Below are 45,264 nucleotides of genomic sequence, written 5' to 3' on the forward strand. Positions count from 1 at the left end.
TGGACCGGCGCCGAGCCGCACCTGGCGCAGTGGGCGGCGAAGCACATCCTCACCCCGGCCGAAGCGGTGACGGCGGTGGTCGAAGCCCTCGGCCTGCTGCTGACCCTGCCGGTGACGGCGGCGCAGCCCCGGCCGGCCGCGCCGCACGGCGTCGACGACAAGAAGCTGAGCCGGGTCCGGGCGCTGCTGGCGAAGGCCGAGTCGACCTCGTTCCCGGAGGAGGCCGAAGCCCTGTCGGCGAAGGCACAGGAGCTCATGACCCGGCACGCCCTGGACCGCGTGCTGCTGGAGGCCGCACCCGCGCTGCCGTCGTCCCGCCGCATCTGGCTCGACACGCCGTACACCGACGCGAAGTCGCTGCTGGTGCACGTGGTGGCGAAGGCGAACCGCTGCCGCGCGGTGTACGACCCGCGCTGGGAGTTCGTGACCGTGGTCGGCGACGAGGAGGACCTGGACGCGGTCGCGCTGCTGACGACGTCCCTGCTCGTCCAGGCGACGCGGGCGATGATCGCGGATCCGGCCGGGCGGTCCCGGCCGTTCCGCAAGTCGTTCCTGGTCTCGTACGCGACCCGGATCGGCGAGCGCCTCGAGCAGGCCGCCGCGGCGACGCTGACGGAGCTGCCCGGCGCGGACCGGCTGCTGCCGGTGCTCGCCTCGCACGAACTGAGGGTGAACACGGCGTTCGCCACGTTGTTCCCCGAGGTGGTGGGCAAGTCGGTGACCGTGCGCAGCGCCGAGGGCTGGCACGCCGGCCGCTCGGCCGCCGACCGCGCCCGGTTCGGCGAGTGAACTACAGGAAGATCTTGACCAGCTGGTCCCGGCCGTCCTGGTCGCGCACCAGGACCTGCTTGCCCGCCTTCAGTTCGGCGTCGATGAACTCGTAGACCAGCAGGGCCCGGTTGACGAGGTCGACCTTCTTCAGGCCGGTGCGCTCCTGCAGCTTCGCCAGCGCGTCGACCGCCTCGGCGATCAACGCCACGTTGACCCGGCCCACCGGATTGTCTTCAGCCACGACGCCATGATGGCAGAAAACCCACCGAAAGCCCACTTGTTTTGCAGCAAATCGGTGTTGCGTCCTCCCGATCCGGCGCTCTACAGTCGAAGGTGCCTGCCACGAACCCGTCTTCATGCGAACGGGTCGGGAAGCCGGACCACGCTTCTTCGCGGCGGGGAACCGGACGGCGGATCGCCAGGGGGGAGAGCGGCGGATCGCCGGCCGGCAACCGGCCGCGGCGCGAGCCGCGGCCACGACAAGTGGTCCCCGGCCGGCGTGCCACCGCGGACGTCCGGCCGGACCCGGAAAGGAACGGGCACGAGCATGGGTGCCGGAATCGAGCGTGCGGACCCGTCCGCACCTCACGAAGGAGAGCCGGAGCGGGACGACGTCCCGACCCGGTTCGCGCACGTCCGGATCGAGACGTCGGAGGTGAAGGCCGAGATGGCGGTGCCGTCGAGCCAGACCCGCCGGCTGCTCACCACGGTCCTCGACGTGCTGGTGGTGCTCGGCGCGGTCCTCGGGCCGATGCTGACGTCGAAGGCGGCCTCGGCCGCGCTTCCGACGTGGGCGACCGCCGGGACGATCGCCGGTCAGCTCGCCTTGCTGACCGTCGTTGCCGTGCTCGCGCACCGGCCGGAACACCCCGGCCGGTTGCCGTCGTGACAACGGCCGTGAGCAGTGGTTGAGTGGGCGCTTCGCCTTCGGGCGCCGGCTCTGCCACTGCTCACGCGAGCCGCAGGGCGTACTTCTCCAGCTCCGGGCGCCCGAACGGCAGCTCGTCCTCGTCCAGCGCCCCGCAGTCCAAGCCCCGCAGCAGGTACACCGCCAACGCCTGCGCGGTCGCCGGCTCGTCCAGGACGCCTCCCGCCTTCTTCTCCGCGTACGCGCGCAACCGCTCCACCGCCGCACCGAACCCCGAGCGGTAGAACGTGTACGTCGCCGCGAAGCGGGTCGGAAGCTGGTGGGGGTGCAGGTCCCAGCCCTGGTAGAAGCCGCGCTCCAGCGATCTGCGGACCAGCCTCAGGTGCTCGGCCCACGCCGCCGGCAACCCGTCGCCGATCGGGAGGCGGTTGGTCGAGCCGTCCGAGAGGCGGACGCCGGTGCCGGCCGCCGCCACCTGCATCAGCCCCTTCGCCAGGTCCGCCGCCGGGTGCTCCATGCTCTGGTACGCCGCCGCGATGCCCAGGCCCGCGCTGTAGTCGTAGGTCCCGTAGTGCAGTCCGGTGCACCGGCCCGAAGCGGCCTGCACGATCCGCGCCACCGCCAGCGTCCCGTCGGTGTCTACAATGGACTGCGCTGTCTCGATCTGGACCTCGAAGCGCAGTGTTCCCGCGGCGAGGTCATACGCGGATTCCAGCCGCGCCAGCACGTCCGCGGCCACCGAGACCTGCTCGACCGCCGTCACCTTCGGCAGCGTGACGACGAACCCGGGCGGCAGTGGCCCGTTGTCCAGCAACGCACCCAGGAACAGGTCCAGGGTGCGGATGCCCCGCCGGCGCGTCGCCGCTTCGAAGCTCTTGAAGCGGATGCCGCAGAACGGCGTCCCCCCGGTCGTCGCCAGGGTCTGGCCGGCCGCCACGGCCGCCGCGTCCTCGACGTCTTCGGGCACGCGGCCGTAGCCGTCCTCGAAGTCGATCCGCAGGTCCTCGATCGGCTCGGTGAGCAGCTTCGCGCGCACGCGCTCGTACCCGCCGTCGTCCAGGCCGAGCAGGTCGCCGTGCTCGACGAAGACCCGCATCGCCTGCTTGCCCCAGCCGGCGACCAGGCGCGTCTTGTACTGCGACGCCGGGACGTACACCGTGTGCACCGGCTGCCGTCCCGGCCGCTCCCCCGGGTACGACGCCGCGACGCGCGCGTCGGCCGCAGCCAGGCGCGCGTCGGCGGCGTCGTAGACGTCCTCGGGCAGCCGCACCTACTTGATCCGCTCGTAGGCGGGCAGGGTCAGGAAGTCCGGGAACTCGTCGGCCAGCGCGACCTGCTCGAACAGCTCCACGGCCGGCTCCAGCTGCTCCGGCTTGAGCTCGCCCGCCAGCTCGCCGCGGACGTCCGCCAGCACACCGCGGACCAGCTCGGACGTCACGACGTCACCGGAGTCCAAGGTGGTCCCGTTCTTGACCCACTGCCAGATCTGCGAGCGCGAGATCTCGGCGGTGGCCGCGTCCTCCATCAGGTTGTGGATGGCCGCCGCGCCGTTGCCGCCCAGCCAGGACGCGATGTAGCGGACACCGACGTCGACCGCGGCGCGCAGGCCGGCCGCCGTCGCGCCACCCGGCGTCGAAGCGACGTCGAGCAGCTGGTCGGCGGCGGCAGAGAGATCCCAGTCCTCGTCGCGCCTGCGCCCGAGCTGGTTCGGCTGCTCGCCGAGCACCTGGTCGAACTCCTCCTTGCAGAGCTCGACCATGCCCGGGTGGGCGACCCAGGAGCCGTCGAAACCGTCGCCGGCCTCGCGCGACTTGTCCGCGTGGACCTTCTCGAAGGCCCCCTTGTTGACCTCGGGGTCCTTGCTCGGGATGAACGCGGCCATGCCGCCGATCGCGAACGCGCCGCGCTTGTGGCAGGTGCGCACGAGCAGCTCGGTGTAGGCGCGCATGAAGGGCGCGGTCATGGTGACCGAGTTGCGGTCCGGCAGCACGAACTTCTCGCCCGCGTCGCGGAAGTACTTGATCACGCTGAACAGGTAGTCCCAGCGGCCGGCGTTGAGGCCCGAGGCGTGCTCGCGCAGCTCGTAGAGGATCTCCTCCATCTCGAACGCGGCCGGGATGGTCTCGATCAGCACGGTGGCGCGGACGGTGCCGTGCTCGATGCCGAGGGTCTTCTCGGCGTGGGTGAAGACGTCGTTCCAGAGCCGCGCTTCGAGGTGGCTCTCCATCTTCGGCAGGTAGTAGTACGGGCCCTTGCCGCGCTTCAGCAGCTCGGCCGCGTTGTGGAAGAAGTGCAGGCCGAAGTCGACGAGCGCGCCGACACCCTCGCGGCCGCCGAAGGTCAGGTGGCTCTCGGGCAGGTGCCAGCCGCGCGGGCGGACCACGATCGTGGCGTGCTCGACGTCGTCCTTCAGCGCGTAGCTCTTGCCGCCGCTCTCCAGGGTGATCGTCTCGCGGACGGCGTCGTACAGGTTGACCTGGCCGGAGACCACGTTGTGCCAGTGCGGGGTGTTGGCGTCCTCGAGGTCGGCGAGCCACACCTTCGCGCCGGAGTTGAGCGCGTTGATGGTCATCTTGCGGTCGGTCGGCCCGGTGATCTCGACCCGGCGGTCCTGCAGTGCGGCGGGCGCGCCGGCGACCTGCCAGTCGCCTTCGCGGATCTCCTTGGTCTCGGGCAGGAAGTCGAGCCGGCCGGTGGTCCGGGCCTCCTCGCGGCGCTTGCTGCGCGCCTGGAGCAGCTCGTCGCGGCGGCCGGCGAAGGCGTCGTGCAGGCCGGCGAGGAAGGCGAGCGCCTCCGGCGTGAGGATCTCGTCGCCGCGCTCGACCGGGTCGCCCAGCACCTGGACTTCAGAAGACATGGGGAAACACCTCGAGGGTTCGGATCTTTGGATAACGGCCCTACGGTTTTCTACCAGCCGGACTATAGTTTCTGCATAGCGGAAGCTCAACGCCGACGTAAGGAGGGCCACCGTGCCGGCGGAGAAGAACGGTCGCGACGGCGGCGTCCAGTCCCTGCAGCGCGCCTTCGAGCTGCTGGAACACCTCGCGGACACCGGCGGCGAAGCCAGCCTGTCGGAGCTGGCGACGCTGTCCGGGCTGCCGATGCCGACCATCCACCGGCTGATCCGCACCCTGGTCGACCTGGGGTACGTCCGCCAGAACACGAATCGCCGCTACGCACTGGGCGCGCGCCTGATCCGGCTGGGCGAGAACGCGAGCATGCAGTTCGGCGCGTGGGCCCGGCCGCTGCTGGCGGAGCTGGTGGAGGAGGTCGGCGAGACGGCGAACCTGGCGGTCCTGGAGCGCGACGAGGTCGTGTACGTGGCCCAGGTGCCTTCGAAGCACTCGATGCGCATGTTCACCGAGGTCGGACGCCGGTTGCTGCCGCACGGGACCGGGGTGGGCAAGGCGATGCTGGCCCACCTGCCCTTTGACGAGGTCCGGTCGCTGCTCGACCGGACGGGGATGCCCGCGTACACGGAGCACACGTTCACGGACCCGGACGCGCTGGCGGCCGAGCTGTCGCGGATCGCTTCCCAGGGCTACGCGCTGGACGAGGCGGAGCAGGAGCTGGGGGTCCGGTGCGTGGCGGTGGCGGTCCCGGGCGCGCCGGTGCCGGCGGCGGTGTCGGTGTCGGGGCCGTCCGGCCGGCTGACCGCCGAGGCGGTGGCGCACATCGCCCCGGCGGTGCAGCGGGTGGCGGACGCCCTGGGGGCGAGCCTGTCCCGGGCGGTCACGGTCTGACCCGTTCAGCTCAGCTCCCCGGCCAGCAGGTCCATCAGCACCCCGTCGTGCCAGGTGCCGTCCGGGGCGCGTTCGTAGTCGCGCAGCACGCCGACCGGGCGGAAGCCCACCTTCGTGTACACCCGGATCGCCGTCTCGTTGGACGCCGCCGGGTCGATCGTCAGGCGGTGGTGGCCCTGGGCGAACAGGTGCGTGGCCAGCGCCCGGATCGCGTCCGTGCCGAGGCCGCGGCCGTGGAAGGCCGGGTGCACCGAGATGTCGATGCCCGCGTGGCGGTACTGCGGGTCCAGCTCCTCGCAGCTCTGGATCAGGCCGACGACCTCGCCGCCGAATTCGATCATGTAGACGGTGTAGCCTTCTTCGACCTCGTACAGGCCTTCGGTTTCGCGATCCGGGTCGCCCCACCAGCGGGCGACCTCCGGGGTGGCCAGGATTTCGCGCACGCGGGCGCGGTCCGCTGCGCCGATCGGGCGCAGCCGCACCCGGTCGCCGTGGATGGCGGTCATGATTGTCCTCTCTCGTAGCGAACGACGGCTTCGGAGCGTCTGTCACGAGGAGGGGCACGCGGGCGTCAACCGGGCATGCCCGGATTCTGCGCTCGTACCGCCGCCGCCGTCATCCGAATATCGCCGGAGGACCGCATGGACCCGCACACCGGCGCCCTGGCCTGGCTCGCCCAGGGCGCCGCTTCGAACCTGCTGAACCGGCTCGTCGACCGGGCGCTCGACGGCTCCACCGCACCACCCGCGTGGCCGCGCCCGGGACCGGCGCCGTCGGGGACGGCCGAGATCAGCGTCCGGCACCACCTCGCCGCGAAAGGGCGGACGCCGGTGATCATCACCCTGCAGGAGGACGGCAGCCGCACCGGCACGGCGTTCCCGGTGGTCCTGGGCCACACGGCCCGCATCGCCCTCCCGGGCGGCCACTACTTCGGCGCGGCGATGGTCCTCGACCCGGCCCGCCGCACGCTGCAGGGCATCGGCTGGTCCCGGCTGACGGTCGCGGCCCGCCGGACGTCGCCGTGCCTGATCCCGGTCAACCGCCCGTCCGCGCCGGTGATGCTGCAGCTGGGCCTGCGGAAGGCGGACGGGACGCCGCTGTTCCGGATTTAGGTATCACCCGGCGGCGCGGAAGCGTCTGTCAGGGGAGCACGCGCCTGCGGAGGGAACCGAAGTGGCCGAACCGTTCACCATGTCGCTCATCTGGCTGGGGCAGGCGGCCGGCGCCGCCATCGTCGGACGGCTCGCCGAGCGCGGGGTCGACCGGCTGCTCGACGGGCCGCGGCAGGTCGTCCGGCCGCCGGCGGCCGAGCCGCGGCGGCATCGGCTCGGGGACGTGACCAGCGACCTCGACATCACCGTGCGGCACCTGGCCGCCGGGCGGCGGGCCGTGCTGCTGGCGTTCCAGACCGCGCCGCGCGACGGCGAGCGGACCGCGGGCGTGACCGTGCCGATGGTGCTCGGCGAGACCGCGCACCTGACCCTGCCCCGCGACGACTACCTGATCAGCGCCCTCGTCCTCGACCCGCCCGCGGAGCTCGGTGGCAAGCCGGTGCTGCACGGCGTCGGCTGGGTGCGCCACTGGGTCGCGAGCACCGGGACCGACCGGCTGACCATCGCGAGCCAGGCCCCGACGCAGCAGCTGCTCGAAAAGCTGGGGCTGCGCTCGGCGGACGGGACCAGCCCGTTCGAGATCGCGCCGCCGGGGGCCGCGACACCGCCGAACGCCGCTTCGCGCCCGCTCACGAGGGTCAGTCCCGACTCGGTGCCGGCCAGGGCGCTCGCCGCGCAGAACGCCGCGAAGGCGATCCAGCCCCTCCGGCCGGCTCAGTCGTCCGGGCGCCTGCAGTGCCGGGCGGCGACCAGCCGGTTCGGCGCGCGTTGCATCCACTTGCCGTTCGACATCGGCAACAACACCGGGCTGTGCATGATGCACAACAACGCCCGCGTCCGCGGCGAAACCGTGTACGACTGGAGCACCCGGCGGCCGGTCATCTAGCCCAGGAGTGCGTCCACGAAGGCACCCGGCTCGAACGGCGCCAGGTCGTCCGGGCCTTCGCCCAGCCCGACCAGCTTCACCGGGACGCCCAGCTCCTTCTGGACCTGGAACACGATCCCGCCCTTGGCCGTCCCGTCCAGCTTCGTCAGCACGATCCCCGTCACGTCGATGACCTCGGCGAACACCCGGGCCTGCATGAGGCCGTTCTGGCCCGTCGTCGCGTCCAGGACCAGCAGGACCTCGTCGACCTTCGCCTGCTTCTCGACGACGCGCTTGACCTTGCCCAGCTCGTCCATCAGGCCCGTCTTCGTGTGGAGCCGGCCCGCCGTGTCGACCAGGACCGCGTCCACGCCCGTGTCCACGCCGCGCTTGACGGCGTCGAACGCCACCGCGGCCGGGTCCGCGCCCTCCTTGCCGCGGACGACCTCGGCGCCCACGCGCTCGGCCCACGTCTGCAGCTGGTCGGCCGCCGCCGCGCGGAACGTGTCCGCCGCGCCCAGCAGGACCGTGCCGCCCTGGGCCACCAGGACGCGGGCGAGCTTGCCCGTGGTCGTCGTCTTGCCCGTGCCGTTGACCCCCGCCACCAGCACCACCGCGGGCTGCTTGCGGCCGTCGACGGTGTGCGGCAGCGCCCGGACCGCGCGGTGGCCGTCGGTCGACAGCTGCGCCGTCAGCACCTCGTGCAGCACCTCGCGCGCCTCCGCGGACGAGCGCACCGCGCGCCGGGACAGCTCGTCGCGCAGCCGCTCGACGATCTGGGTCGTGGTGGCCGCGCCCAGGTCGGCCATCAGCAGCGTGTCCTCGACGTCCTGCCAGGAGTCCTCGTCGAGGTCGCCGGCGCCGAGCAGGCCGAGCAGGCTCGTCCCGAGCACCGACCGCGACTTCGACAGCCGGCCGCGCAGCCGCTCCATGCGGCCGGTCGCGGGCTCGATCTCCTCGGCGGCCGGGGCGGTCCCGGCCGGTTCGACGACCTCGGCGTCCGGCAGCTTGACGTCGCGGACCGTGCGCTGCGCCGAGTCACGCGGGACGGCCGCGTCGTCGCCGACCGCGGGCTGGCCGTCGACCTCGGGCCGGTCCTCGACCGGGTGCTCGAGGGCGGGTTCTTCCGGCGGGGCCGCCGTGCCGCCCGGCGCGAGCGCGATGCCCCCGATGGCCGCGTACGAGCCGCCCTTCGGTTTCTCCTCGATCTCGCGCTGGGCGTCCAGGCTGATCCGCCGCCTGCGTGCGATCAGCAGGCCGGTCACCAGCAGGGCGACCAGTACGACGACGGCGACGACTACGAACAGGAACCAGGTGCTCGACACGGGCCCATCCTTTCATCCGCGTCCCCGCCCGCCGGACACCCCGTCCACACAGGCAATTCGCAACAACCTGGGTCCCGATTGGGCCAAGACTTCACCACGTGGGTTGCGTCACAGGCAACGCTCCACTAAACCCCTCCGGATGGGGATGCGTGCGAGCCACGGCTATCGGGTGATCGGCCTGATATCGGGCACGTCGATCGACGGGATCGACGTGGCCGCCGCCGACCTGCACGCCGAGGACGGCACGGTCGTCCTGACCCCGCTCGGCGAGCTCGACGTCCCTTACCCGGAACCCCTGCGCGAAGCCCTGCTCGCCGCGCTGCCGCCGAACCCCTGCACGGCCGGGGAGCTGACGCGGCTGGACACCGGCGTCGGGCAGGCGTTCGCCGACGCGGCCCGGCGCGGCGCCGCGGAACTCGCCGGCGGCCGCGCGGACCTGGTCGCGTCGCTGGGCCAGACCGTCTTCCACTGGGTCGAGGAAGGCCACGTCCGCGGCACCCTCCAGCTCGGCCAGCCCGCCTGGATCGCCGAACGCACCGGGCTGCCGGTCTGCGCCGACCTGCGGGCCCGCGACGTGGCCGCCGGCGGTCACGGCGCACCCCTCGCGAGCACACTCGACCAGCTGTGGCTGCGCGGCCTCGCCGAGGACGCCGGCCACCCGGTCGCCGCGCTCAACCTCGGCGGCATCGCCAACATCACCGTCGTCACCGCGGGCGCGCCGGCGATCGCCTACGACACCGGGCCGGCCAACGCCCTGCTCGACCTCGCGGCCCACCGGGTCACCGGGCGGCACCGCGACGTCGACGGCCGGCTCGCGCTCGGCGGGTCGGTGCGCCGGGACCTGCTCGCCCGGCTGCTCGCCGACCCGTACTTCGCCGCCGCGCCGCCGAAGTCCACCGGCAAGGAGCACTTCAACGCGCCCTACCTCGACGCCGCCCTCCGCGATCTGCCGCCGCTCGAACCCGGCGACCTGCTCGCGACGCTGACCGAGCTGACCGCCGTCACCGTGGCCGACGAGTGCCGCCGCCACGGCGTCACCACCGTCATCGCCTCCGGCGGCGGGGTCGCGAACCCCGCGCTGATGGCGGCGCTGGCCCGCACCCTGCCCGCGGCCGTGCTCAAGACCAGCGACGACCTCGGGCTGCCCGGCGGCGGCAAGGAGGCGTACCTCACTGCGCTGCTGGGCTGGCTGACCTGGTGCGGCGTGCCCGGTACGGTGCCGTCGGCGACCGGCGCGCGCGGGCCGCGCGTGCTCGGCGCGCTGGTCCCGGGCGCCGGGCCCCTGATCCTTCCCGCCCCGCTGGGGGGCACCGTGACGCGGTTGCGCGTCGCGGAGAAGACCGGATGACGGTAGGAGAGATCCATGCGCGGTGTCGACCTCGCGATCATCGTTGTCTACCTGGCGGCGATGCCGCTGATAGGCGTGCTCGTCGGCCGTAAGCAACGGTCGGCGGCCGACTACTTCGTCGGGGAGCGCAGCCTGCCGTGGGGCGCGGTGATGCTGTCCGTGGTGGCCACGGAAACCTCGACGCTCACCGTGATCAGCACGCCCGGGCTGGTCTTCGGCAACGCGTTCCTGTTCCTGCAGCTGGCCTTCGGCTACATCATCGGCCGGACCATCGCCGCGTTCGTGCTGCTGCCGCGGTACTTCCGCGGCAACCTCGTCAGCGCGTACGCGTTCCTGGGGAAGCGGTTCGGCTCCGGGCTGCAGGGCACCGCGTCGGTGACGTTCGTGATCACGCGGCTGCTCGCCGAGGGCGTGCGGCTGTTCGCCGGCGCCATCCCGATCAAGGTGATCCTCGGGCACTACAACATCCACCTGGACTACTGGGTGATCGTCGTCATCCTGACCGCGCTGACCCTGATCTACGCCTACATCGGCGGGATCAAGGCGGTCGTCTGGGTCGACGTCATCCAGCTGTCGCTCTACCTCGGCGGCGCGGCGGTCGCGGCGATCGTGCTGCTGAACAAGCTGCCGGGCGACTGGATGAGCCAGGCGTCCGACGACGGCAAGTTCATGCTCGTCGACTTCACGAAGAACCTGCTGACCAGCCCGTACGCCTTCGTGACGGCGGTGCTCGGCGGCGCGGCGCTGTCGATGGCTTCGCACGGGGCCGACCAGCTGATCGCGCAGCGGCTGATGGCCACGCGCAGCCTGCGTGACGGCCAGAAGGCCCTGATCGGCAGCGGCGTCATCGTCACCGTGCAGTTCGCGCTGTTCCTGCTGGTCGGGGCGATGCTGTGGGTGTTCGACGGCCGCAAGTCGGTCGCGCAGCTCGGGCTGCAGAGCCCGGACGACGTGTTCTCGCGGTTCATCATCGACGACCTGCCGGCCGGCGTCTCCGGCCTGCTCATCGCGGGCGTGCTGGCGTCGACCATGGGTGCGCTGGCCTCGGCGCTCAACGCGCTTTCGACGTCCACCGTGGCCGACCTCTACCAGCGGTTCACCAAGCGCTCGCCGGAGGACTCGAAGCTGCTGAAGCACGGCCGCATGTGGACGCTGATCTGGGCCGTGGTGTTCGCCGTGTTCGCGTCGCTGTTCTCGACCACGAAGAACTCGGTCATCGAACTCGGCCTGGCGATCACCGGCTACACCTACGGCGCCCTGCTCGGCTCGTTCCTGCTCGGCCTGCTGATCAAGAAGGCGCGGCAGGTGGACGCGATCATCGCGTTCGTGGCCACCGTCGTGGTGATGGCGTTCGTCATCCTCGGGGTCAAGTTCAGCGCGAAGACCGGCGGCCTGATCGGCATCGACTTCAGCAAGGCGGCCGGGGACAAGGTGGCGCTCGCCTACCCGTGGTACACGCTGCTGGGGGTGGTGATCACGCTGGTCGTGGGCGGGTTGCTGGCCCTGCGGCACCGGACGCCCGACCCCAAGGCGGCCGAGGCCGAAGCGGTGTCGGAGGAGATCGCCGCCTGATTCTTCTGAACCGCTTCCGGCGGGCGCCCGTGTCGTCTTGCGGGAGCCCGCCGAAAAGCGGCGGGAGGATTTCGAAGGTGGAGCTCATGAAGCGGATGACGGTGGCGCTCGCGATCGGCGCCCTGCTGGTCGGTGGCGCGGCGACGGCCTCGGCCACCCCGGCGGGGGCGAAGGTGCCGGACGCGGTCAAGGTGCCGGCCGGCAACGTCGCGCTGGCGAGCTATCCGGCCGAAGGCGTGCAGATCTACGGGTGCACGAACGGCGCGTGGGCGCTGGTCCAGCCGGCGGCGGTGCTCTCGCGGCACGGGCAGCCGGTGGCCCTGCACAGCAAGGGTCCGGTCTGGACGTCCATTGTGGACGGCAGCACGGTCGGCGCGGCGGCGGTCGCGAATTCCCCGCGCGACGGCGCGATCCCGCAGCTGCTGCTCAAGGCGAACCCGAACACCGGCAACGGCATCTTCGGCAAGGTGACGTACATCCAGCGGCTCAACACCCGCGGCGGCGTGGCCCCGGCCGGAACCTGCACGGACGGCGCGCAGACCGCGGTGCGCTACTCGGCGGACTACGCCTTCTGGGTCGCCGGATAAGCGGATGTGGTGCCCCTCCCGGCCCCGTAACCTGGGCATCGGGAGGGGATGCACCATGGGGTTCTTCATCGGTCTCGGCGTGGTGCTGGCGGTCGCGCTCGTCATCGCGCTGGTCGTGGACCGGTCCGACCGCAAGCGCGGGGTCAAGCACGGGATACTCCGGCCGCGCGGGCGCCGGCCGCAGCTGGGCGACGCCGGCAGCGTCGGCAACGACCTGCGGCACTACGAACCGCGCGTGCGCGGCGAAGACCGCCGCGTGCCGCGCGAAGACGAGATGTGACGCGCCTCAGCCGACCGCGACCGGTTCGTCGTCGGCCGTGCGCAGGCGCTGCGAGATCACCTTCGTGATGCCGTCGCCCTGCATGCTTACGCCGTAGAGCGCGTCGGCGATCTCCATGGTCGGCTTCTGGTGGGTGATGATGATCAGCTGCGACGAGTCGCGCAGCTGCTCCAGGAGCCCGATCAGGCGGCGCATGTTCGTGTCGTCGAGCGCCGCCTCGACCTCGTCCATCACGTAGAAGGGTGAGGGCCGGGCGCGGAAGATCGCGACCAGCATGCCCACCGCGACCAGCGACTTCTCGCCACCCGAGAGCAGCGAAAGCCGCTTGACCTTCTTGCCCGGCGGGCGCGCCTCGACGTCGACGCCGGTGGCCAGCAGGTCGTCCGGCTCGGTGAGGACCATCCGGCCCTCGCCGCCCGGGAAGAGCACGCCGAACACCGTCTCGAACTCGCGGGCCACGTCCGCGTACGCGCCGGCGAAGACCTCGAGGATCTTCTCGTCGACCTGCTTGATGACCGCTTCGAGGTCCTTGCGGGTGTCCTTGAGGTCTTCCAGCTGGGTGGAGAGGAACTTGTACCGCTCCTCCAGCGCCGCGAACTCCTCCAGCGCCAGGGGGTTCACCTTGCCCAGCAACGACAGGTCCTTCTCGGCGCGCTTGGCCCGGCGGGCCTGGGTGTCGCGGTCGTAGGGCATCGGCGGCGGCGGGGTGACGTCCTCGCCGCGGTCCTTGGCCGCTTCGTACTCGGCCATCTCGCCCGCGCTCGGCGGGACCGGGACGTCCGGGCCGTACTCCTGCACCAGATCCGTGAGGCCGATGCCGAAGTCTTCGGCGATCTTGGCTTCCAGGGTCTCCAGCCGCAGCCGCTGCTCGGCGCGCAGCACCTCGTCGCGGTGCACGGCGTCGGTCAGCTTCTCCAGCTCGCCGGTCAGCTCGCGGACCTTCGCGCGGACGCTCGTCAGGGCCTGCTCGCGGCTCTGGCGGCGGGCCTGGACCTGGTCGCGTTCGACGGCGGCGCGCTGCACGGAGTGCTCGATGCGTTCCAGGGCGAGCTCGCCCGCGTTGACGACGGCGTTGGCGATCCCGGCGCCGCGCTTGCGGGCCGCGGCGGCGCGCTCGGCGCGTTCGCGGGCCTGCTGCTCGGCGTGCGCGGCGCGGCGGAGCCCTTCGGCCTTGCCCGCGATGCTGCGGGCCCGCTCCTCGGAGGTGCGCTGCGCGAGCCGCGCTTCCATCTCTTCCTGCCGGACGACGGCCAGTTCCTCGACGGCGGCATCGCGCTCGGCGGTGTCCGGGTCGTCCTCGACGGGCTGCTCGGCGACGGCGGCGAGCCGCTCTTCCAGCTCGGCGAGCTGGGCCAGCGCCTGGACGCGGCTCTGCTCGACCTTCGCGCGCTGCCCGGAGAACCGCTCCACCTCGGCCTGGGCCTGGCGGGCCGCCTGCTCCATCCGGTTGAGCCGCTCCGACGACCTGGCCTTGCGGACCTTGGCCTCGCCCAGGGCGTCCTTGGCCCGGGAAACTTCTTCGCGGCGCGCCTGCTGCTCGGCGCGGGCGCCTTCCAGCTCGGCCGCGTACCGCTCCAGCGAGCGTTCGGCCAGGCGGAGGCGTTCCCCCGCCTCGTCGACGGCGGCCTGGACCTCGATCACGCTCTCGCGCTTGCCGGAGCCACCGATGGCCCAGCGTGCCCCGAAGACGTCGCCCTCGGCGGTGACCGCGCGGACCTCCGGGTGCACCGCGACCAGCTGCCGCGCCGCGTCGAGGTCGCGGACCAGGGCCAGCTTGTCGAGGGCCTGCTCGACCGCGGGCCGCAGCTGCGCCGGCGCCTGGACGACCTCACGGGCCCAGCGGGCCCCTTCCGGCAGCGACGGCCACGAATACGTGTCCACAGTGGACTCCGGACCGCCGAGCAGGATGCCCGCGCGACCGGAGTCGGTGTCCTTCAGGTACTTCAGGGCACGGAGGGCGTCTTCGCCGCCCGCGACGGCGATGGCGTCGGCCACCGGGCCGAGGGCCGCGGCCAGCGCGACTTCGTGCCCCGGCTCGACGGTGAGCAGCGCGGCGACCGAGCCGAGCAGGCCCGGCAGCTCGTGGGACGCACCGAGCAGCGCGCCCGCGCCGTCCTTGCGCTTGAGTCCCATGGACAGCGCCTCGACGCGCGCCTTCTCCGACGCGATCTCGCGTTCGGCGGCGCGTTCGGCCTTGACCAGCTCTTCGACGCGGGCCTTGGCCGCGTTGTTGGCCTCGACCGCGCGGTCGTGGCGGTCCATCAGGCCGGCGTCGTCGGATTCCTCCGCGCCGCCCTCGGCCTTGGCCATCTCGAGCTCTTCGACGGCGATCTCGGCGCGCTCGGCGGCTTCCTCGAGGGAGACGCTGAGCCGGTCGATCTCGTCGGAGGTGGCGCCGTTCTTGCTGCGCAGCGCCTCGACCTGGCCGGTCAGCTTGGCCATGCCCTCGCGGCGGTCGGCGATGGCGCGGACGGCGGCCCAGTGCGCGCGCTCGGCCGCCTGGACGCGCTGTTCGAGGTCCTCGCGCCGCAGGATGGTCTGGGCGAGCAGCTCCCGGGCCTCCATGACGGCCTCGTTGAGCTCTTCTTCCTGCTCGGCGACGCGCTCGGCCTCTTCGAGGAGTTCTTCGGGGTCGCGGCCGCCGGTCGACGTCGAGACGTCGGCGGAGAGGTGCCGCTGGCGTTCGACGGCGAGGCGGACGGTGCCGCGCAGCCGCTCGGCCAGGGCCGACAGCTTGTACCAGGTCTCCTGCGCGGTCTGCAGCAGCGGCGCGTCCTCGGCGAGGGAGGCTTCCAGCTCGGCTTCCTCGGCCGAAACGAGCTCGAGGTGCTGCTCGACCTCGGCGCGGCGCCGGCGGGCCGTCTTCTCGTCGGCTTCGTCGCGGGCGATCGTGTCGCGCTGGGTGACCAGGTCGTCGGCGAGCAGGCGCAGGCGGGAGTCGCGCAGCTCGGACTGGACCGACTGGGCCTTGCGGGCGATCTCGGCCTGCTTGCCCAGGGGCTTGAGCTGGCGGCGCAGCTCGGTGGTGAGGTCGCCGAGGCGGTCGAGGTTGCCCTGCATGTTGGCCAGCTTGCGCAGGGTTTGTTCCTTGCGCTTGCGGTGCTTGAGGACGCCGGCGGCCTCTTCGATGAAGGCGCGGCGCTCCTCGGGCTTGGACTCGAGGATGGCCGACAGCTGGCCCTGCCCGACGATGACGTGCATCTCGCGGCCGATACCGGAGTCGGACAGCAGTTCCTGGACGTCCATCAGGCGGCAGCGGTCGCCGTTGATCTCGTACTCGCTCGCGCCGTCGCGGAACATCCGGCGGGTGATCGAGACCTCGGAGTACTCGATGGGCAGCGCGCCGTCGGCGTTGTCGATGGTGAGGGTGACCTCGGCGCGGCCGAGCGGGGCGCGCCCCGCGGTGCCGGCGAAGATGACGTCCTCCATCTTGCCGCCGCGCAGGTCCTTGGCGCCCTGGGTGCCCATCACCCAGCGCAGCGCGTCCAGCACGTTCGACTTGCCGGAGCCGTTCGGCCCGACCACGCAGGTGATGCCGGGTTCGAAGCGCAGCGTGGTGGCCGAGGCGAAGGATTTGAAGCCCTTGAGCGTCAGGCTTTTCAGGTGCACTGGGTGCTGACCCCTCTGGCTGCCGGTACTGGCGTTTCAATCGTGCCAGGCTACCTGGGGGTCTCCGGGGACTGCCGGACGCGCCCCCTCCTCGGCGCGCCTAGCACACCCGGCGACGACCCGGCAACACCACAAGCCACACCGGCCCCGGACGGACCAAGGCGTTCCCTACCGCTCGACGAACCCCGAGAGTCCCCCTTTCGGGGCTGACCAGCGCTCGGCGACGTGCTCCACACTTCCGGGTGATTCTCCCGACCGCAGCGCGGACAACAGCCGCTGACAGTGGTCGCGGCTACCCTCCGCTATGACCTCGACACGGCCGTCGGCGAGGTTGCTCGCGCTCCCGACCAAGCCGAGCTCCAGCGCACGACTGCGCGTCCACCAGCGGAAACCGACACCCTGCACCCGGCCCCGGACCCACGCCGTCAGCCGGGTGCAGGTTTCTTCCTCACTCACCCGATTCCTCCCATCTGGGTCCACTGACCGCGCACAGTAACGGATCAAGGCCACTACCTGGGGGAATACCCGCGCGCCGGTGATAACCTCGCCGCCGAGGTCGCTCCCCGCCGTGGCTTTGCCCCGATCCACGACCTCGCCCGCGCCTCCCCGAATTCCCCTAGGAGCCCCGTATGCCCCGCCCCGCCGGGTCGGATTCGAGCTCTCGGATCACCAGGATCGACACCGCGCCGCCCAAGAGCAGCAAACCGAACCGCACCGGGTACGTCGTGCTCGGGGTGGCCGGGCTGGTCGTCGCGACCGCGTTCGCCGCGGTGGCCGAGCTCGCCGGCCCCGCACCGGCGACCACCGCGGGCGGCACGGGCGGCCCCGGCGGCCAGGGCACGGTCCCGGCCGGGGTGCAGACCCTGCCGGCGAGCCCGTCGTCGACCGACCCCTCGACCTCCAGCGGGGCGCCGACCACGTCGAGCCCCACGTCGTCGAGCGCGCCGACGACGGTGGTGTCGGTGAGCCCGGACGGCAAGACGACCACCACGGTCGTCACCCAGCCCGCCCCGCCCCCGCCGCGCAGCGACACGGGCGGCAACCCGCCCCCGCCGGTGCACACGTCGGTCTCTCCCCCGCCGAAGACGACGACCACACCGCCCCCGGTGACGACGCCGACCACCCCGACCACGCCGCCGTCGACCACCCCGACGGAGCCGAGCGGCGGCGGTTCGAGCTCGGCCGGCGCGCCGTCGTCGAGCACGACCGGGACCAGCACCACGGCGTGAGCAGGACAGCTTCCGAAGGCCACCGCTGCGGCGGTGGCCTTCGGTGCGTTCAGGCCAGGACGGCCGCGACCATCGCGTCGCGCAGGAACCGCCCGTAGCGCTCCGGGGGCCAGCCGCGCTCCAGGCAGAGCAGCTCGCACTGCTCCGGGCCGTGGCAGGTCCACCGGATGTCGCGGACGTCGTCGGCGGTCAGGCCGGGTTTGACCTGGCCGGTGGCCACGAGGTCGGCCGGGAAGTACGTCATGGCCATCAGCGATTCCCGCCGCAGCTGCGCCCACACCTCGGCGGCCGCGGGGCCGGCGGCCGCCGCGTCGCGGGCCGGCAGCTGCACCGGGGCCACCGCCGGCATGACCGCCGCGAAGTGGCCGAGGTACATCGTGATCTTGCGGGCGGCGTCCGGCTCGGCCTGGATTCGCGGCGATGAAGTCGCGGCCGGCGATGGGGACGTCCTCGTCGTCGCCGGCGACCGTCACGTCGAAGACGGCCTTGAGCAGCGTCGCCTTGTTCGCGAACGCCTTGTGGGCGGTCTGCACCGAGACACCCGCCGCCTTCGCCACCTCGGGCATCGCGGCGCCCGCGTACCCCTTCTCCCGGAACAGCGCCGAAGCCGACGCCAGGATCCGACGCCGTCACCGCCGCGCGGGACCTCGCGCCGGAGCTGAACGCGCGGGCCACCGAAGCCGAGCAGCTCCAGACCCTGCCCCGCGACCTGGTCGAGCGGGCGCGCGCGGCCGGGCTCTTCCGGCTGGCGACCTCGCGCGTGCCCGGCGGGCTGGAGCTGCCGCCCGCCACGATCGTCGAGGTGCTCGAGGAACTCGCCCGCGCGGACGGCTCCGCGGGGTGGACGATCGCCATCGGCAACGGCTCGGCGTTCCTGGCGTGGCTCGAGCCGGCGGTCGCCGCGGAGCTGGTCGCCGGCACCCCGGACCCGATCGGCGGCGGCGTCTTCGCCCCGGCCGGCCGGCTCGTCCCGGACGGCACCGGGAAGTTCTCCCTCACCGGCCGCTGGGGCTTCTGCAGCGGCAGCCCGCACTCCGCCCTGTTCTTCGACGACGCCCTGGTCTTCGACGACGCCCTGGTGTTCGACGGCGACGCGCCGCGGATGGTGCCCGGCCGCGGGCCGGACCGGCGGCTGGCCGTCGTCCCGGCCGCGCAGGCGCGGGTGGTCGGGAACTGGGACGTCATGGGCCTGCGCGGCACCGGCAGCCACGACGTCACGATCGACGCGGTGATGCGCGCGGAGCACACGATCTCACCGTTCACGAACCGGCGCGCCACGACGGCCCGCTGTGGCGCTTCCCGTTCTTCACGTTCGCCGGGGCGATCCTGGTGGACGTCCCGCTCGACGGCGCCGGCGGACGAACAGCACCCAGCACCCGGCCGGATACCCACCGGGTCAGACCTCGAAGCGGTACCCCATCCCCGGTTCCGTCAGCAGGTGCCGGGGCCGGGACGGCTCCAGTTCCAGTTTCCGCCGCAGCTGGGCCAGGTACACCCGCAGGTAGTGGGACTCCGTCTCGTACGAGGGGCCCCACACCTCGTGCAGGAGCTGCTTCTGCGCCACCAGCCGGCCGCGGTTGCGGACCAGCAGCTCCAGCACGCCCCACTCCGTCTTCGTCAGGTGGACTTCCACGCCGTCGTGGCGGCGGACCTTCTTCGCCGCCAGGTCCACGCTGAACGACGCCGTGTCCACCACCGCGTCCGCGCCGTCCGCGCCCGCCACCGCCGAGCGGCGGACCGCCGCGCGCAGGCGGGCCAGCAGTTCGTCCATGCCGAACGGCTTCGTCACGTAGTCGTCGGCGCCCGCGTCCAGGGCCTCGACCTTGTCCGCCGAATCGACGCGGGCCGACAGCACGATGATCGGGACCGTCGTCCAGCCGCGCAGGCCCGCGATCACCTCCGTGCCGTCCAGGTCGGGCAGGCCGAGGTCGAGCACGACGACGTCGGGCTTGGTCTCGGCCACCGCCTTCAACGCGGCCGTGCCGTCGTGCGCGGTGATCACCCTGTAGCCGCGGGCGGTCAGGTTGATCCGCAGGGCCCGCACGATCTGCGGCTCGTCGTCCACCACCAGCACGGTGGCGCCCGGGTCGCTCATCGCACCCCCTCCTCTTCGTACTCGACACTGAACGCGGGCAGGGACAGCACGATCGTGAGCCCGCCACCCGGGGTGTCCTCGGCGCGGATCGTGCCGCCCATCGCCTCGGTGAACCCCTTCGCCACCGACAGCCCGAGCCCGACGCCCGGGGTCGTGTCCCGGTCGCCGCCGAGCCGCTGGAACGGCGCGAACGCCGAGTCCGCGGCCCCCTTGCGCAGGCCCTTACCGTGGTCGACGATCCGCAGCTCGACCTGGCCGGAGTGCGCGCTGGCCCGGGCCGACACCGGAGCGCCGCCGTGCCGGAGGGCGTTGTCCAGCACGTTCGCCACCACCCGTTCCAGCAGGCCGGGGTCGGCCGGCACCGACGGGAGCTCGTCGTCGATCGCGACCACGACGTGGTCCGAGCCGTCCACAGTGGACAGCGCGTGCGCGACGACCTCGTCGTAGCCCACCGGACGCAGGTGCGGCCGCACCGCGCCGGTGGCCAGCCGCGACGAGTCGAGGAGGTTGTCGATCAGCCCGGCGAGCCGGTCGGCGGACAGTTCGATGGCCTCCATCAGCTCGGCGGTGTCCTCTTCGGACAACTGCAGATCCGCGGCCCGCAGGCTGCCGATCGACGCCTTGATCGACGTCAGCGGCGTCCGCAGGTCGTGGCCGACGGCCGAGAGCAGCGTCGTGCGCAGCTCGGTCGCCTCGGCCTTGCGCTCGGCGCGCGCCGCCGCGGCCGCGGCCCGCTGCTGCCGCAGGGCCAGGAACGCCTGTCCCGCCACGGCTTCCAGCACCCGCCGGTCGGCCGCCGGCAGCGCCCGGCCGCGCAGGGTCAGGTGGACGTCGGCGGTGACGGCGATGTCGGCGTCGGCCTCGTCCGGGTCGGCGCACGGGTGCTCCCCCGCGGTCGCCACGCACTGCCACACGCCGTCCTGCTTCTCCAGCAGCGTCACCGACGTCAGCGCGAAGTTCTCGCGCACCTTGGCCAGCAGCCGCTCGATCGGGTTCGCGTGGGTGAGCACGGTCCGGGCGTAGGAGGCCAGCAGCGCCGCCTCGGTCCGGGCCCGCGCCGCCTGCGCCGCCCGCCGCGCGGCCTGGTCGACGACCAGGGCGACCAGCACCGCGACCACGACCATCGCGATCAGCGTCACCAGGTTCTGCGGGGTGTGCACGTTGAGCGTGTACAGCGGCGGCGTGAAGAAGAAGTTCAGCAGCCCGGCGCCGAGGACGGCCGCCAGCAGCGCCGGGCCGAGGCCGCCGACCAGGGCGACGACGACCGTGACCAGCACGTAGGCGATCACGTCGGTGGCGAAGTCGAGCCCGCTGGGCAGGACGACGCCGACGAGGGTGACCAGCACCGGCGCCGCGATGGCCAGCACCCAGCCCGTGACCAGCCGCGAGACCCCCAGCGGGCTCGCGGTCAGCCCGGTCCGCAGGCGGCCGCCGGCCTCGGAGTGGGTGACCATGTGCACGTCGATCGGCCCCGACCGGCGGACCACCGACGCGCCGATGCCCTCGTCGAACAGCCGCGCCACCCGCGAGCGCCGCGACGTGCCGAGGATCAGCTGGGTCGCGTTGACCCCGCGGGCGAAGTCCAGGAGGGCGCCCGGGACGTCGTCGCCGACGACCGTGTGGAACGTGGCCCCGACCTCCTCGGCGAGCTTGCGGTAGCGGGCCATCGCGGCCGGGCTGATGCCGGCCAGGCCGTCGCCGCGCAGGATGTGCACCACCTGCAGTTCGGCGCCGGCGCGGGTGGCGATCCGGCTCGCACGGCGGATGAGCGTCTCGCTCTCCGGGCCGCCGGTGATCGAGGCGACGACGCGTTCGCGCGCCTCCCACGTGTCGGTGATGCGCTGCTCGGCGCGGTAGCGCTGGAGGGCGACGTCGACCTGGTCGGCCACCCAGAGCAGCGCCAGTTCCCGCAGCGCGGTGAGGTTGCCGGGGCGGAAGTAGTTGCCGAGCGCGGCGTCGATCCGCTCGGCCGGGTAGACGTTCCCGTGGGCCAGGCGCCGCCGCAGCGCCTCCGGCGTGATGTCGACCAGCTCCAGCTGTTCGGCGCGGCGGACGACCTCGTCCGGCACGGTCTCCTGCTGGGTGACACCGGTGATCCGCTCGACGACGTCGTTGAGGCTCTGCAGGTGCTGCACGTTGACCGTGGACAGCACGTCGATGCCCGCGGCCAGCAGCTCTTCGACGTCCTGCCAGCGCTTGGCGTTGCGCGAGCCGGGCACGTTGGTGTGCGCCAGTTCGTCGATGACGGCGACCTCGGGCCCGCGGGTGAGGATCGCGTCGACGTCCATTTCGCCGAACTCGCGGCCGCGGTGCTCGGCGTGCCGCCGCGGGACGGTCTCGAGGCCGTCGAGGAGTTCCGCGGTCTTCGCGCGGCCGTGCGTCTCGACCAGCCCGATGACGACGTCGGTGCCGCGGTCCAGGCGCCGCCGTGCTTCGCCGAGCATGGCGAAGGTCTTGCCGACGCCCGGAGCCGCGCCGAGGTAGATCCTCAGCTCTCCCCGGCGCGGCTTGGGCACGTTCTCGGTGGTCACGCTGTCAGTGTGCCCCTCCGGCCGCGGCGCGCACGGCCAAGTTGAGCGGGAGCACAGCCACGCCGGGGACGCCGATCCCGGCTCCGCTCGTGTTCTGCGCGATCACCTGCTTCACCCGGTCGAGGGGCAGGCCGGTGTTCCGCGCGACCCGCGCGGCCTGCAGGTCGGCGTAGGCGACGCTGATGTCCGGGTCGAGGCCCGAGCCCGACGCCGTCACGGCGTCCGGCGGTACCTGATCGGGGGATACGCCTTCACGCTGCGCGATGGCGTCCTTGCGCTCCCCGATGCTCTTCACGAGGTCCTCGTTGTACGGGCCCTTGTTGGACGCGCCGGACGGCACCTCGGGGGTGGCCGCCGACGGCCGGGTGTGGAACCAGCTGTCGTGCGCCGGGTCGGCGGGCACCGGGTCGACGCCGATGAGCGACGACCCCACGGCCTGGCCGTTCTGCGTGACGATCGAGCCTTCGGCGTTCGAGTCCAGCCCCGGGATACGGGCGATCGCCCACACGGCCAGGGGGTAAAGGATCCCGAGCAGGATGGTCATGACGAGCAGGACGCGCAGCCCGGCCCAGGTCTGTTTGACGAGCGTGTTCACGGTTTTCACCCGATTCCGGGAATGAGGCGGACGAGCAGGTCGATCAGCCAGATCCCGAGGAAGGGGCTGACGATCCCGCCGAGGCCGTAGACGAGCAGGTTGCGGCGCAGCAGGGCCGAGGCCGACGACGGCTTGTACCGCACGCCGCGCAGGGCCAGCGGGATGAGCACGACGATGATCAGCGCGTTGAAGATGACCGCGGAGAGGATCGCCGACTTCGGCGTGGCCAGGTGCATGACGTTCAGCCCGCCCAGCTGGGCGTAGATGCCGGTGAACATCGCGGGCAGGATCGCGAAGTACTTGGCCAGGTCGTTCGCGACGCTGAAGGTGGTCAGCGCGCCGCGGGTGATCAGCAGCTGCTTGCCGATCTCGACGATCTCGATCAGCTTCGTCGGGTCGCTGTCGAGGTCGACCATGTTCCCGGCTTCCTTGGCGGCCGAGGTGCCGGTGTTCATCGCGACGCCGACGTCGGCCTGCGCGAGCGCGGGAGCGTCGTTGGTGCCGTCGCCGGTCATCGCGACCAGCCGGCCGCCTTCCTGCTCCTGCCGGATGAGGGCCATCTTGTCCTCGGGCTTGGCCTCGGCGAGGTAGTCGTCGACGCCGGCGTCCGCGGCGATGGCCTTCGCGGTGAGCGGGTTGTCGCCGGTGATCATCACCGTCTTGATGCCCATTGAGCGCAGCTCTTCGAAGCGCTCCTTCATGCCCGGCTTGACGACGTCGGACAGCCGGATCACCCCGCGCACGACGGTGTCCTCGGCGACGACCAGTGGCGTCCCGCCCTGGGCGCTGATGTCGTCGACGACCCGCTCGGTCTCGTCGGGGAACTCGCCGCCGTTGTTCCGCACCCACGCCCGCACGGCGCTCGCCGCGCCCTTGCGGATCCGGCACGTCCCGAGGTCGAGGCCGCTCATCCGGGTCTGCGCGGTGAAGGGGACGAACTCGCCGAGCTCGTCCTGGGCCGCGTGTTCCGACGTCAGCTCGACGACGCTGCGGCCCTCGGGTGTTTCGTCGGCCAGGCTGGCCAGCCTGGCCGCCCGCGCGAGTTCGTCCGGTGTGGACGTGCCGACCGGGATCAGCTCGGTGGCGCGGCGGTTGCCGAAGGTGATCGTGCCGGTCTTGTCGAGCAGCAGCGTCGAGACGTCGCCCGCGGCTTCCACCGCGCGGCCGCTGGTGGCCAGGACGTTGCGCTGGACCAGGCGGTCCATGCCCGCGATGCCGATCGCGGACAGGAGCGCGCCGATCGTCGTCGGGATCAGGCAGACCAGGAGCGCGGTCAGCACGATCACCGGCTGCTCGGAGCCGGAGTAGCGGGCCATCGGCTGCAGCGCGACGACGGCGAGCAGGAAGATGATCGTCAACGTCGAGAGCAGGATGGTCAGCGCGATCTCGTTCGGCGTCTTCTGCCGGGAGGCACCTTCCACCAACGCGATCATGCGGTCCACGAAGGACTCGCCGGGCCTGGTGGTGATGCGCACGACGATCCGGTCGCTCAGCACGGTCGTGCCGCCGGTGACGGCCGACCGGTCGCCGCCGGACTCGCGGATGACCGGGGCCGACTCGCCGGTGATGGCGGATTCGTCGACGGTCGCGATGCCTTCGACGACGTCGCCGTCACCCGGGATCACCTGCCCGGCCCCGACGACGACCAGGTCGCCGACCTTCAGCTCGACGCCGGGGACCTGCTCCTCCCCTGCCGCGGTGAGCCGGCGGGCGACGGTTTCCTTCTTCGACCGCCGCAGGGATTCGGCCTGGGCCTTGCCGCGGCCTTCCGCGACGGCCTCGGCGAGGTTCGCGAACAGGACCGTGAACCACAGCCAGGCGGCGATCAGAATGCTGAACACACCCGGATCGGTGACGGCGAAGACCGTGGTGAGGGCGGAACCCACCCACACCACGAACATCACCGGGTTGCCGAGCTGGTGCTTCGGGTTGAGCTTCCGGACGGCCTCGGGAAGCGACGTCCAGAGCTGGCGGGGGCTGAACACCCCGGCGCCGACGGTCATGCGAGTGCCTCCGCGATGGGCCCGAGCGCGAGGGCCGGGATGAACGTGAGGGCCGCGACGAGCACCACCGTGCCGGTGAGCAGGGTGGCGAACAGCGGCCCGGTGGTCGGCAGGGTGCCCGCGGTCTCGGGCACCTTCCGCTGGGCGGCCAGGGAACCGGCCAGGCAGAGCACGGCGAGGATGGGCACGAACCGGCCGAACGCCATCGCGACCCCGAACGACGACTGGAACCAGTCGCTCGTCGCGGTCAGCCCGCCGAACGCGCTGCCGTTGTTGTTGCCGGTCGACGCGTAGCCGTAGAGGACCTCGGACAGCCCGTGCGCGCCGGAATTGCCCAGCGCGCCCGCGGTGCCCGGCAGCAGCAGGGCGATCCCGGAGCCGAGGAGCACCACGGTCGGCATGGCCAGCATCGCGACGGCCGCGCAGGTGACCTCGCGCTTGCCGAGCTTCTTGCCCAGGTACTCCGGCGTGCGCCCGACCATCAGGCCGGCCAGGAACATCGCGATGATCGCCAGCACGAGGATGCCGTAGAGGCCGGTGCCGACGCCGCCGGGCGAGATCTCGCCGTAGAGCATGTTCAGCAGCGGGCCGCCGCCGCCGAGGCCGGACAGGCTGTCGTGGGCGCCGTTCACCGCGCCGGTCGACGTGCCGGTGGTGGTGTCGGCGAAGATCGACGTCAGGCCGGTGCCGAACCGCTGCTCCTTGCCTTCCATGCTCGCCCCGGCGGCCAGCGCGGCCGGGTTGCTCGCGCGCGCTTCGGAGAACCAGATGAGCGTCAGCGAAGCGGCCCACAGCACGCCCATCACGCTGAGCAGGACGTACCCCTGGCGGCGGTGGCCGACCAGCGTGCCGAAGGCGCGGGTCAGGCTGACCGGGATGACCAGGATCAGGAAGAGCTGGACGAGGTTCGACCAGGCGGTGGGGTTTTCGAAGGGGTGCGCGGAGTTGGCGTTGAAGATGCCGCCGCCGTTGGTGCCCAGTTCCTTGATGGCCTCCTGGCTCGCGGCCGGGGCCAGCGCGATGGTGCGGTGGCTGCCGTCCGGGCTCGTGACATCGATGCCCGCCTTGAGGCTCTGCACCACACCGAGTGCGACCAGGACGAGGGCGAACACGAAGGCCATCGGCAGCAGCACGCGGACCGTGCCGCGGGTGAGGTCGACCCAGAAGTTGCCGAGCCGGTCGGTCTTCGCGCGGACGAAGCCGCGCGTCACCGCGATCGCCACGGCCAGGCCGACCGCCGCCGACAGGAAGTTCTGCACGGTCAGGCCGGCCATCTGCACGAAGTGGCCCATCGTCGTCTCGGGGACGTAGGACTGCCAGTTCGTGTTGGTGACGAACGAGACCGCCGTGTTGAAGGCGACGCCGGGGTCCACCGAGCCGCGGCCCAGGTTCCACGGCAGGAGCGGCTGCAGGCGCTGCAGCAGGTAGAGCAGGACGACCGAGACGAACGAGAAGCCGAGCACGCCGGCGGCGTAGGTCGGCCACCGCTGCTCGGCGTCGGGGTTGACGCGAAAGAGCCGGTAGAGGCCCTTTTCGAGCTTCCAGTGCTTTTCGGTGGAGAAGACGCGCGCCAGGTGGTCGCCGAGCGGTTGGTAAACCGCGGCGAGGGCGGCGAGGAGCAGGCCGAGCTGGATGAGCCCGGCCACGGTGTCGGACATCAGAATTTCTCCGGCCTGATCAGCGCGACGAACAGGTAACCGAGCAGGCCGAGCGCGAGCAGCCCGCCCACCACGTCGGCCACGGCGCTCACAGCTTTTCCAAGCCGCGCAGCACGAGCGCCAGCACCACGAAAACGCCGATCAGGAGAACGGCGTAGAGCAAGTCGGCCACAGGCACCTCTCAGGACGGGTCACCGGGTTCGGTGACCGGGACGACGTCACTGTGCGGTCCGGGAAGGTCTCTCCGGCGGCCGGCTGATGGCGCCTTGATGCCGTCCTGACGCGCATTTACGCCGCCTTGACGGCCGGTGGCGGCGGTCACGCAAACGTTTGCCCTCTCACCGCAGGTAGTTGGTCAGTGACAAGCGACACACCGCGTGAGCGAACAGGTGCGGAACGTGCAATTCGGGCAGACAAGATCTTCGGGGCGTGTTAAACCTGGGTTACCGATACTTGTACCTGCTAAGCAATTACCGGGAGGGGCTATGTGCGGTATTGCCGGCTGGGTTTCCTACGACGCCGACCTCACCCGACGCCAGGACGTCGTCGACGCCATGACGGCCACGATGGCCTGCCGCGGGCCGGATGACGCGGGGACCTGGGTGCGCCGGCACGTCGCCCTCGGGCACCGGCGGCTGGCCATCATCGACCTGCCCGGCGGCCGTCAGCCGATGACCGTGTCGACGCCGAACGGCGACATCGCGATGGTCTACAGCGGTGAGGCCTACAACTTCACCGAGCTGAAGGAGGAGCTGACCAAGCTCGGCCACACCTGGGAAACCGACAGCGACACCGAAGTGGTGCTGCACGGCTACCTGCAGTGGGGCGACGCGGTCGTCGACCACCTCAACGGCATGTACGCCTTCGCGATCTGGGACGAGCGCGACGACCGGCTCGTGATGATCCGCGACCGGATGGGCATCAAGCCGTTCTACTACTACCCCACGGCCGACGGCGTGCTGTTCGGCTCCGAGCCGAAAGCTATCCTCGCCAACCCGCTGGCCGCGAAGGTCGTCGACACGGACGGGCTGCGCGAGCTGATGGCGTTCACCAAGAAGCCCGGCTGGTCGCTGTGGAAAGGCATGGAGGAGGTCCGGCCGGGCACGATCGTCACCGTGTCCCGCGAGGGCGTCCGGACGCGGACGTACTGGAAGCTGGACGCCAAGCAGCACACCGACGACCAGGACACGACGGTCGCCCGCGTGCGCGAGCTGATGACCGACATCGTCAACCGGCAGCTGGTCGCCGACGTCCCGCGGTGCGTGCTGCTGTCGGGCGGCCTGGACTCCAGCGCCGTCACCGGACTCGCGGCCGCGCGGCTGGCGGAGCAGGGTGAGCAGCTGCGGACGTTCTCGGTCGACTTCTTCGGCCAGGAGGAGAACTTCCGGCCGGACGAGATGCGGGACACGGCGGACTCGCCGTTCGTCCGGGACGTCGCTTCGCTGGTGGGCTCGGCGCACAAGGACGTCGTGCTGAACCCGGCCGAGCTGACCGACCCGGAGGTGCGGCGCGCGGTCCTGCGGGCGCGGGACATCCCGGCCGGCCTCGGCGACATGGACACGTCGCTGTACCTGCTGTTCAAGGCGATCCGCGGCGAGTCGACGGTGGCCCTGTCGGGTGAGTCGGCCGACGAGGTGTTCGGCGGCTACCGCTGGTTCTTCGACGAGGCTGCGGTCAACGCGCAGATGTTCCCCTGGATCGCCTTCCGCAGCGCGATGATGACCGACCGGACGTCGATCTACACGCCCGAGCTGATGCGCAAGATGGACCTGGAGTCCTACCTGCGGGACGAGTACCGCTCCGCGGTGTCGGAAGTCGAGCACCTCGAAGGCGAGTCCGAGACCGAGGCGCGGATGCGGACGATCTGCCACCTGCACCTGACCCGGTTCGTGCGGATGCTGCTGGACCGCAAGGACCGCGCGTCGATGGCGGTGGGCCTGGAGGTCCGGGTCCCGTTCTGCGACCACCGGCTGGTCGAGTACGTGTACAACACCCCGTGGTCGCTGAAGACGTTCGACGGCCGCGAGAAGAGCCTGCTGCGGCACGCGACCAAGCACGTGCTGCCGGAGTCGGTGGCCCAGCGGGTGAAGAGCCCGTACCCGTCGACCCAGGACCCGGGCTACGCGGCGGCGCTGCAGCAGCAGGCCAAGGAGGTCCTGGCCGAGCCGGGCCACGCGGTGTTCGGCCTGGTCGACCGGTCCTGGACCCACCGGGTGTCCGAAGTGGACTCGGCGACGATGGCCCCGGCCGACCGGATCGGCTTGGACCGGCTGCTCGACCTGTACCACTGGATCGAGATGTACTCCCCGGAGCTGCAGCTCGACTGAGGCTGAACCGGTCCGGCGCGGCGCGCCGGACCGGTCATCCGAGCCGCAGGTTCGCGGCCACCTCGTCCCCTTCGGCGGTGAGCGCCGCGCCCGTTCCGGACAGCAGGGCGCGGGCGCCGTGGTTGTCCGCCGTCGTCGAGGCGACGAACCTCGCCGCGCCGGTCGCCCGGGCCTCCGCAAGCAGCAATGCCGTCACCTGCCTGCCGATGCCGCGGCCGCGAGCCTGCCGGCTCAGCCAGATGCCCGCCTCGACGGCGTCGCCGTGGGGCTCCAGGCGGGCCGCGCCGACCGCGGTGCCGTCGGTGTCGATCACCCAGGTGCGTTCCACCGCCGTCGCCGGGTTCAGCGAGCGGGCGCGGTGGAACGCGAGGAACGCTTCGCGGCGCACCCTCGTCCAACCCGGCGGTCCCTCGACCGGGGGCATGACCTCCAGGGGATCGGCCCCGGCGACGGCGGCTTCGAGCAGCCGCGCCAAGGCGGCCTCGTCCAGCGGGATCAGGCTTGTCACGCCCGCAGTTTCCCGGCCGGGAGGATCCGGCGCGAGCGGATAACGCCGGAACTCGCGAGTTCCGGCCCCGATCACGCGAGTTCCGGCTTCAATCACGTGAGTTCCGGCTTTGATCACGTGAGTTCCGGCTAGCGGCGGACCTCCGTCAGCTTCACCGGCCGCCGTTCCCGGCGGGACACCTCGCACGCCTCCGCGATGTAGAACGCCTCCAACGCGTCCGCCGCGCCGCACGGTGACGGCGCCCGGCCCGCGACGACGTCCAGGAACGCGCGCAGCTCCGTCGTGTAGGCCGGGCGGAAGCGCTCCATGAACCCCGGGTACGCCGGCCCGGGCAGCGGGACGACCCCCGGCTCCACCGACCGCAGCGGCGCCCGGTCGTCCAGGCCGACCACCACGCCCGACACCGAACCCAGCACGTCGAGCCGCACGTCGTACCCTGCGCCGTTGTAGCGGGTCAGCGAAACCGTGGCCAGGGTGCCGTCGTCCAGGGTCAGCGTCGCCGCCGCCGTGTCGACGTCGCCCGCGTCCGCGAAGAACCGCTCGCCGCGGTTGGCGCCGATCGCGTAGACCTCGTCGACCTCGCGGCCGCTCACCCAGCGGATGATGTCGAAGTCGTGGACGCCGCAGTCGCGGAACAACCCGCCCGAGTGGGCGACGTACTCCGCCGGTGGGGGCGCCGGGTCGAACGTCGTCGCGCGCAGCGTGTGCAGCCAGCCCAGCTCACCCGACGCGACCGCCGCGCGCGCCGCCGCGTAGCCCGCGTCGAACCGGCGCTGGAAGCCGATCTGGACCCCGACGTCCGACGCGCCGATGCGGTCGATCACGGCCAGGGTGCCCGGGATGTCCGCGGCCACCGGCTTTTCGCAGAACACCGGGAGGCCCGCGTCGACCGCCGCGATGATCAGGCCGGGGTGCGCGTCCGTCGCCGCCGTGACGACCAGGCCGTCCAGGTCCGCGGCGAACAGCTCGTCGAGCAAAACCGATTCGACGCCGAGCTTCGCGGCCGCGGCGACGGCTCGCGCGGTGTCGACGTCGGCCACGACGACCGACTCGACCTCTTCGAAGCCCTTCAACGTTTCCGCGTGCGCGGTGCCGATCCGGCCGGTGCCCGCCAATCCCAACCTCATCGTGAAGCTCCTCCTGTCGCAGAAAACTCGGCCGTGGTCGCGCGGACCACCAGTGACGGGTGCAGCAGGTGCCGGACCGGCTCCGTGCGCTCCCCGCGGACGCGTTCGAGCAAGGCCGCAAAGGCCAGCCTCGCCATGTCCTTGCGCGGCTGGTCCACCGTGGTCAGGGAAAGGTGCCGCAGGGCGGCGAGCGAAGTGTTGTCGTAGCCGACGACCGAAACGTCCCCGGGCACGCGCAGCCCGGCCTCTTCGAGGGCCGAGATCGCACCCACGGCGTTGAAGTCGTTGCCGGAGACCAAGCCCGTCGGCAGTTCCGCGCGCGGGTACGCGGCGAGCAGCTCCCGCACGGCGTTCTCGCCCCCGATGTCGGTGTGTTCGCTGCGCACGACGATCGGCTCGAGACCGTGCCGCCGCATCGCCGACTCGAAGCCGCGCCGCCGCTGCGCCGCACCGGCCGCGCCGCCGCCGTCGAGGTGCACGATGCGCCGGTGCCCGAGCCCGGCCAAGTGGTCGACGGCCAGCGCGGACCCGGCCTCGCCGTCGTCGTTCACCGTGTCCACCAGTGACGACCGGATCGTCCGCGAGACCAGCACGACCGGGCACTGCCCGGCCGCGGCCTGGATCGACGCCGCCGGGACGACCGGGGACAGCAGGACGATCCCGGCCGGGCGGAAGGAAAGCAGGTTGTGCAGCGCGTTCCCCTGCCGCGTGGGACTGCGGCCGCCGGTGTTGAGGATGAGGTCGAACCCCGCCGCCTGCGCGGCGGTGTCCAGCTCCTCGACGATGTCGGCGAAGAAGGCGTTGCGCAGGTCGTTGACCATCACGCCGAGCACGGTGGACGTCCGGCTGGCCAGCGAGCGCGCCATCACGTGCGGCTGGTAGCCGAGTTCTTCGGCCGCGCGCAGCACGGCCGCGCGCCGCGCGTCGGACACCTTCGGGGAATTCCGCATCACCAGAGAGACCAGTGCGCGGGAGACTCCCGCCCGTTCGGCGACGTCCTCCATGGTCGGACGCACCACGCCGCACCTCCCCTGATCACCGGAAACTCAGCCTTGACTTGCTGTGACGGACGCTACAAGATTAGAGCGCTCTAATCAATAGAGCGCTCCAACGGACCAACGGAGGCCCCTTGTGACAGCGACGATCCGCGTGGCCGCCGCCCCGATCTCCTGGGGCGTCTGCGAAGTCCCGGGCTGGGGCCGGGTACTGGACGCGGCGACCGTGCTCGGCGAGATGGCGGCGCTGGGCGTGCAGGCCACCGAGCTGGGCCCGCCCGGCTACCTGCCCCGCGACCCGGCCGAGCTGCGGGAGCTGCTGGGCGGCCACGGCCTGCGGCTCGTCGGCGGTTTCCTCGCCGTCGTGCTCCACGAGAACCAGCAGGACGCGCTCGAGCAAGCCGAAGAGTCCGCCGCGCTCTTCGCCGCCTGCGGGGGTGAGGTCCTCGTCCTCGCCGCCGCCACCGGGCTCGACGGCTACGACGACCGCCCGCGGCTCACCGGCGCCGAATGGGCGACCCTCGTCGACACCGCGGGCAAGATCCGCGACATCGCCGCCGCGCACGGCCTGCGCACGGTGCTGCACCCGCACGTCGGGACGCACGTGGAGCAGCGGGCCGAGGTCGAGCGGTTCCTCGCCGATTCCGATCTCGGGTTGTGCCTCGACACCGGGCACCTGATGATCGGCGGGACGGATCCGGTCGAGCTCGCGAAGCGGTATCCCGAACGGGTGGGGCACGTGCATCTCAAGGATGTCCGGGAAGACCTGGCGGCCGAGGTCCGCGCGGGCCGGCTCGACTACACCGAAGCGGTCGGGCGGGGCATCTACACCCCGCTCGGCGAGGGGGACGTGGACGTGGCGTCGATGGTGCGCTCCGTCCAGGCCGCCGGCTACGACGGCTGGTACGTCCTCGAACAGGACACCGCCCTCGGCGACTCGAGCCCCGACGACCTACCCCGGCGGGACACCGAGCGCAGCCTGGCCCACCTCGCCGGGATCACCGGCGCCCTCTGAAATCCTGGTCCCGAAGGAGTGACTGTGTTCCCTCTCAAGAAGCTGGCCGGTGTGGCGGCGATCGCCGCCGCCGGGCTGGTCCTCGCCGCCTGCAGCGGCCCCACCGCCGACAACTCGAAGAGCAGCTCCAGCTCCACGGCCGCCGCCGCGCCGAGCACGGGCGGCCCGCTGAAGGTCGCCGTGGTCACCCACGGCAGCGCCGGCGACGCCTTCTGGAACGTCGTCAAGAACGGCGCCGAGCAGGCGGGCAAGGACCTGAACGTCGGGGTCGACTACTTCGCCGACGGCGACCCGGGCAACCAGGCCCGGCTGATCGACAACGCGGTCGCGCAGAAGGTCGGCGGCCTGGTCGTCTCGATGGCGAACCCGCAGGCGCTGCAGACGTCGATCCAGAACGCGGTCAAGGCCGGCATCCCGGTCATCACCATCAACTCCGGCGAGGACTTCAGCGCCCAGTTCGGCGCGATCGCGCACGTCGGCCAGAGCGAGGGCCTCGCGGGCCAAGGGGCCGGCCAGCGGCTCAAGGCGGCCGGCAAGATCAAGCTGCTGTGCGTCATCCACGAGGCCGGCAACATCGGCCAGAACCAGCGCTGCGACGGCGCTAAGCAGTCCTTCGGCAACGTCACGACGCTGCAGGTCGACATCGCCAACCCGACCGACGCGCAGGCCCGGATCCGCGGCGCACTGCAGTCCGACCCGTCGATCGACGCCGTACTGGCGCTGAACTCGCAGGTCGCCGCCCGTGCCGTCGCCGCCGCGAAGGAAGCGAGCTCCAAGGCCCAGGTGGCCACCTTCGACCTGAACGCCGACGTCGTCGCGGCCATCAAGGACGGCAGCATCCTCTTCGCCGTGGACCAGCAGCAGTACGAGCAGGGCTACCTGCCGATCGTGTTCCTCAAGCTGTACAAGGAGAACGGCAACACCATCGGCGGCGGCCACCCGGTGCAGACCGGCCCGGGCTTCGTCGACAAGACCAACATCGACACCGTGGCCCCGTACGCGCAGCGCGGCACGCGATGACCGCAGCCATCCAGGCACAGCCCGACGAGCGCGTCGCCAAAAAGGGACTGACGGACCGCCTGGTCGTCCGCCCCGAAATCGGCGCGCTCCTCGGAGCGGTGCTGGTGTTCGTCTTCTTCTCCGTCGTCACCGGCCAGTTCCTCAGCCCGCTGGGCGTGGCGACCTGGCTCGACGACTCCTCGACGCTGGGCATCATGGCCGTCGTGGTCGCGCTGCTGATGGTCGGCGGCGAGTTCGACCTGTCGGCCGGCGTGATGACGGCGTCGACGTCACTGGTCACCGCCATCCTGGCGACGCAGGCGGGCTGGAACGTCTGGCTCGCGCTGGCCGCGTCGCTGGTGTTCGCGCTCGGCGTCGGTGCGTTCAACGGCTGGCTGGTGATGAAAACCGGGCTGCCCAGCTTCATCGTCACGCTCGGCTCGTTCCTGGCCCTGCAGGGGCTCAACCTCGGCGTGACGCGGCTGGTCACCAACACCGTCCAGGTGTCGGGCATGCGCTCGACCAGCGGCTACGAATCGGCCGGCGCCCTGTTCGCCTCCACCTTCGACATCGGCGGCACGGAGTTCCAGTCGTCGATCATCTGGTGGGTCGTCGTCACGGCGATCGCCGCGTGGCTGCTGGTGCGGACCCGGTTCGGCAACTGGATCTTCGCGGTCGGCGGGTCGCAGGTTTCGGCCCGCTCGGTCGGCGTGCCGGTGGTGCGCACGAAGATCCTGCTGTTCATGGGCACCGCGCTCGGCGCGTGGCTGGTCGGCTCGATCAACATCCTGCGCTTCGCCAGCGTGCAGGCGAACCAGGGCATCGGGCTGGAGTTCCAGTACATCATCGCGGCGGTGATCGGCGGTTGCCTGCTCACCGGCGGGTTCGGCTCGGCGGTGGGCGCGGCGATCGGCGCGCTGATCTTCGGCATGGCGCGCCAGGGCATCGTGTTCGCGCAGTGGAACAGCGACTGGTTCATGCTCTTCCTCGGCGTCATGCTGCTGGCCGCGGTCCTGGTCAACAACGCCTTCCGGCGCCGCGCGGAAAGGGTCCGCCGATGAGCCTGCTCGAAGTTCGCGAGATCGGGAAGACCTACGGCAGCGTGATCGCGCTGCGTGATGTGTCCACTGTGGTCAACGCGGGCGAGGTGACCTGCGTGCTCGGCGACAACGGCGCCGGGAAGTCCACGCTGATCAAGATCCTGGCCGGGGTGCACCAGCACGACCGCGGCGAGTTCCTCGTCGAGGGCGAGCCGGTGCGGTTCACCTCGCCGCGCGAGGCCCTGGACAGCGGCATCGCGACCGTCTACCAGGACCTCGCCGTGGTGCCGCTGATGAGCGTCTGGCGGAACTTCTTCCTCGGCTCCGAGCCGACGACCGGGTTCGGCCCGTTCCGGATGCTCGACCGGAAGAAGGGCCGCGAGACGACGAAGAAGGCGTTGTCCGACATGGGCATCGACCTCCGCGACGTCGAGCAGCCGGTCGGAACGCTTTCGGGCGGTGAACGCCAGTGCGTCGCGATCGCGCGCGCGGTGTACTTCGGCGCGAAGGTGCTGATCCTGGACGAGCCGACGGCCGCGCTCGGCGTCAAGCAGGCCGGGGTCGTGCTGAAGTACGTCGCCCAGGCGCGGGACCGCGGGCTCGGCGTCGTGCTGATCACGCACAACCCGCACCACGCCTACCCCGTGGCCGACCGGTTCCTGCTGCTCAAGCGGGGTGCCGCGCTCGGGCACTACGAAAAGTCCGAGATCGACTTGGGCGAGCTGACCCGGCAGATGGCGGGCGGTGCGGAACTGGAAGCGCTGGAACACGAGCTGCGGCAGGTGGAGAAGGCGTGAGTCTCGAAGCGCTGACGATCGGCCGGGTGGGCGTCGACCTCTACCCCGAGCAGAGCGGCGTGCCGCTGGCCGGGGTCAGCACGTTCGCCAAGTCGCTCGGCGGGACCGCGACCAACGTCGCGGTCGCCGCCGCGCGGCTCGGCCGGCGCACGGCGGTGCTCACCAAGGTCGGACCGGACGGCTTCGGCGACTACGTCCGGCAAGCACTCGACGGCTTCGGCGTCTCGCCCGGCTTCGTGGGCACTTCGCCGGACCTGCAGACCCCCGTGGTGTTCTGCGAGCTGAACCCGCCCGCGGACCCGCCGCTGCTGTTCTACCGCTCCCCGATCGCCCCCGATCTCACGCTCACCGACGACGACGTGCCGTGGGACGTCGTCGGGTCGGTGCCGCTGCTGTGGGTCACCGGCACCGGCGTGTCCGCCGAACCCGCCCGGACGACCCAGCGCAAGATCCTCGAAACCCGTGGCCGGCGGGAGCACACCGTCCTGGACCTCGACTACCGGCCGATGTTCTGGCCGTCGGTGGACGACGCCCGCGCGGAGATCGGCGCGCTGCTCGACCACGTCACGGTCGCGGTCGGCAACCGCGCCGAGGTGGAGGTTGCGGTCGGCACCGCGGACCCGGACGCGGCCGCGGACCGCCTGCTTTCGCGGGGCCTCCGGCTGGCCGTGATCAAGAAGGGCGCCGAGGGTGTGCTGGTGGCGACCCCGGACGGGCGATCGACGGTGCCGCCGCAGCGCGTCGAGGTCGTCTGCGGGCTCGGCGCGGGCGACGGCTTCGGCGGAGCGTTGATCCACGGCCTGCTGTCGGGCTGGGACCCGGTGCGGATCGCGGAGTACGCGAACGCGGCCGGTGCGCTCGTCGCGTCCCGGCTGGCCTGCGCCGACGCCATGCCGACCGCCGCCGAGATCGAGGAGCTGCTGTGATCCTCACCGACGAACGCTGGCGGGAACTTCTGCACGTCCGCGCCACGAACCCGGGCGCGATCCGGCAGGCGTACGCGACCCGGCGCCGGCGCTCGACGCTGCTGTCCGACCAGGGCACCCTGTTCCTGGTCGCGGCCGACCACCCGGCCCGGGGCGCCCTCGGCGTCGGCGAGGACCCCCTGGCCATGGCCGACCGGCGGACGCTGCTCGAACGGCTGCTCGTCGCCCTGGAAAACCCGGCGGTCGACGGCCTCCTCGGCACCCCCGACGTCGTCGAGGAACTGCTGCTGCTCGGCGCCCTGCACGACAAGGTCGTCTTCGGCTCGATGAACCGCGGCGGCCTGGCCGGCGCCGACTGGGAGATCGACGACCGGTTCACCGGCTACGACGCCCGCACCCTGGTCGACTGCGGGCTCGACGGCGGCAAGATGCTGCTGCGCCTGGTCGACGCCGACCCGGGCACGATCCCGACGCTGCAGGCCTGCGCCGACGCCGTCACCGAGCTGGCCGCGTACGGCCTGATCGCCATGGTGGAGCCGCTCCCCTACCGCCGTTCGGACGGGAAGCTGGTGCTGCAGAAGGATCCCGTGTCGCTCGCGCGAGCGGTTACGGTGGCTTCGGGGCTCGGCGTGACATCCGCGCACACCTGGCTGAAGCTGCCGTCCACCGACTCGGCGGCCGTCCTGGGCGCCACCACGCTGCCGGTGGTGGTGCTCGGCGGCATGCCGTCGGGCGACCCGGCCGCCGACCTGGCCTCCTGGGGCCGGACCCTGCGCCACGACGTCGTGCGCGGCCTGGTCGTCGGCCGCACCCTGCTCTACCCGCCCGGCGGCGACGTCGGCGCCGCCGTCGAAGCCGCCGCGAAGGTCCTGGAGGCCGCGAAGTGAGCAAGCTGCACCGTCCGCTCGGGACCCTGTCCGACGGCACCGACCCGGTCCGGCTGACCCCGGACAGCGCCGGCTGGACCTACACCGGCCTGCGGGTGCTTTCCCTGGCCCCCGGCGAGGTCCGGGTCCTGCACACCGGCGAGTTCGAGGCGTTCGTGCTCCCCCTGGCCGGCTCGGCGACGGTCCGCGTCGACGGGCAGACGTTCGAGCTGGCCGGCCGCTCGTCGGTCTTCGCCCGCGTGACGGACTTCGCGTACGTGCCCCGCGACGCCGAAGTCGAGTTGTCGGCCACGGACGGGCTCGAGGTCGCGCTGCCGATGGCGCGCTGCACCCGCCGGCTCGAACCGCGCTACGGGCCGGCCGAAGGCGTGCCCGTGGAGGTCCGCGGCGCCGGGCAGGCGACGCGGCAGGTGACCAACTTCGGCGTGCCCGGGGTGTGGGAGCACGCGGACAAGCTGAACGCGTGCGAGCTGATCACACCGGGCGGCAACTGGTCGTCGTACCCGCCGCACAAGCACGACGAGGCGAGCGAGTGCGAAGTCGTCAACGAGGAGATCTACTACTTCCGCATCGCCGGCCGCGACGGCGTGACACCGTCCCGCGAAGGCTTCGGCTTGCACCGGACGTACACCGCCGACGGCGAGCTGGACGAGGACGTCGCCGTCCGCGACCACGACGTCTTCCTGATCCCCCGTGGCTACCACGGTCCGTGCGTGGCCGCGCCCGGCTACCCGATGTACTACCTGAACGTCCTGGCCGGGCCGGCCGAAGAGCGGTCCATGGCCTTCTGCGACGACCCCGCGCACGGCTGGGTCCGCGACACGTGGGCCACGCAGGACCCGGACCCGCGGTGCCCCGTCACGAGCCACGAAGGGCGTGTGCAGTGAACAACTTCAGGGGTCCGGGGGCAGAGCCCTCGGCCGGGGTGCGGGGGCTGGGCCCCCGCAAGACACAGCAGCTGACGACGGCTCAGGCGCTGGTCCGCTGGATCCTCGCCCAGCGCTCGGAAACCCTCGACGGGCGCGAAGTGCCGCTGTTCCCCGGCGTGTTCGCGATCTTCGGGCACGGCAACGTCCTCGGCCTCGGCACCGCCCTGGAGGAGCACCGCGGGGACATCCCGGTCTGGCGCGGGCACACCGAGCAGGGCATGGCCCTCGCGGCGGTCGGCCTGGCGAAGGCCACGCACCGGCGTCAGGTCGGCGTCGCGACGTCGTCGATCGGACCGGGCGCGCTCAACATGGTGACCGCGGCCGGCGTCGCCCACGCGAACCGGCTGCCGGTGCTGCTGCTGCCGGGCGACACGTTCACCAACCGGGCGCCGGACCCGGTGCTGCAGCAGATCGAGCCGTTCGGCGACGCGACCGCGACGGTGAACGACGCCTTCCGCGCGGTCTCGCGCTACTTCGACCGGATCAGCAGGCCCGAGCAGCTGATCGCGACGTTGCCGCAGGTCGCGCGGGTGCTCACGGACCCGGCGGACGCGGGTCCGGTGACCCTCGCGCTGCCGCAGGACGTCCAGGCCGAGACGTACGACTTCCCGGACGCGCTGTTCGAGCCGGTGACGCACCGCCCGCCGCGCCCGCGCCCGGACCGGCGTTCGGTCACCGAGGCCGCCGGGGTCCTGCGAGCGTCCCACCGTCCGCTGCTGGTGCTCGGCGGGGGCGTCCGGTACTCCGGGGCCGGGCAGCGCGCGCTGGACTTCGCCGAACGGCACGGGATTCCGCTCGTCGAAACCACGGCGGGCCGCACGCTGGTGCCCCACCGGCACCCGCTGCACGCGGGGCCGCTGGGCATCACCGGCTCGACGTCGGCGAACGTCGTCGCCGCGGCGGCGGACGTCGTACTCGCGGTGGGGACGCGGCTGCAGGACTTCACGACGGCGTCCTGGACGGTCTTCTCCCCCGACGTCCGGCTGGTGTCGCTCAACGCGGCCCGGTTCGACGCGGTGAAGCACGGGGCGCTGTCAGTCGTCGGGGACGCCGACGCGGGCCTGACGGACCTCGCCGCGCAGCTGGAGAGCTGGCGGGTGGACCCGGCGTGGACGTCCAGGGCCGCCACCGAGCGGGCGGCCTGGGACGCGCACATCGACTCGCTGCGGTCCCCGTCCGGCGAGCTGCCGTCGTACGCGCAGGTCGTCGGGGTGGTGAACGACCTGTCGGCGGCCGGCGACTACGTCATGACGGCGTCGGGCGGGCTGCCGGGCGAGCTGATCGGCGGCTGGCGCGGGTCCGGTTCGGTCTCGATGGACGTCGAGTACGGCTTCTCCTGCATGGGTTACGAGCTGTCCGGTGCGTGGGGCGCGGCGATCGCCCACCCGGGTCTGGTGACGACGCTCCTGGGTGACGGCTCGTACCTGATGTTGAATTCGGAGCTGTTCTCGGCCGCATTCGCCGGTCACCCGTTCGTCGCCGTGGTGTGCGACAACGACGGGTACGCCGTGATCGCCCGCCTGCAGGAGGGCCAGGGCGGGAAGCCGTTCAACAACTTCTACGCCGACTGCACGACTTCGCACGCTTCGCCACCGCGAGTCGACTTCGCCCGCCACGCGGAGTCCCTGGGCTGCGTGGTGTTCACGGCGTCCACTGTGGACTCACTTCGTGACGCATACGCTTCGGCTCGCGAGGCAGCGGTCTCGGAGCAGCGCCCGGCCGTCGTCGTGGTGAAGACGCAGCCGTCGAGCTGGACCGAGGCCGGGGCCTGGTGGGAGGTCGGCGTGCCCGGGCACCTGACCGGGCGGGACGGCTACGAGCGCGGGAAGGGCGGCCAGGTGCGTTACCTCGGGTCCTGAGTGACGGCCGGCGACGCCGCCCCGGCCACCAGCCGGCGCGGCGCGCCGGAGCCGTCCGCCGGGACCGCCCAGACGGCGTTCTCCAGGCCGTACAGGATCGTGTGGTCGTCCTGCCACAGCGCCTGGTCATCGACGCTGCGGGTCTCGGCGAGCTCGGTTTCCTCCAGGCTCGCCAGGTCCAGGACCGAGAGCCGCCAGACGCCTTCGCCGACCTTCTTCTTGAAGGCGACCCGCTTGCCGTCCGGGGACAGCGACGGGCATTCGACGTTCTCGCGCAGGGTTTTCCCGCGGAAGCGCTGGTAGTCCGCTTCGACGAGGTACGTCTTGCCCTTACTGCCCAAGGTGGCGTAGAAGTGGTTGCCGTCGGGGGTGAAGGTGATGCCCCAGTAGTTGACGTCGGCCGCGAAGTAGCGGTCGTCGTTCTTGAAGACCGGGAGCTCCTCGATCGTCTTGACGAGCCGTCCGGTGTCGACCTCGTAGAGCCCGGCGCGCGTCGAGAAGCCGGTCTGGGCGTACGAATCGCCGGTGACGAACAGTGTCCAGCCGACGCGCCTGCCGTCCGGCGAGACGCGTGCGCGGCTCGGCGTCCCCGGCAGGGTTTCGGTGTGGCGGACGGCGAGGTGGTCGTCGAGGACGAGGACGTCGGTGATCGCCGGGAGCGTGCCGGGCCGGACGGCCAGGCACACCGCCGTCTGCTTCGCCACCGCGAACCGGTCGCACTTGAGGCCGCTGAGCTGCGGTTTCGCCTGGGTGTCGCCGAGCGGGACGGCGCCGACGCGGCCGCTGGCCGTGTCGCGGAACAGCAGCTGCCCGGGGGCGAGGGTCACCGCGGCGGCGGGTTCGGCGGCCGCCGTGCCGTGCCGCGCACTGACCGTGTAGGTGACGGCGGCGGCGACCAGGAGGGCCGTGCCGCCGAGGGCGAGGACGAGTTTCTTCACGGGCGCACCGGTTTCGCGAAGGCGGCGGCGAGGGCGACGGCGGCCAGGCAGACCGCGGCGACGAGCACCGCGGGCCGCAGGTCCCACAGCGTCCACGCCAGTCCGAACAGGACGGAGGAGAGCATCCGGGCCACGGCCTGGCCCGTCTGCACCACGGCCAGCCCGGTGGCGCGCAGGCCGGCCGGGATGAGCGGGCCGGCGGCGGCCATCAGGACGCCGTCGGTGGCCGCGTAGAACACGCCGTGCAGGCCGAGCGCGACCACGGCGAGCCACAGCCCCGCCTGCGGGCCGCACAGCAGCACCAGGGCCACGCACAGGGCCACGTGCCCGCCGAGGAACACCGGCCAGCGGCCGACGCGGTCGGCGAGCTTGCCCAGCGGCACGGCCAGCAGCAGGTAGACCCCGGCCGTACCCAGCGGCAGCAGCGGGAAGTACGTCGCCGCGATCTCCCAGCGACGTTGCAGGATCAGGTAGACGAACGAGTCGCCGACCGTCACCAGGCCCAGCAGGGCGGCCCAGAGCGTCACGCGCCGGAAGTCCTGCTGCTTCAGGAGGCCGAACGCGGCCCGTGCGGACACCGCCGCGCGGTCGACGCTGCCGGGCCGGTCGCGGACGAACAGGGCCAGCAGCAGCACGGCGATGGCCGCGATGCAGAAGCTGGTGAAGAACACGCTGGTGTAGCTGCCGAGGCTCAGCGCGAGCACCGCCATGGCCACCAGCGGGCCGAGGAACGCGCCGACGGTGTCCATCGCCCGGTGCACCCCGAACGACCGGCCGAGGGTGGCCGGCTCGCTGGACAGCGAGATGAGCGCGTCGCGCGGGCCGGTGCGCAGCCCCTTGCCGGTGCGGTCGGCGGCGAGGACGACCCCGATGGCCGCGACCGACGAACCGGCCGCGACCAGGCCGAGCTTGCACACCGCGGACAAGCCGTACCCGAACCCCGCGACGGCCTTGAGCCGCCGCCACCGGTCGGCGAGGTGCCCGCCGAGCACCCGCACGACCGCGGTCGCGCCGGCGTAGAGCCCGTCGAGCAGCCCGAACTGCAGCGGGTTCAGGCCGAGGCCGAGCACCAGGTAGAGCGGGAGGACGGCGGTGACCATCTCCGACGAGACGTCGGTGACCAGGCTGACCATCCCGAGCGCCACCACGTTGGCGGACACCCGCTTCAGGGCCGGCTTGCGGTCGGTTCCCGAGGCCGGGTCCGAGGTACGGCTTGCCGCGATGTACATGCCCGCGCTCCTAGTGGCAGGTGTAGGTCGGGCTGTTGTCCAGGACCTTGCCGTCGACGCCGATGAGCTGCGTCTGGAACGTGGTGTCCGTCATCGACAGCTTCAGGACGCCGAAGGTCTTCAGCAGCTTGGCCGTCGTCGCGTGCGCCGGGCTCAGGTCGTAGAGGTTGGCGCCGCCACTGCCGCCGACGATCTCGACCGGGCCGTTCGCGTCCGCCTTGCCGTCGGCGTTCTGCGGGACGAACCGCTCGTAGTCGTGGTCGTGGCCGTTGAGCACGAGGTCGGCCTTGTTGGCGACCAGGAGGTTCCAGAGCTCGATGCTGTCCTTGTTGTCACCGTGGTCGCCGGAGCTCCACCGCGGGTGGTGGTAGTACGCGGCGACGCAGCCCTTCTTGTTGTCGGCGAGGTCCTGCTTGAGCCAGGTGATCTGGGGCGGCTCGGCGAAATCGTCGTGGGTGACGAAGTCGTTGGAGTCCAGGGCGATGAAGTGCCAGTTGCCCATTTCCCAGCTGTAGTACCGCTTGCCCTGCGGCTTCGCGATGGCGCCGAAGTAGTCGTCGTAGCCCTTGTACGGCGTGTCGTCGTAGGTCTCGTGGTTGCCGGGGATCGGCTTGGTCTTGTTCTTGAACTTGCCCCACGTGGTGTCGTAGTAGGACTTGAAGTCCGAGAGGTGGGCGTCGTCGTACTGGTTGTCGCCCATGGTGATCACGGCCGCGGGGTTCATGTTCTCGACGAGCTTCGCGGTCTTGGGGTGGACGCAGCCGGAACTGCTCGCGGTGCACTGTTCGGCGATGTCACCGGCCGCGGCGAGGACGAAGCCCGCGCTCCCGGCCGCGGTCTTCACCGTGATCGGCGGGCTCGCGGCCGAGACGTTCCCCGCGGCGTCACGGGCGCGGACCGCGTAGGTGTAGCTGGTGGCCGGGGTGAGCCCGGTGTCGGTGTAGGACGTCGTCGCGCTGGTGGCGACGGCCGTGCCGTTGCGGAGGATGTCGTATCCGGTGACGCCGACGTTGTCGGTGGCGGCGCCCCAGGTCAGCGGGACGCTCGTGGCGGTCGCGGTGCCCGCGGCGAGGCCGGCCGGGGTGGTCGGGGCCTGGGTGTCGCTGTCGGTGCTGCCGAAGACCTGCATCTCCCAGAAGGAGTAGCCGTAGCTCGTGGCGCGGGTGAGGCCGACGAAGCGCACGAAGCGGCCGCGGGCGGTGAGGCCGCCGAGGTCGTCGATCTTGCCGTCACCGGTGTCGACGGTGGCGGCTGTGGTGAACGTCGTGCCGTCGTCGGAGACCTCGACGCGGTACTTCTTGGCGTAGGCGGCTTCCCAGTTGAGGACGACGCGGTGGATGCTCGCGGACTGGCCGAGGTCGATCCGCAGCCACTGCGGGTCGGAGCCCTCGGCGCTGGCCCAGCGGGTGGTGGTGCTGCCGTCGACGGCCTTGGCGCCGGTGTAGGACGAGCTTTCGGTCGTCGAGGTGGCAACGGGCTTCCCCTGCGAGAGCAGGACATCGGCGGCCTGGGTGGAGGCGGCCGCGGCGATCGCGGACGGCAACAGCACCACGGCGGCGATCACCGGGGTGAGTCGGGCTAAAGGACGTAGGCGGGTGGACGGCACGTCGCGCTCCTTACGGGCCTGGCGGTGGCTGGTGGGCTGCGGCGTCGGGTTGACCAAACTGTTAGGAAAGTTTCCTAACTAAGCGGGACTTTAACGAGAGGACGTTCCGGCTGACAAGGCTTGTCTTGCCGTTGAATCGGTCAAGAGGGTGGGTTTTTCTCGGTTTCCGCTGCTCAGCACGTGTTCCGGTGACCGGGATACTGCGCCGGGGGGCGGGACCGGTGATCCGACCTATGCCTTCCCGTTGGCCCGCAAGGGAAAGGAGCTCGCGTCAAGATCACCCGATTCAGCGACTGTGGTTCGCACAGGTGTTCGGTAGCTTCGGATGTATGGCCCAGACACCCCGCCCTCTGACCATCCGCCGAAGACCCGGTTCAGCCTTCCGGACGCAGCAGTTTCCGGATCTCCGCCACCGCGGCGCGTCCCGCCCGGTTCGCCCCGACCGTGCTCGCCGACGGCCCGTACCCCACCAGGTGCAGCCGCGGCTCGAGCACCACCCGCGTGCCGTCCATGCGGATCCCGCCTCCCGCTTCACGGACGTGCAGCGGTGCGAGGTGGTCGATCGCCGCGCGGAAGCCGGTCGCCCAGAGGATCACGTCGGCGTCGAACCGCGAGCCGTCCGCCCAGGCGACCCCGGCCGGCGTGATCCGCTCGAACATCGGCCGCCGGTCGAGAAGCCCGGCGGCGCGGGCGGCCCGCACCTCCGGCGTCACGGCGAGATCGGTGACGCTGACAACGCTTTCGGGCGGCAGCCCGGCCCGCACCCGCTCGTCGACCTTCGCGACGGCGCTGCGTCCCCAGTCCTCGCTGAAGGGCTCATCCCGCCACACGGGCGGCCGGCGCGTCACCCAGGCCGTCGCCCGGGCGAGCGGCCCGAACTCCATGAGCAGCTGAACGGCGGACGCCCCACCCCCGACGACGACCACCCGCAGCCCCCGGAACTCCGCGGGCCCGGCGTAGTCGGCGGTGTGCAGCTGCCGCCCGGCGAAGGTCTCCTGCCCGGGGTAGCGCGGCCAGAAGGGCCGGTCCCAGGTCCCGGTGGCACTGATGACGGCCCGCGCAGCCCACGATTCGGCCGGGCTGGAAACGACGAGCCGCTCCCCCGCCCGCGTCACGGACCGGACGTCGACGGGCCGCACCACGGGAAGGTCGTAGAGGCTTTCGAAGCGCCCGAAGTACTCGGAGACCACTTCGGAGGCGGGACGCGTGACATCCGGGGTCCCGAAGGCCATCCCGGGCAGATCATGGATGCCGTGCACTTTTCCGAGGACGAGAGAAGGCCACCGGTACTGCCAAGCACCCCCGGCCCGCTTACCGTGGTCGAGAACAACGAACCCCCGCCGGTTGGCGAACCCGGCCCGCCGAAGGTGATAGGCAGCGGACAGCCCAGCCTGCCCAGCCCCGACCACCACGACGTCCGTCTCGTGATCCGCACCGCTCATAAGGGGTGCAACAGCAAGGCGGGTGAAGTATTTCGCGCCGTCGGTCACAGGGGCTCGGGCGGGTTCTGCACTCGCTTCCAGCCGGACTCGCGCTCCCGGCCACCCGCAACCCCGACCTGCGGCGGCAAACACATAGCCCCTCCCGCCACCGAGGCCGGCAGCTGCGGAGATGTTCCGTCGGCCCGGCGCCACCCCGCCCGCAGCCACACCGCGACCCAAGCCTCGGCCGCCGCCACCCCGGCCCTGCTCCCCCCGCACCAGCAGCCTGCCCGCCTGTCGGCAGTCGCTGCCGCCCCCACCGGGTGCGGCAGGCGCAGTTACCCAGCCGAGGCCGAATCAGCCGGCCTCCGCGCCACCCCGCCCATCGGCAGCCGCAGCGCCACCAGCGCGGTCACCCCCGCCACTCGCCACGACAACCGCGGCCGACGGCCCCTACCCAGCCAAGCGCC

General features: G+C 71.9%; 40 protein-coding genes and 1 pseudogene (1 of these 41 running past the window's edge). 19 read left to right on the forward strand and 22 right to left on the reverse strand.

Features of this window, described 5'->3' with window-relative positions; translation table 11 throughout:
* On the forward strand, positions 1-789 hold the 3' portion of the coding sequence (locus C2L59_RS15130) for a DUF2786 domain-containing protein (protein WP_103350142.1). It extends 294 nt beyond the left edge of the window; 789 of the gene's 1,083 nt are visible here — the last part of the coding sequence; its start codon lies off the left edge, out of view; its stop codon occupies positions 787-789.
* 1 nt (position 790) lies between these two features.
* Here C2L59_RS15130 and C2L59_RS15135 read toward each other — a convergent pair whose 3' ends face one another.
* Complete coding sequence (locus C2L59_RS15135) at positions 791-1,012, reverse strand: hypothetical protein (protein WP_233223506.1); 222 nt, start codon at positions 1,010-1,012, stop codon at positions 791-793.
* A 306-nt stretch (positions 1,013-1,318) separates the two neighbouring features.
* On the opposite strand from C2L59_RS15135, the gene C2L59_RS15140 reads away from it, so the two are divergent.
* The gene (locus C2L59_RS15140; RefSeq protein WP_103350144.1) at positions 1,319-1,660 is read left to right on the forward strand and encodes a hypothetical protein; all 342 of its coding nucleotides are present in this window, start codon (positions 1,319-1,321) and stop codon (positions 1,658-1,660) included.
* A gap of 61 nt (positions 1,661-1,721) precedes the next feature.
* Here the strand turns inward: C2L59_RS15140 and C2L59_RS15145 are convergent, their stop codons facing one another.
* Complete coding sequence (locus tag C2L59_RS15145; protein ID WP_103350145.1) at positions 1,722-2,909, reverse strand: aldolase/citrate lyase family protein; 1,188 nt, start codon at positions 2,907-2,909, stop codon at positions 1,722-1,724.
* The gene (aceB, locus tag C2L59_RS15150; RefSeq protein WP_103350146.1) at positions 2,910-4,496 is read right to left on the reverse strand and encodes a malate synthase A; all 1,587 of its coding nucleotides are present in this window, start codon (positions 4,494-4,496) and stop codon (positions 2,910-2,912) included.
* A gap of 112 nt (positions 4,497-4,608) precedes the next feature.
* On the opposite strand from aceB, the gene C2L59_RS15155 reads away from it, so the two are divergent.
* Positions 4,609-5,382 carry an IclR family transcriptional regulator gene (locus tag C2L59_RS15155; protein WP_103350147.1) on the forward strand — a complete coding sequence of 258 codons (774 nt, stop codon included), beginning with the start codon at positions 4,609-4,611 and terminating at the stop codon, positions 5,380-5,382.
* Positions 5,383-5,387: 5 nt separating this feature from the next.
* On the opposite strand, the gene C2L59_RS15160 is transcribed toward C2L59_RS15155, so the two are convergent.
* Positions 5,388-5,888 (reverse strand): GNAT family N-acetyltransferase, encoded by a 501-nt coding sequence (locus tag C2L59_RS15160; RefSeq protein WP_103350148.1) that lies wholly within the window; start codon positions 5,886-5,888, stop codon positions 5,388-5,390.
* 135 nt (positions 5,889-6,023) lie between these two features.
* Here C2L59_RS15160 and C2L59_RS15165 point away from each other — a divergent pair, with 135 nt between their 5' ends.
* Positions 6,024-6,494 (forward strand): hypothetical protein, encoded by a 471-nt coding sequence (locus C2L59_RS15165; protein ID WP_103350149.1) that lies wholly within the window; start codon positions 6,024-6,026, stop codon positions 6,492-6,494.
* A 61-nt stretch (positions 6,495-6,555) separates the two neighbouring features.
* Positions 6,556-7,380, forward strand: a complete 825-nt coding sequence (locus C2L59_RS15170) for a hypothetical protein (protein WP_103350150.1) — start codon at positions 6,556-6,558, stop codon at positions 7,378-7,380.
* On the opposite strand, the gene ftsY is transcribed toward C2L59_RS15170, so the two are convergent.
* The gene (gene ftsY / locus C2L59_RS15175; RefSeq protein ID WP_103350151.1) at positions 7,377-8,684 is read right to left on the reverse strand and encodes a signal recognition particle-docking protein FtsY; all 1,308 of its coding nucleotides are present in this window, start codon (positions 8,682-8,684) and stop codon (positions 7,377-7,379) included. The genes C2L59_RS15170 and ftsY overlap by 4 nt on opposite strands.
* Before the next feature lie 139 nt (positions 8,685-8,823).
* Between ftsY and C2L59_RS15180 the strand changes: the two genes are divergently transcribed.
* The 4 genes from C2L59_RS15180 (at position 8,824) to C2L59_RS15195 (ending at position 12,471) form a co-directional block, all read left to right on the forward strand.
* Positions 8,824-10,032, forward strand: a complete 1,209-nt coding sequence (locus tag C2L59_RS15180) for an anhydro-N-acetylmuramic acid kinase (RefSeq protein ID WP_199199083.1) — start codon at positions 8,824-8,826, stop codon at positions 10,030-10,032.
* A gap of 15 nt (positions 10,033-10,047) precedes the next feature.
* Positions 10,048-11,604, forward strand: a complete 1,557-nt coding sequence (locus tag C2L59_RS15185; RefSeq protein ID WP_103350152.1) for a sodium:solute symporter — start codon at positions 10,048-10,050, stop codon at positions 11,602-11,604.
* An 86-nt stretch (positions 11,605-11,690) separates the two neighbouring features.
* A complete protein-coding gene (locus C2L59_RS15190) occupies positions 11,691-12,191 on the forward strand; it encodes a DUF3455 domain-containing protein (protein WP_103350180.1) in 501 nt (166 codons plus the stop codon).
* A gap of 55 nt (positions 12,192-12,246) precedes the next feature.
* Positions 12,247-12,471, forward strand: a complete 225-nt coding sequence (locus C2L59_RS15195) for a hypothetical protein (protein ID WP_103350153.1) — start codon at positions 12,247-12,249, stop codon at positions 12,469-12,471.
* Between the two features lie 6 nt (positions 12,472-12,477).
* Here C2L59_RS15195 and smc read toward each other — a convergent pair whose 3' ends face one another.
* The 4 genes from smc to C2L59_RS48935 form a co-directional block, all read right to left on the reverse strand.
* Positions 12,478-16,080, reverse strand: a complete 3,603-nt coding sequence (gene smc / locus C2L59_RS15200) for a chromosome segregation protein SMC (protein WP_103350154.1) — start codon at positions 16,078-16,080, stop codon at positions 12,478-12,480.
* A 168-nt stretch (positions 16,081-16,248) separates the two neighbouring features.
* The gene (locus tag C2L59_RS15205) at positions 16,249-16,536 is read right to left on the reverse strand and encodes an acylphosphatase (protein ID WP_103350155.1); all 288 of its coding nucleotides are present in this window, start codon (positions 16,534-16,536) and stop codon (positions 16,249-16,251) included.
* Between the two features lie 160 nt (positions 16,537-16,696).
* Entirely contained in the window at positions 16,697-17,302 is a 606-nt protein-coding gene (locus tag C2L59_RS15210; RefSeq protein WP_233223508.1) for a hypothetical protein, read from the reverse strand.
* Between the two features lie 56 nt (positions 17,303-17,358).
* Entirely contained in the window at positions 17,359-17,685 is a 327-nt protein-coding gene (locus C2L59_RS48935; protein ID WP_233223509.1) for a hypothetical protein, read from the reverse strand.
* Positions 17,686-18,006: 321 nt separating this feature from the next.
* Here C2L59_RS48935 and C2L59_RS48945 point away from each other — a divergent pair.
* Positions 18,007-18,117, forward strand: a pseudogene (locus C2L59_RS48945) (hypothetical protein); the annotation flags it as partial.
* Positions 18,118-18,705: 588 nt separating this feature from the next.
* On the opposite strand, the gene C2L59_RS15225 reads toward C2L59_RS48945, so the two are convergent.
* From C2L59_RS15225 to kdpF, 6 genes are read right to left on the reverse strand one after another with little or no spacing between them, the layout of a single operon-like run.
* On the reverse strand, positions 18,706-19,404 hold the full coding sequence (locus tag C2L59_RS15225; RefSeq protein WP_103350156.1) for a response regulator: 699 nt from the start codon (positions 19,402-19,404) through the stop codon (positions 18,706-18,708).
* Complete coding sequence (locus C2L59_RS15230; RefSeq protein ID WP_103350157.1) at positions 19,401-21,935, reverse strand: DUF4118 domain-containing protein; 2,535 nt, start codon at positions 21,933-21,935, stop codon at positions 19,401-19,403. The genes C2L59_RS15225 and C2L59_RS15230 overlap by 4 nt, the downstream gene beginning before the upstream one ends.
* 4 nt (positions 21,936-21,939) lie before the next feature.
* Positions 21,940-22,530 (reverse strand): potassium-transporting ATPase subunit C, encoded by a 591-nt coding sequence (locus C2L59_RS15235; RefSeq protein ID WP_103350182.1) that lies wholly within the window; start codon positions 22,528-22,530, stop codon positions 21,940-21,942.
* A 5-nt stretch (positions 22,531-22,535) separates the two neighbouring features.
* Positions 22,536-24,533: a potassium-transporting ATPase subunit KdpB gene (gene kdpB / locus C2L59_RS15240; RefSeq protein WP_103350158.1), complete on the reverse strand. Its 1,998-nt coding sequence runs from the start codon at positions 24,531-24,533 to the stop codon at positions 22,536-22,538.
* Entirely contained in the window at positions 24,530-26,191 is a 1,662-nt protein-coding gene (kdpA, locus tag C2L59_RS15245) for a potassium-transporting ATPase subunit KdpA (RefSeq protein WP_103350159.1), read from the reverse strand. Before kdpA ends, kdpB begins: the two co-directional genes overlap by 4 nt.
* Entirely contained in the window at positions 26,191-26,283 is a 93-nt protein-coding gene (gene kdpF / locus C2L59_RS15250; protein WP_103350160.1) for a K(+)-transporting ATPase subunit F, read from the reverse strand. The genes kdpA and kdpF overlap by 1 nt, the downstream gene beginning before the upstream one ends.
* A 393-nt stretch (positions 26,284-26,676) precedes the next feature.
* Here kdpF and asnB point away from each other — a divergent pair, with 393 nt between their 5' ends.
* Positions 26,677-28,518, forward strand: a complete 1,842-nt coding sequence (gene asnB / locus C2L59_RS15255) for an asparagine synthase (glutamine-hydrolyzing) (RefSeq protein WP_103350161.1) — start codon at positions 26,677-26,679, stop codon at positions 28,516-28,518.
* 34 nt (positions 28,519-28,552) lie between these two features.
* On the opposite strand, the gene C2L59_RS15260 is transcribed toward asnB, so the two are convergent.
* The 3 genes from C2L59_RS15260 to C2L59_RS15270 all read right to left on the reverse strand — a co-directional run bounded on the left by C2L59_RS15260 (position 28,553) and on the right by C2L59_RS15270 (position 31,172).
* On the reverse strand, positions 28,553-29,026 hold the full coding sequence (locus C2L59_RS15260; protein ID WP_233223507.1) for a GNAT family N-acetyltransferase: 474 nt from the start codon (positions 29,024-29,026) through the stop codon (positions 28,553-28,555).
* Positions 29,027-29,154: 128 nt separating this feature from the next.
* Positions 29,155-30,153 (reverse strand): Gfo/Idh/MocA family oxidoreductase, encoded by a 999-nt coding sequence (locus C2L59_RS15265; RefSeq protein WP_199199084.1) that lies wholly within the window; start codon positions 30,151-30,153, stop codon positions 29,155-29,157.
* Complete coding sequence (locus tag C2L59_RS15270) at positions 30,150-31,172, reverse strand: LacI family DNA-binding transcriptional regulator (protein ID WP_103350163.1); 1,023 nt, start codon at positions 31,170-31,172, stop codon at positions 30,150-30,152. Before C2L59_RS15270 ends, C2L59_RS15265 begins: the two co-directional genes overlap by 4 nt.
* 112 nt (positions 31,173-31,284) lie before the next feature.
* Here C2L59_RS15270 and C2L59_RS15275 point away from each other — a divergent pair, with 112 nt between their 5' ends.
* Genes C2L59_RS15275 through iolD form a run of 8 tightly spaced genes read left to right on the forward strand, consistent with a single transcriptional unit; the run spans position 31,285 to position 39,600 of the window.
* Entirely contained in the window at positions 31,285-32,163 is an 879-nt protein-coding gene (locus C2L59_RS15275; protein WP_103350164.1) for a TIM barrel protein, read from the forward strand.
* A gap of 24 nt (positions 32,164-32,187) precedes the next feature.
* Positions 32,188-33,183, forward strand: coding sequence for a sugar ABC transporter substrate-binding protein (locus C2L59_RS15280; protein ID WP_103350165.1), 996 nt, complete (start codon positions 32,188-32,190; stop codon positions 33,181-33,183).
* Positions 33,180-34,223 (forward strand): ABC transporter permease, encoded by a 1,044-nt coding sequence (locus C2L59_RS15285; protein WP_103350166.1) that lies wholly within the window; start codon positions 33,180-33,182, stop codon positions 34,221-34,223. The genes C2L59_RS15280 and C2L59_RS15285 overlap by 4 nt, the downstream gene beginning before the upstream one ends.
* Positions 34,220-34,999: an ATP-binding cassette domain-containing protein gene (locus C2L59_RS15290; RefSeq protein ID WP_103350167.1), complete on the forward strand. Its 780-nt coding sequence runs from the start codon at positions 34,220-34,222 to the stop codon at positions 34,997-34,999. The genes C2L59_RS15285 and C2L59_RS15290 overlap by 4 nt, the downstream gene beginning before the upstream one ends.
* Positions 34,996-35,925, forward strand: coding sequence for a 5-dehydro-2-deoxygluconokinase (gene iolC / locus C2L59_RS15295; RefSeq protein ID WP_103350168.1), 930 nt, complete (start codon positions 34,996-34,998; stop codon positions 35,923-35,925). The genes C2L59_RS15290 and iolC overlap by 4 nt, the downstream gene beginning before the upstream one ends.
* Positions 35,922-36,812, forward strand: a complete 891-nt coding sequence (locus C2L59_RS15300; protein ID WP_103350169.1) for an aldolase — start codon at positions 35,922-35,924, stop codon at positions 36,810-36,812. Before iolC ends, C2L59_RS15300 begins: the two co-directional genes overlap by 4 nt.
* Positions 36,809-37,699, forward strand: a complete 891-nt coding sequence (iolB, locus tag C2L59_RS15305; RefSeq protein ID WP_103350170.1) for a 5-deoxy-glucuronate isomerase — start codon at positions 36,809-36,811, stop codon at positions 37,697-37,699. The genes C2L59_RS15300 and iolB overlap by 4 nt, the downstream gene beginning before the upstream one ends.
* A gap of 38 nt (positions 37,700-37,737) precedes the next feature.
* Positions 37,738-39,600 (forward strand): 3D-(3,5/4)-trihydroxycyclohexane-1,2-dione acylhydrolase (decyclizing), encoded by a 1,863-nt coding sequence (gene iolD, locus C2L59_RS15310; protein WP_103350171.1) that lies wholly within the window; start codon positions 37,738-37,740, stop codon positions 39,598-39,600.
* On the opposite strand, the gene C2L59_RS15315 is transcribed toward iolD, so the two are convergent.
* The 4 genes from C2L59_RS15315 to C2L59_RS15330 all read right to left on the reverse strand — a co-directional run bounded on the left by C2L59_RS15315 (position 39,585) and on the right by C2L59_RS15330 (position 44,815).
* Positions 39,585-40,538 (reverse strand): PD40 domain-containing protein, encoded by a 954-nt coding sequence (locus C2L59_RS15315; RefSeq protein ID WP_103350172.1) that lies wholly within the window; start codon positions 40,536-40,538, stop codon positions 39,585-39,587. The two genes, iolD and C2L59_RS15315, sit on opposite strands and share 16 nt — an antisense overlap.
* The gene (locus C2L59_RS15320) at positions 40,535-41,767 is read right to left on the reverse strand and encodes an MFS transporter (protein ID WP_103350173.1); all 1,233 of its coding nucleotides are present in this window, start codon (positions 41,765-41,767) and stop codon (positions 40,535-40,537) included. Before C2L59_RS15320 ends, C2L59_RS15315 begins: the two co-directional genes overlap by 4 nt.
* A 10-nt stretch (positions 41,768-41,777) precedes the next feature.
* Positions 41,778-43,331, reverse strand: a complete 1,554-nt coding sequence (locus tag C2L59_RS15325; RefSeq protein WP_103350174.1) for a discoidin domain-containing protein — start codon at positions 43,329-43,331, stop codon at positions 41,778-41,780.
* Positions 43,332-43,747: 416 nt separating this feature from the next.
* The gene (locus tag C2L59_RS15330) at positions 43,748-44,815 is read right to left on the reverse strand and encodes an NAD(P)-binding domain-containing protein (RefSeq protein WP_103350175.1); all 1,068 of its coding nucleotides are present in this window, start codon (positions 44,813-44,815) and stop codon (positions 43,748-43,750) included.
* Between the last annotated feature and the right edge of the window lie 449 nt (positions 44,816-45,264).

It is taken from the genome of Amycolatopsis sp. CA-128772 (assembly GCF_002904295.1).
Classification (GTDB): domain Bacteria; phylum Actinomycetota; class Actinomycetes; order Mycobacteriales; family Pseudonocardiaceae; genus Amycolatopsis.

Excerpts from the sequence above, each read along its gene's own strand:
- C2L59_RS15165 (WP_103350149.1), top strand. The coding sequence starts at position 6,024 with ATGGACCCGCACACCGGCGCCCTGGCCTGGCTCGCCCAGGGCGCCGCT.
- C2L59_RS15225 (WP_103350156.1), bottom strand. The coding sequence starts at position 19,404 with ATGAGCGACCCGGGCGCCACCGTGCTGGTGGTGGACGACGAGCCGCAG.
- C2L59_RS15185 (WP_103350152.1), top strand. The coding sequence starts at position 10,048 with ATGCGCGGTGTCGACCTCGCGATCATCGTTGTCTACCTGGCGGCGATG.
- C2L59_RS48935 (WP_233223509.1), bottom strand. The coding sequence starts at position 17,685 with ATGTACCTCGGCCACTTCGCGGCGGTCATGCCGGCGGTGGCCCCGGTG.
- C2L59_RS15190 (WP_103350180.1), top strand. The coding sequence starts at position 11,691 with ATGAAGCGGATGACGGTGGCGCTCGCGATCGGCGCCCTGCTGGTCGGT.
- C2L59_RS15180 (WP_199199083.1), top strand. The coding sequence starts at position 8,824 with ATGGGGATGCGTGCGAGCCACGGCTATCGGGTGATCGGCCTGATATCG.
- C2L59_RS15160 (WP_103350148.1), bottom strand. The coding sequence starts at position 5,888 with ATGACCGCCATCCACGGCGACCGGGTGCGGCTGCGCCCGATCGGCGCA.
- asnB (WP_103350161.1), top strand. The coding sequence starts at position 26,677 with ATGTGCGGTATTGCCGGCTGGGTTTCCTACGACGCCGACCTCACCCGA.
- C2L59_RS15290 (WP_103350167.1), top strand. The coding sequence starts at position 34,220 with ATGAGCCTGCTCGAAGTTCGCGAGATCGGGAAGACCTACGGCAGCGTG.
- kdpA (WP_103350159.1), bottom strand. The coding sequence starts at position 26,191 with ATGTCCGACACCGTGGCCGGGCTCATCCAGCTCGGCCTGCTCCTCGCC.
- kdpB (WP_103350158.1), bottom strand. The coding sequence starts at position 24,533 with ATGACCGTCGGCGCCGGGGTGTTCAGCCCCCGCCAGCTCTGGACGTCG.
- aceB (WP_103350146.1), bottom strand. The coding sequence starts at position 4,496 with ATGTCTTCTGAAGTCCAGGTGCTGGGCGACCCGGTCGAGCGCGGCGAC.
- C2L59_RS15140 (WP_103350144.1), top strand. The coding sequence starts at position 1,319 with ATGGGTGCCGGAATCGAGCGTGCGGACCCGTCCGCACCTCACGAAGGA.
- C2L59_RS15265 (WP_199199084.1), bottom strand. The coding sequence starts at position 30,153 with ATGAGGTTGGGATTGGCGGGCACCGGCCGGATCGGCACCGCGCACGCG.
- C2L59_RS15320 (WP_103350173.1), bottom strand. The coding sequence starts at position 41,767 with ATGTACATCGCGGCAAGCCGTACCTCGGACCCGGCCTCGGGAACCGAC.
- C2L59_RS15195 (WP_103350153.1), top strand. The coding sequence starts at position 12,247 with ATGGGGTTCTTCATCGGTCTCGGCGTGGTGCTGGCGGTCGCGCTCGTC.
- C2L59_RS15330 (WP_103350175.1), bottom strand. The coding sequence starts at position 44,815 with ATGAGCGGTGCGGATCACGAGACGGACGTCGTGGTGGTCGGGGCTGGG.
- C2L59_RS15285 (WP_103350166.1), top strand. The coding sequence starts at position 33,180 with ATGACCGCAGCCATCCAGGCACAGCCCGACGAGCGCGTCGCCAAAAAG.